Source organism: Lysinibacillus sp. BF-4, assembly GCF_000743635.1.
GTDB classification, from domain to species: domain Bacteria; phylum Bacillota; class Bacilli; order Bacillales_A; family Planococcaceae; genus Metalysinibacillus; species Metalysinibacillus saudimassiliensis.
Map to the genome: position 1 here is coordinate 1 of NZ_JPUW01000006.1, position 57,671 is coordinate 57,671.

General features: G+C 39.4%; 64 protein-coding genes, 2 pseudogenes and 2 other annotated features (1 of these 68 running past the window's edge). Of the genes and pseudogenes, 59 read left to right on the forward strand and 7 right to left on the reverse strand.

The window, feature by feature from the left end; all coding sequences use genetic code 11:
- Positions 1-74: 74 nt before the first annotated feature.
- Entirely contained in the window at positions 75-887 is an 813-nt protein-coding gene (locus tag CH76_RS03905) for a LysR family transcriptional regulator (protein ID WP_051910231.1), read from the reverse strand.
- 106 nt (positions 888-993) lie between these two features.
- On the opposite strand from CH76_RS03905, the gene CH76_RS03910 reads away from it, so the two are divergent.
- Positions 994-2,175 (forward strand): MFS transporter, encoded by a 1,182-nt coding sequence (locus CH76_RS03910; protein WP_235190344.1) that lies wholly within the window; start codon positions 994-996, stop codon positions 2,173-2,175.
- A gap of 35 nt (positions 2,176-2,210) precedes the next feature.
- On the opposite strand, the gene CH76_RS03915 is transcribed toward CH76_RS03910, so the two are convergent.
- Entirely contained in the window at positions 2,211-2,627 is a 417-nt protein-coding gene (locus tag CH76_RS03915) for a universal stress protein (protein WP_036143246.1), read from the reverse strand.
- 104 nt (positions 2,628-2,731) lie between these two features.
- Here CH76_RS03915 and CH76_RS03920 point away from each other — a divergent pair, with 104 nt between their 5' ends.
- The 10 genes from CH76_RS03920 (at position 2,732) to CH76_RS03965 (ending at position 12,204) form a co-directional block, all read left to right on the forward strand.
- Positions 2,732-3,250 carry an RNA polymerase sigma factor gene (locus tag CH76_RS03920; protein WP_036143249.1) on the forward strand — a complete coding sequence of 173 codons (519 nt, stop codon included), beginning with the start codon at positions 2,732-2,734 and terminating at the stop codon, positions 3,248-3,250.
- Complete coding sequence (locus CH76_RS03925; RefSeq protein ID WP_036143252.1) at positions 3,231-4,088, forward strand: hypothetical protein; 858 nt, start codon at positions 3,231-3,233, stop codon at positions 4,086-4,088. The genes CH76_RS03920 and CH76_RS03925 overlap by 20 nt, the downstream gene beginning before the upstream one ends.
- A gap of 173 nt (positions 4,089-4,261) precedes the next feature.
- Positions 4,262-5,605 carry a c-type cytochrome gene (locus CH76_RS03930; RefSeq protein WP_036143254.1) on the forward strand — a complete coding sequence of 448 codons (1,344 nt, stop codon included), beginning with the start codon at positions 4,262-4,264 and terminating at the stop codon, positions 5,603-5,605.
- Complete coding sequence (locus CH76_RS03935) at positions 5,602-6,636, forward strand: cytochrome ubiquinol oxidase subunit I (RefSeq protein WP_036143257.1); 1,035 nt, start codon at positions 5,602-5,604, stop codon at positions 6,634-6,636. Before CH76_RS03930 ends, CH76_RS03935 begins: the two co-directional genes overlap by 4 nt.
- A gap of 345 nt (positions 6,637-6,981) precedes the next feature.
- Positions 6,982-8,208 carry an ABC transporter substrate-binding protein gene (locus tag CH76_RS03940; RefSeq protein WP_036143260.1) on the forward strand — a complete coding sequence of 409 codons (1,227 nt, stop codon included), beginning with the start codon at positions 6,982-6,984 and terminating at the stop codon, positions 8,206-8,208.
- Positions 8,209-8,284: 76 nt separating this feature from the next.
- A complete protein-coding gene (locus CH76_RS03945; RefSeq protein WP_036143263.1) occupies positions 8,285-9,160 on the forward strand; it encodes a branched-chain amino acid ABC transporter permease in 876 nt (291 codons plus the stop codon).
- Between the two features lie 12 nt (positions 9,161-9,172).
- Positions 9,173-10,117 carry a branched-chain amino acid ABC transporter permease gene (locus tag CH76_RS03950; RefSeq protein WP_036143266.1) on the forward strand — a complete coding sequence of 315 codons (945 nt, stop codon included), beginning with the start codon at positions 9,173-9,175 and terminating at the stop codon, positions 10,115-10,117.
- Positions 10,107-10,886: an ABC transporter ATP-binding protein gene (locus tag CH76_RS03955; RefSeq protein WP_036143269.1), complete on the forward strand. Its 780-nt coding sequence runs from the start codon at positions 10,107-10,109 to the stop codon at positions 10,884-10,886. Before CH76_RS03950 ends, CH76_RS03955 begins: the two co-directional genes overlap by 11 nt.
- Positions 10,886-11,593, forward strand: a complete 708-nt coding sequence (locus CH76_RS03960; RefSeq protein ID WP_036143270.1) for an ABC transporter ATP-binding protein — start codon at positions 10,886-10,888, stop codon at positions 11,591-11,593. The genes CH76_RS03955 and CH76_RS03960 overlap by 1 nt, the downstream gene beginning before the upstream one ends.
- A gap of 107 nt (positions 11,594-11,700) precedes the next feature.
- Entirely contained in the window at positions 11,701-12,204 is a 504-nt protein-coding gene (locus tag CH76_RS03965) for a GNAT family N-acetyltransferase (protein WP_036143273.1), read from the forward strand.
- A 26-nt stretch (positions 12,205-12,230) separates the two neighbouring features.
- Here CH76_RS03965 and rluF read toward each other — a convergent pair whose 3' ends face one another.
- Entirely contained in the window at positions 12,231-12,935 is a 705-nt protein-coding gene (rluF, locus tag CH76_RS03970) for a 23S rRNA pseudouridine(2604) synthase RluF (protein WP_036143276.1), read from the reverse strand.
- A gap of 105 nt (positions 12,936-13,040) precedes the next feature.
- Here rluF and CH76_RS14200 point away from each other — a divergent pair.
- Positions 13,041-13,936, forward strand: a pseudogene (locus CH76_RS14200) (DUF4003 family protein).
- A gap of 146 nt (positions 13,937-14,082) precedes the next feature.
- Complete coding sequence (locus CH76_RS03985; RefSeq protein WP_036143284.1) at positions 14,083-14,565, forward strand: acyl-CoA thioesterase; 483 nt, start codon at positions 14,083-14,085, stop codon at positions 14,563-14,565.
- A gap of 40 nt (positions 14,566-14,605) precedes the next feature.
- On the opposite strand, the gene CH76_RS14265 is transcribed toward CH76_RS03985, so the two are convergent.
- On the reverse strand, positions 14,606-15,133 hold the full coding sequence (locus CH76_RS14265) for a methyl-accepting chemotaxis protein (RefSeq protein ID WP_369792357.1): 528 nt from the start codon (positions 15,131-15,133) through the stop codon (positions 14,606-14,608).
- 243 nt (positions 15,134-15,376) lie between these two features.
- A pseudogene (locus CH76_RS14270) lies at positions 15,377-15,916 on the reverse strand (protoglobin domain-containing protein); the annotation flags it as partial.
- A gap of 314 nt (positions 15,917-16,230) precedes the next feature.
- On the opposite strand from CH76_RS14270, the gene CH76_RS03995 reads away from it, so the two are divergent.
- Positions 16,231-16,476, forward strand: a complete 246-nt coding sequence (locus tag CH76_RS03995; protein WP_036143289.1) for a hypothetical protein — start codon at positions 16,231-16,233, stop codon at positions 16,474-16,476.
- Positions 16,477-16,521: 45 nt separating this feature from the next.
- On the opposite strand, the gene corA is transcribed toward CH76_RS03995, so the two are convergent.
- Positions 16,522-17,484 carry a magnesium/cobalt transporter CorA gene (gene corA, locus CH76_RS04000; protein ID WP_036143292.1) on the reverse strand — a complete coding sequence of 321 codons (963 nt, stop codon included), beginning with the start codon at positions 17,482-17,484 and terminating at the stop codon, positions 16,522-16,524.
- Between the two features lie 14 nt (positions 17,485-17,498).
- On the reverse strand, positions 17,499-18,179 hold the full coding sequence (locus CH76_RS04005; protein ID WP_036143295.1) for a class I SAM-dependent methyltransferase: 681 nt from the start codon (positions 18,177-18,179) through the stop codon (positions 17,499-17,501).
- An 85-nt stretch (positions 18,180-18,264) separates the two neighbouring features.
- Here CH76_RS04005 and CH76_RS04010 point away from each other — a divergent pair, with 85 nt between their 5' ends.
- The 45 genes from CH76_RS04010 to CH76_RS04225 form a co-directional block, all read left to right on the forward strand.
- The gene (locus tag CH76_RS04010; RefSeq protein WP_036143298.1) at positions 18,265-18,582 is read left to right on the forward strand and encodes a DUF4870 domain-containing protein; all 318 of its coding nucleotides are present in this window, start codon (positions 18,265-18,267) and stop codon (positions 18,580-18,582) included.
- 131 nt (positions 18,583-18,713) lie between these two features.
- Positions 18,714-19,193 carry a CtsR family transcriptional regulator gene (locus CH76_RS04015; RefSeq protein ID WP_036143300.1) on the forward strand — a complete coding sequence of 160 codons (480 nt, stop codon included), beginning with the start codon at positions 18,714-18,716 and terminating at the stop codon, positions 19,191-19,193.
- A 1-nt stretch (position 19,194) separates the two neighbouring features.
- Positions 19,195-19,707 carry a UvrB/UvrC motif-containing protein gene (locus CH76_RS04020; RefSeq protein ID WP_036143303.1) on the forward strand — a complete coding sequence of 171 codons (513 nt, stop codon included), beginning with the start codon at positions 19,195-19,197 and terminating at the stop codon, positions 19,705-19,707.
- Positions 19,700-20,749: a protein arginine kinase gene (locus CH76_RS04025; protein ID WP_081892614.1), complete on the forward strand. Its 1,050-nt coding sequence runs from the start codon at positions 19,700-19,702 to the stop codon at positions 20,747-20,749. Before CH76_RS04020 ends, CH76_RS04025 begins: the two co-directional genes overlap by 8 nt.
- Before the next feature lie 21 nt (positions 20,750-20,770).
- Complete coding sequence (locus CH76_RS04030) at positions 20,771-23,224, forward strand: ATP-dependent Clp protease ATP-binding subunit (protein WP_036143306.1); 2,454 nt, start codon at positions 20,771-20,773, stop codon at positions 23,222-23,224.
- Positions 23,225-23,312: 88 nt separating this feature from the next.
- Positions 23,313-24,689 carry a DNA repair protein RadA gene (gene radA / locus CH76_RS04035; protein WP_036143308.1) on the forward strand — a complete coding sequence of 459 codons (1,377 nt, stop codon included), beginning with the start codon at positions 23,313-23,315 and terminating at the stop codon, positions 24,687-24,689.
- A gap of 122 nt (positions 24,690-24,811) precedes the next feature.
- On the forward strand, positions 24,812-25,888 hold the full coding sequence (locus CH76_RS04040) for a PIN/TRAM domain-containing protein (RefSeq protein WP_036143312.1): 1,077 nt from the start codon (positions 24,812-24,814) through the stop codon (positions 25,886-25,888).
- 12 nt (positions 25,889-25,900) lie between these two features.
- Positions 25,901-26,602: a 2-C-methyl-D-erythritol 4-phosphate cytidylyltransferase gene (ispD, locus tag CH76_RS04045; protein ID WP_036143315.1), complete on the forward strand. Its 702-nt coding sequence runs from the start codon at positions 25,901-25,903 to the stop codon at positions 26,600-26,602.
- Positions 26,595-27,071 carry a 2-C-methyl-D-erythritol 2,4-cyclodiphosphate synthase gene (ispF, locus tag CH76_RS04050; protein WP_036143319.1) on the forward strand — a complete coding sequence of 159 codons (477 nt, stop codon included), beginning with the start codon at positions 26,595-26,597 and terminating at the stop codon, positions 27,069-27,071. Before ispD ends, ispF begins: the two co-directional genes overlap by 8 nt.
- 68 nt (positions 27,072-27,139) lie before the next feature.
- Entirely contained in the window at positions 27,140-28,600 is a 1,461-nt protein-coding gene (gene gltX / locus CH76_RS04055) for a glutamate--tRNA ligase (RefSeq protein ID WP_036143322.1), read from the forward strand.
- A gap of 40 nt (positions 28,601-28,640) precedes the next feature.
- Positions 28,641-28,857, forward strand: a binding site (T-box leader).
- Positions 28,858-28,910: 53 nt separating this feature from the next.
- Positions 28,911-30,317 (forward strand): cysteine--tRNA ligase, encoded by a 1,407-nt coding sequence (gene cysS, locus CH76_RS04060; RefSeq protein WP_036143323.1) that lies wholly within the window; start codon positions 28,911-28,913, stop codon positions 30,315-30,317.
- 49 nt (positions 30,318-30,366) lie between these two features.
- Positions 30,367-30,729 (forward strand): ribonuclease III domain-containing protein, encoded by a 363-nt coding sequence (locus CH76_RS04065; protein ID WP_081892617.1) that lies wholly within the window; start codon positions 30,367-30,369, stop codon positions 30,727-30,729.
- The gene (gene rlmB, locus CH76_RS04070; protein ID WP_036143328.1) at positions 30,729-31,478 is read left to right on the forward strand and encodes a 23S rRNA (guanosine(2251)-2'-O)-methyltransferase RlmB; all 750 of its coding nucleotides are present in this window, start codon (positions 30,729-30,731) and stop codon (positions 31,476-31,478) included. The genes CH76_RS04065 and rlmB overlap by 1 nt, the downstream gene beginning before the upstream one ends.
- Positions 31,479-31,481: 3 nt before the next feature.
- Positions 31,482-31,988, forward strand: a complete 507-nt coding sequence (locus tag CH76_RS04075) for an NYN domain-containing protein (protein ID WP_036143331.1) — start codon at positions 31,482-31,484, stop codon at positions 31,986-31,988.
- A 16-nt stretch (positions 31,989-32,004) separates the two neighbouring features.
- On the forward strand, positions 32,005-32,628 hold the full coding sequence (gene sigH, locus CH76_RS04080; RefSeq protein WP_036143334.1) for an RNA polymerase sporulation sigma factor SigH: 624 nt from the start codon (positions 32,005-32,007) through the stop codon (positions 32,626-32,628).
- A 72-nt stretch (positions 32,629-32,700) separates the two neighbouring features.
- Positions 32,701-32,847, forward strand: coding sequence for a 50S ribosomal protein L33 (gene rpmG, locus CH76_RS13670; protein ID WP_081892615.1), 147 nt, complete (start codon positions 32,701-32,703; stop codon positions 32,845-32,847).
- A gap of 45 nt (positions 32,848-32,892) precedes the next feature.
- Positions 32,893-33,078 (forward strand): preprotein translocase subunit SecE, encoded by a 186-nt coding sequence (secE, locus tag CH76_RS04085; protein ID WP_036143338.1) that lies wholly within the window; start codon positions 32,893-32,895, stop codon positions 33,076-33,078.
- A 101-nt stretch (positions 33,079-33,179) separates the two neighbouring features.
- On the forward strand, positions 33,180-33,710 hold the full coding sequence (gene nusG / locus CH76_RS04090; protein WP_036143341.1) for a transcription termination/antitermination protein NusG: 531 nt from the start codon (positions 33,180-33,182) through the stop codon (positions 33,708-33,710).
- A gap of 177 nt (positions 33,711-33,887) precedes the next feature.
- The gene (gene rplK / locus CH76_RS04095; RefSeq protein WP_036143343.1) at positions 33,888-34,313 is read left to right on the forward strand and encodes a 50S ribosomal protein L11; all 426 of its coding nucleotides are present in this window, start codon (positions 33,888-33,890) and stop codon (positions 34,311-34,313) included.
- Between the two features lie 129 nt (positions 34,314-34,442).
- The gene (gene rplA / locus CH76_RS04100; protein ID WP_036143346.1) at positions 34,443-35,141 is read left to right on the forward strand and encodes a 50S ribosomal protein L1; all 699 of its coding nucleotides are present in this window, start codon (positions 34,443-34,445) and stop codon (positions 35,139-35,141) included.
- Between the two features lie 52 nt (positions 35,142-35,193).
- Positions 35,194-35,337, forward strand: a sequence feature (ribosomal protein L10 leader region).
- A 32-nt stretch (positions 35,338-35,369) separates the two neighbouring features.
- The gene (gene rplJ, locus CH76_RS04105) at positions 35,370-35,870 is read left to right on the forward strand and encodes a 50S ribosomal protein L10 (RefSeq protein WP_036143349.1); all 501 of its coding nucleotides are present in this window, start codon (positions 35,370-35,372) and stop codon (positions 35,868-35,870) included.
- 66 nt (positions 35,871-35,936) lie between these two features.
- Positions 35,937-36,302 carry a 50S ribosomal protein L7/L12 gene (gene rplL / locus CH76_RS04110; protein ID WP_036143353.1) on the forward strand — a complete coding sequence of 122 codons (366 nt, stop codon included), beginning with the start codon at positions 35,937-35,939 and terminating at the stop codon, positions 36,300-36,302.
- Between the two features lie 78 nt (positions 36,303-36,380).
- Positions 36,381-36,986 (forward strand): class I SAM-dependent methyltransferase, encoded by a 606-nt coding sequence (locus CH76_RS04115; RefSeq protein ID WP_036143356.1) that lies wholly within the window; start codon positions 36,381-36,383, stop codon positions 36,984-36,986.
- 236 nt (positions 36,987-37,222) lie between these two features.
- A complete protein-coding gene (rpoB, locus tag CH76_RS04120; protein ID WP_200877327.1) occupies positions 37,223-40,780 on the forward strand; it encodes a DNA-directed RNA polymerase subunit beta in 3,558 nt (1,185 codons plus the stop codon).
- A gap of 121 nt (positions 40,781-40,901) precedes the next feature.
- Positions 40,902-44,591, forward strand: coding sequence for a DNA-directed RNA polymerase subunit beta' (rpoC, locus tag CH76_RS04125; protein WP_036143362.1), 3,690 nt, complete (start codon positions 40,902-40,904; stop codon positions 44,589-44,591).
- Between the two features lie 406 nt (positions 44,592-44,997).
- Positions 44,998-45,417 carry a 30S ribosomal protein S12 gene (gene rpsL / locus CH76_RS04130; protein ID WP_036143365.1) on the forward strand — a complete coding sequence of 140 codons (420 nt, stop codon included), beginning with the start codon at positions 44,998-45,000 and terminating at the stop codon, positions 45,415-45,417.
- Between the two features lie 42 nt (positions 45,418-45,459).
- Positions 45,460-45,930 carry a 30S ribosomal protein S7 gene (gene rpsG / locus CH76_RS04135; RefSeq protein WP_036143368.1) on the forward strand — a complete coding sequence of 157 codons (471 nt, stop codon included), beginning with the start codon at positions 45,460-45,462 and terminating at the stop codon, positions 45,928-45,930.
- 43 nt (positions 45,931-45,973) lie between these two features.
- Positions 45,974-48,052, forward strand: a complete 2,079-nt coding sequence (gene fusA, locus CH76_RS04140; protein WP_036143371.1) for an elongation factor G — start codon at positions 45,974-45,976, stop codon at positions 48,050-48,052.
- A 132-nt stretch (positions 48,053-48,184) separates the two neighbouring features.
- Entirely contained in the window at positions 48,185-49,372 is a 1,188-nt protein-coding gene (tuf, locus tag CH76_RS04145) for an elongation factor Tu (protein ID WP_036143374.1), read from the forward strand.
- 123 nt (positions 49,373-49,495) lie between these two features.
- Positions 49,496-50,812, forward strand: a complete 1,317-nt coding sequence (locus CH76_RS04150) for a Na+/H+ antiporter family protein (RefSeq protein ID WP_036143377.1) — start codon at positions 49,496-49,498, stop codon at positions 50,810-50,812.
- A 312-nt stretch (positions 50,813-51,124) separates the two neighbouring features.
- The gene (rpsJ, locus tag CH76_RS04155) at positions 51,125-51,433 is read left to right on the forward strand and encodes a 30S ribosomal protein S10 (RefSeq protein ID WP_036143380.1); all 309 of its coding nucleotides are present in this window, start codon (positions 51,125-51,127) and stop codon (positions 51,431-51,433) included.
- Between the two features lie 55 nt (positions 51,434-51,488).
- A complete protein-coding gene (rplC, locus tag CH76_RS04160) occupies positions 51,489-52,118 on the forward strand; it encodes a 50S ribosomal protein L3 (protein ID WP_036143383.1) in 630 nt (209 codons plus the stop codon).
- Between the two features lie 26 nt (positions 52,119-52,144).
- Positions 52,145-52,768, forward strand: coding sequence for a 50S ribosomal protein L4 (rplD, locus tag CH76_RS04165; protein ID WP_036143386.1), 624 nt, complete (start codon positions 52,145-52,147; stop codon positions 52,766-52,768).
- Entirely contained in the window at positions 52,768-53,052 is a 285-nt protein-coding gene (gene rplW, locus CH76_RS04170) for a 50S ribosomal protein L23 (protein ID WP_036143388.1), read from the forward strand. The genes rplD and rplW overlap by 1 nt, the downstream gene beginning before the upstream one ends.
- 42 nt (positions 53,053-53,094) lie before the next feature.
- Entirely contained in the window at positions 53,095-53,925 is an 831-nt protein-coding gene (gene rplB, locus CH76_RS04175; protein WP_036143391.1) for a 50S ribosomal protein L2, read from the forward strand.
- 60 nt (positions 53,926-53,985) lie between these two features.
- On the forward strand, positions 53,986-54,264 hold the full coding sequence (gene rpsS / locus CH76_RS04180) for a 30S ribosomal protein S19 (RefSeq protein ID WP_036143394.1): 279 nt from the start codon (positions 53,986-53,988) through the stop codon (positions 54,262-54,264).
- A gap of 22 nt (positions 54,265-54,286) precedes the next feature.
- Positions 54,287-54,631 carry a 50S ribosomal protein L22 gene (gene rplV / locus CH76_RS04185; RefSeq protein ID WP_036143397.1) on the forward strand — a complete coding sequence of 115 codons (345 nt, stop codon included), beginning with the start codon at positions 54,287-54,289 and terminating at the stop codon, positions 54,629-54,631.
- Positions 54,632-54,634: 3 nt separating this feature from the next.
- Positions 54,635-55,291, forward strand: coding sequence for a 30S ribosomal protein S3 (gene rpsC / locus CH76_RS04190; RefSeq protein ID WP_036143400.1), 657 nt, complete (start codon positions 54,635-54,637; stop codon positions 55,289-55,291).
- 1 nt (position 55,292) lies between these two features.
- A complete protein-coding gene (rplP, locus tag CH76_RS04195) occupies positions 55,293-55,727 on the forward strand; it encodes a 50S ribosomal protein L16 (RefSeq protein WP_036143403.1) in 435 nt (144 codons plus the stop codon).
- The gene (gene rpmC, locus CH76_RS04200; RefSeq protein ID WP_036143406.1) at positions 55,717-55,917 is read left to right on the forward strand and encodes a 50S ribosomal protein L29; all 201 of its coding nucleotides are present in this window, start codon (positions 55,717-55,719) and stop codon (positions 55,915-55,917) included. Before rplP ends, rpmC begins: the two co-directional genes overlap by 11 nt.
- Before the next feature lie 21 nt (positions 55,918-55,938).
- A complete protein-coding gene (gene rpsQ / locus CH76_RS04205) occupies positions 55,939-56,202 on the forward strand; it encodes a 30S ribosomal protein S17 (RefSeq protein WP_036143408.1) in 264 nt (87 codons plus the stop codon).
- Positions 56,203-56,245: 43 nt separating this feature from the next.
- The gene (gene rplN / locus CH76_RS04210) at positions 56,246-56,614 is read left to right on the forward strand and encodes a 50S ribosomal protein L14 (RefSeq protein WP_036143410.1); all 369 of its coding nucleotides are present in this window, start codon (positions 56,246-56,248) and stop codon (positions 56,612-56,614) included.
- Between the two features lie 35 nt (positions 56,615-56,649).
- Positions 56,650-56,958, forward strand: coding sequence for a 50S ribosomal protein L24 (gene rplX, locus CH76_RS04215; RefSeq protein WP_036143413.1), 309 nt, complete (start codon positions 56,650-56,652; stop codon positions 56,956-56,958).
- Between the two features lie 27 nt (positions 56,959-56,985).
- Positions 56,986-57,525, forward strand: coding sequence for a 50S ribosomal protein L5 (gene rplE, locus CH76_RS04220; RefSeq protein WP_036143415.1), 540 nt, complete (start codon positions 56,986-56,988; stop codon positions 57,523-57,525).
- Positions 57,526-57,546: 21 nt separating this feature from the next.
- Positions 57,547-57,671 carry the 5' portion of a type Z 30S ribosomal protein S14 gene (locus tag CH76_RS04225; protein ID WP_004233656.1) on the forward strand. It continues 61 nt past the right edge of the window, so only the first 125 of its 186 coding nucleotides appear in the window; the start codon lies at positions 57,547-57,549; its stop codon lies beyond the right edge, outside the window.

Consider the following 57,671-nt stretch of genomic DNA (forward strand, 5'->3'; position numbering starts at 1 on the left):
ATTTTTTTACATAAATTTCATTGTACATGATGAGTGAATGTAAAAGTAGCTAATTAATAAAGAGAATGTGTAATTTACATTTTTTTTAGTGACGGCAATAGTAGGCTAGGCACGCTATTATGGCAAATAAAATAGGTTTTAGTTGTACGGTCAATTGGTATGAGGTGCTCAGTCAGTTGGTCGTGTGGCTCAATGAGTTTAGTATTTAGCACAGCTGCCATACGTGGAATTTGTAATAAATCCTTAATTGTACCAACAGAATCAATTTCTTTGAGTTGGTAATTAATATTTTCACTCTCTAACCACTGCACAACCTTTGTGGTATAGACACAGGTTTTACTTAATACTAATAAGGTGAAGTCAGGTTGATTTGGTTTTAATTGAATTGCATGATGCGACACAATATCAAAAAACTCATCAGCTAAAATAGTGTAACGTACGTCTTCAAAAAATTGTACAGGTTCACTAATAATAGCGTAGCTCAACTCGTTACGACGTACCTGTCCATTAATAATCCCACTCGTTTTAATGATAAAGTTTGGGCTGTTGCCTTGTTGCTGTAGCGCTTTTGCTACTACGCTACCATACAAATGAATAGATGAGCGTGACATACCAAGGGTGATTTGTGTGGGCTGTACTAATAATTGGTGCTGTAATAACTCGTAGTGCTCACAAGTTTGGCGCAAAAAATTTTTATAAAGGATGCCCGCTTCTGTAATTTGGAGACCAAATGATGTACGTTGAAAAACTGCAGCACCAAGCTCCTGCTCCATTTTTTGTACACGTGCGGATAGTGTGGATTGGGTATAGTTAGTAGTACGAGCAGTTTGACTTAAGTTTTGTTGCTCTAAAATTAAGTAGTGTAAACGATATTTTTCGATGTCCATTGTATTCTCCTATCGAAAATGCTGATATGGTGCATTCACTTTGTCGATTTCACGCTATTGCAAAATACTTATATACTTAAAATATAGCACAAGGAGGGGATGCGCTGTGCACGAGGGTTATACAATGCGAGACGCTAAGTTTTGGGGGATGGTTATTAGCTTAGGTTTAGCGTCCGCTTATATTTTTGCAGTAATGTATGCGTTTCAGCCATTATTACCGATTTTGACTCAGCAGTTTGGCATTTCGATTTCGTATGCAAGTACTACAATGTCAATCATGACTGTAGGGTTAATTATTGGCCTTTTAGCGATAGGTTTTGCCTCAGATCGCTACGGGCGTGAATGGTTTGTAAAGAGTGCGATTTTAATTGTAGCTGTGCCCTTTGTGATTTTACCGTTTGTTACCGACTTTGCCTGGGTTGTTGTACTGCGCTTCGTACAAGGCATTGCATTAGCGGGTGTAATTGCTGTAGGGCTTGCCTATTTAGGGGAAGAAATTCACCCCAAATTTAGAAGCACAGCGACAGCATTATATATTTCCTTTAATAGTATTGGCGGAATGCTCGGGCGTGTGTTAACAGGTGGGTTAGCAGAAAAACACTCGTGGGATTTTGCGCTTTATGTTTTGGCAGCTACAGGTATTGTTATTTTTATTATTGTTCTTATTTTCCTGCCAAAATCACGTAATTTTATGCCAAGCGAAGTGAGTGTAGCAAAGGATGTAAAAGGATTTTTAGTGCATTTAAAAAATCCAAAACTGGTTATCATTTTTGGCTTTGGTATGGTGTTGCAAATGACGTTTACGAGTGTTTGGACCTACCTGCCATTTTATTTAAACGCCGCACCTTTTAATTGGAGTTTGCATCGTATTTCGTTTATTTATTTAACTTATGGTTTTGGTATTGTTGGTGCGCCTTTAGCAGGGTTTTTAGCTTCTAAAATGGGGTTACCTATTGTGCGTACTATTGGCGTAGCCACATTAGTTATAGGTGTAATCATTACAATGATACCTAGCACAACAGGCATTATTGTAGGGATGTGTGTGATTTGTTTAGGCTTTTTTGTAGCTCATTCATTAATGGCATCAACGGTTACAATGGAAGCTACTCACCATAAGGGAAGTGCATCAAGTTTATACCTTGTTTCTTATTATATTGGTGTAGCAATTGGTAGCTCTGCCTTCAGCCCAATATGGGAAAGCTATCACTGGTTAGGGATTACTTTACTTGCGGCAAGCTTACCCATAATATATAGTGCAATGACTTTGCTGACACGCAAGGCCAAATGAAAAAATGACCTAGTCGCTACAGGCTAGGTCATTTTTTATTTGACGATAAGTACAGGTATTGTGGATTGTTTTACGATTTTTTTGCTAGTGCTACCAAGCATTAATGCACGTAGCCCACTCATCCCATGATGGCCTACTACAATCATATCGGCTTCCTTTTCCTTTGCGTAGGCAACAATTTCGGTCACGGGTTCTCCTTGTAAAATAACAATCTGACAATGAATATTTTGTTGTTTCAGCACCGTCTCAACATTGGCGATTTTACGACGACGCTCAATTTCTTGTAAACCAGATCCGCCACTATAGGACTTTGTTGCAAATTCTTCGTCAGTTTCAGCTACATATACAAGGTTAATGGTAGCGGGTTGGTTATGCGCGAGTTTTGCGGCTTCTTTAGCAGCCCGAATTGCATTTTCGGAGCCATCAATCGCTACTACAATTTGTTTATACATCAGTATCCCCCTTATTACGTTAAGTATACAATAAATTAGAAAATACAGGAATATGCGACGGAAGGCGAGGTCACTCGTCTATATCACTAAGGGGAGGGGATGTAATGCCTAAACGCGAGCTAGAGGATTGGTATAACGCTTATAGTACAACCATTTATCAATATGTATTTTTCCTTGTACGCGATGTAGAGCTAGCCGAGGATATCACACAGGAAACCTTTTACCGTGCATATAAGCAAGCAGCGCGCTTTCGTCAGCAGGCAAGCGTAAAAACTTGGTTGCATCGTATTGCACGTAATGCCGCGTATGATGAATTGCGACGTAAAAGGCTCATTGCTTTTGTTACATTTACAAAGCAACACGAACCTCAAATGGATGATTTAGCGCTACGCTCCTTATTAACGAAGGAGTTACATAGCAAGTTGTATCAAGCGATTTCACAACTTAAACTCGTTTATCGTGATGTACTTGTACTGCGCTATATTGAAGAGCTTTCAGTTAAGGACACCGCGCAAATTTTAGGTTTTAGTGAGTCTAAGGTTAAGAGTACAGCTGCACGAGCACTGCAATCATTAACGACTATAATGAAGGAGCGTGGGTGGGATGACGAAATGGCAAGATGAGTTGCGTACTATTAAGGTGAAGCGTAGTCATAAAGAGGAAAGCTATCAAGCAATTGAAGCTCGAATTGCAACTAAACCAGCAAAGAAGTGGCCTATCCCTGCGCTGACAGCTATAGTTATGCTGGCATTACTTATTGTTGCTTTACCAATGACACCAAAACAATCCACAAGTGATAATTTAAGTGTTTATAAGGTAAGTTATAAAGCAAATCAGCACACACATTTCGAAGCGGGTTCGCCGCTAACTTATTATGGTATTAAGACAACCACTAATGCAGATGTTGTAGCACTAGCTAAACGCATCATTACTAAACCAGAAGAAGTTGCACCGAGTCAACTACATTATATGTATGATATTGTGGCACACACTAATCAAGGTCAGTATAACTATCGAATTGCCCTAGCAGATGGTAAGTATTTTGCGATTAATCAGCACACAAAGGGCGCTGTAGCCATTACGTATAATGACCAATATCTTTTTTATGAGTTATACGAAGGAGGTACTAGTGTAGTACTAGTGATACCATTATTTTTATTACTCTTGCAAGGCTTAGCAATCATTGTGATACGTAAGCGCTATGGTCAGCCAAACTGCCGATTAAAGCGTATGAAAGTTGATGTACTGTATTTTGTTATTGCTATTATTACAAGTACGATAATGTGGAATACACCTAAATGGTTAGGGTTTATTGTGCTACTACTAGTTGTAGTCGGGGATATCATTTACCGCAGACAGTATTTTATGAAGCATCAAGCCAATTACTCTGTCCATTTACAACAGCTTGTTACTATAGCTGTTAGGTTAATGATAATTGGCGTATTGTTTTTTTACCTATAAGCCTTATGCTTATAGGTTTTTTTATTTCACAAAGACGAAGTTCACGTGAATTTTATTTGTCAAAGCTCCGAACTTTCATGATTACACGATGATTTCACAGCCTTTTCAATGTTCCTTCACTTCCTTTTAGTACGATGAGTTAGAAAATTTAACTTACGAGGAGGAACAGGGATATGAATTTTCCATCGGTGGATTATTCGTGGTTTGGTAATGGCTCAGTCATTGCATTGATTGCGATTGTACACGTTGTCATCAGTCATGGTGTAGCAATTGGGACAATTGCATTAATGGTGACAATGGAGTACCGCGCTGTACGCACAAAAAATGCCAAGCTTGACCAGTTAGCAAAAAAAATTGCTAAGTGGGTATTAATTATAACGACCACAGTAGGCGCAATGACAGGTGTTGGAATTTGGTTTTCAACAACGGTGATTCAGCCCGATTCAATTGGTGCACTTTTACGTATTTTCTTCTGGGCTTGGGTAGCTGAGTGGGCGGTCTTTATTACAGAGGTTGTACTACTAATTATTTATTATTATACCTGGGATACATGGAAGGATGGCAAAGCTAAAATACGTCACCTTAAGTTAGGGATGACATTAGCATTTGCATCGTGGTTAACGATGGCAATTATTACAGGTGTACTAGCAGCAAAACTAACACCAGGGTTATGGACAGAAACATTATCATTTTGGAATGCATTTATTAATCCTACATACTTACCATCATTAGGTTTCCGTATGTTCTTAGCTGTAATGTTAGCAATTGCATTACTATCCTTCTTTATTCGTTGGCGTGTTAAGGATGTTGAGTTACGCGGCGAAGTATTTAGTGTGTTTGGTTTATGGGGTGCGATTTCCTTACCAGCAACTTTTATTTTTGGTTTATGGTATTTATGGTCAATTCCTACAGAGGCCTACAATATGATTGTTTGGTCCACAGGTATGCCAGAAAACGTCTTTAAAGGCTTAAATATTGTTGCCTTTGTTATTTTAGTGGTGTTCTTAATTTGGGTAGTTGTAAAGCCAAAGGCAGTGCCATGGCTATTATCGCTAGTCGTGATGGGCGCTTCAATTGGCTTTATTGGCGAATTTGAAGTGGTACGTGAATCCATCCGTAAGCCTTTTATTATTTATGATTACATGTATGCTAACGGCTTATTAGCGAAAGATCGTGAAAAGTACGATGAGGAGGGCTTCCTAACACATGCTACATGGGCAAAGGAAAAGGAAGTCACTGCTGAAAATATGGTAGAGGCAGGGCGCGAAGTATTTATTGGGCAATGTATTACCTGTCATACCGTTGATGGTTGGCGCTCAAAGCGTTCATTAACTAAGCGTATGGATGGTTGGGACGAAGAAGCAATGAAAGGCTTCATACCAACTATGCACAATGTGCGTGTAGCGATGCCACCATTTATGGGGACAGACGAAGAACTTGCTGCATTAGCTGCCTATATTAGTACGGAGTTAAATGGCGAGCGCACAAATAAAACGCAAGAGGTGAGCGCAAAATGATGTTATTAACAACATTAATTGCACCTGATAATCAACTGCCTATTCCAGCAAATATTGGGCTACTAGAGGTGCTCATTGTGGTAACCTTCATGCTACACATCGTCTTTGTTAACTTCACCATTTCATTAACAGCAGGTGCAGTAGGTTTAGAAGCAATGGGTATCCTAAAAAAGAATCCAGTCATGGATAAGATGGCACAGATTGCTTCTTACCATGCTTCGATACATAAAAGTATCGCAGTAGTGCTAGGTGTTGGGCCATTATTAATGATTAGTGTAATTTATACACAATATTTTTATGCCTCTACAATTTTAATTGGTAAGGCATGGTTAAGTGTTTTGATATTATTAATTGTCGCGTTCCTATTGTTATATTTATATAAATTTACATGGGATAAATGGCAAAATAAAAAAGCACTGCATTTATTCATTGGATTTTTAGCTATGGCGATTTTATTCTTTGTGCCATTAATCTTTATTGTAAACGTGGTATCTATGCTTTACCCAGAGCAGTGGGCAAGCGCGAATGGCTTTTTCCATAGCCTATTCCACTACCCACAAATTTGGCAGCGTTACTTACACTTTATGCTAGCGAGTTTAGCGACGGGTGGTTTCTACTTCTTTATTTACTTTAGCTTTAAAAAATACCGTGGTGCGACACTAACACCAGCAGAGCAAGCAGCTAAAGTATTTGGGGTTAAGGTTGGCTTTTGGGTAACAGTGGTACAACTTGTAGCGGGCTTCTTGTTATTGTTCTCATTTGATAAGGAGATTCGTATGTTATACCTAGGAGAGGATCTACTGTTAACAAGTTTACTTGTAGCCTCTATTATTTTAACGATTGTGCTATGTGGCTTTTTATTTACAGCAGGGCAAAAGGATTCCTCTAAGGCCTTTATGGCGTCACTTGTAACCTTTATTTTAATTATTGGTATCATGGGATGGATGCGTCACGAATTACGTGAAGCATACTTAAAGCCATATATCGACGAAAACCCACGTACAACAGAATACAGTCAACCAAAGGAATGACAGCAATACCAAGCGCTATAAAGTGCTTGGTATTTTTCTTTTTCGAGAAAAATTAACACATTAAAAATATTTTTGTTGCTTTTTCTAGCATTTGTGTGAAAATTAAGAAGAATAAGGTAACAAGCTATATTGGTGCTGTACGCTACATAAAGTGTAGTAGCACAATAATTTTATTTAAAAAGGTATATCAACACAATGCGCTAGCGAACCGATTATCAATAATAGCAACTAAAATATTCATTATATTCAGAAAATATAGATAATAGTATTGTGAATTAGTCGCTTTGCGTATATAATTATCAGAAATATCACACTTTTAAGAAAACATCATTAGGGGGAATTGACATGACAGAGAAAAACAACTTTAAAAAAGTAGGTTCACTGGTTTTAGCTTCTTCTTTAGTAATGGGCGCACTAGCAGGGTGCGGTGCTAAAGAGGGTGGCGGCACATCAACAGGAGGCTCAAGTGACGGTGGCTCATCAGGCGGCGGTGGTGATACCATTAAAATCGGTGCTAACTTAGAGCTTTCAGGCCCTGTAGCTTCTTACGGTTCATCTATCGGACAAGGTGCAGAGTTAGCAGTTAAAGAGATTAATGACGCAGGCGGTATTGATGGCAAAAAGCTTGAACTTGTAAAGTTAGATAATAAATCAGAGAACGCAGAGTCTGTAGCACAGGCAATGAAGCTTGCCACACAGGAGAAGGTTGTAGCAATGCTGTCACCAGCAACATCAGGTAATACAATTGCGACTGTGCAAATAGCTAACGAGCAAAAGGTACCAACAATTGGCGCAGCAGCAACAGCACCAAATGTAACGATTAATGATGATGGCTCATTAAATGACTATGCTTTCCGTACATGCTTCATTGACCCATTCCAAGGGACAGTAGCAGCAAACTTTGCTGTAGATGAGCTAGATGCGAAAAACGTAGCTATTTTTGCAGATAATGCTTCAGACTATGCCAAAGGGCTAGCGGCATCGTTTAAAGAAACTATCGGCGAAAAAGGCGGCAAGGTAGTAGCTGAAGAAGCCTATGTAGCAAAAGATACAGACTTTAAAACAACATTAACACGTATCAAGGCAGCTAAGCCGGACTTCATTTTTATCCCAGGTTACTACGAGGAAGTTGGATTAATTGTTAAGCAAGCGCGTGAGTTAGGCATTGATGTACCTTTAATGGGTGCAGATGGCTGGGATTCACCAAAGCTTGTTGAGTTAGCTGGCGCAGATGCATTAAATAAAACGTATATTACTAACCACTATTCAGCAGAGGACCCAGACAAAAAAATTCAAGATTTTGTAGCAGCTTTTAAAAAGGAATATAGCGATAAGTCACCGGATGCGTTTAATGCACTTGGTTATGACAGTGTGTACTTCTTAAAAGATGCGATTGAGCGTGCAGATTCATTAGATGGCGAGGCAATCAAAAAAGCATTAGCAGATACAAAGGATCTTACATTAGTTACAGGGACATTCTCAGTTGACGAAAACCACAACCCAGTTAAAACAGCCACAGTTCTCGAATTCGTAGACGGTAAACAGAAGTTCAACTCTAAAGTTAATCCGTAAACAAGTGAGTAGGTATGGGGGCGATCAACTTCGCCCTCTTTTTTTCGGTTAAAGCATTGATAAGGGAGTGAGGAAAATGGAATGGGTTCAGCAGCTAGTCAATGGGATTTCGATAGGTAGTATTTATGCACTTATTGCACTGGGCTACACAATGGTTTATGGCATTATTAAACTCATTAACTTTGCGCATGGTGATGTCTTTATGGTCGGCGCTTTTATTGGCTTTTATGCCATTGCTAAATGGGAAATGAATTTCTTTGCAGCATTATTACTAGCCATGATGCTTTGTGCAGTGTTCGGTGTAATTATTGAGCGTGTAGCTTATAAACGACTGCGTAACTCTACACGTATCGCAGCACTAATTACAGCCATTGGTGTGTCGTTACTGATTGAATATACGGTCGTGTTTTTTAGAGGCGCACAACTAGAGTCATACCCAAATACGATTGAAAACAAAGCAATTACAATTTTTGGTGCACAAATTGGTACGCATTCAATTTTAATTTTATCTGTTTCGATTGGTCTTATGATTTTATTACAGTTCATTGTACAAAAAACGAAAATCGGTAAAGCTATGCGTGCTGTTTCACATGATGCAGATGCAGCAAAGCTAATGGGGATTAATGTTGATAATACAATTTCGGCAACTTTCGCGATTGGCTCAGCGCTCGCAGGGGCAGCTGGTGTAATCTTTGGTCTTTACTATACAAAGATTGATCCATTTATGGGTGTAATCCCAGGGCTTAAAGCCTTTATTGCGGCAGTACTTGGAGGTATTGGTATTATCCCAGGCGCGATGGTTGGGGGCATGCTACTAGGTGTGGTAGAGACCGTAGTAAGCGCGTTAGGCTTTTCATTATGGCGAGATGCAGCAGCCTTTGTTATTTTAATTTTAATTTTAGTATTTAAACCAGAGGGCATCTTTGGCAAAAATGCTCGCGAGAAAGTGTAGGTGACGAAAACGATGAAAAAATCAAAAATCTTTTGGGGTTATCTCGTAATAGCGTTAGTCATCTATGCAGTAGGGCAAGCGCTAATCTCGATGAACATTATTGATTTATACTATCAAAACATGCTGATTACGATGTGTATTAACCTAATGTTAGCAGTAAGCTTACATTTAGTTATTGGTATAACAGGTCAGTTTTCCATTGGTCACGCAGGCTTCTTAGCAGTGGGTGCTTATGTGTCGGCTATTGTAACGATGAAGCTTGGCATGCCATTTATTGTCGCTATTTTAGCAGGTGCAGTTGTTGCAATGCTAGCAGGTTTATTGGTTGGTATTCCAACATTACGTTTAAAGGGAGATTACTTAGCAATTGCCACATTAGGCTTTGCTGAAATTATTCGAATTGTAATTTTAAACATTGATTATGTTGGTGGAGCAGCTGGTATGCAGGTTAGCCATATGACGACATGGACATATGCTTTCTTCACAGCTTTAATTACAGTCATTGTGATTTCCAACTTTACTAAGTCGCGTCATGGACGTGCATGTATTTCGATTCGCGAGGACGAAATTGCTTCGGACGCAATGGGTATTAACACGACATACTACAAAGTAGCGGCTTTTGCGATTGGTGCGTTTTTTGCAGGGGTAGCAGGCGCAATTTTTGCACATAACACTTATATCATCCAACCAGGTTCCTTTGGCTTCTTAAAGTCCTTTGATATTTTAATTTTTGTAGTATTAGGTGGCTTAGGTAGCTTATCAGGATCGGTGATTTCGGCGATTTTACTAACGCTAGTATCGTCCTACTTAGCTAACTTCCCAGAGACACGCATGATTATTTATAGCCTTGTGTTAATTTTAGTTATGCTATATCGTCCAACAGGCCTAATGGGAACTAAGGAAATTACAGACCTCTTTAAATCTAAAAAAAAGGGAGGTATGACAAATGACGAATAATACAATTTTACATGTGGATAATATGGGCATTACATTTGGTGGCTTAAAAGCTGTACAAGGAGTTAACATGACGTTACAGCAAGGTGAGCTAGTTGGCCTTATTGGTCCAAATGGTGCGGGTAAAACTACAAGTTTTAATATGCTAACGGGTGTTTATAAACCAACAGAAGGCAAAATCACTTTTGATGGCAACGTTATTAATGGTAAAAAGCCTTACCAAGTGACGCGCGGTGGTATTAGTCGTACCTTCCAAAACATTCGGTTATTTAAAGATTTGTCTGTGCTAGATAATGTAAAGGTAGCTAACCACTCACTTGCTAAGCACACGATTATCTCTTCTATTTTCCGTTTACCTACGCACTTCTCTGGAGAGGAGCGCATGGAAGAAGAATCACTCGCCTTTTTAAAAATTTTCGGCTTAGATAAATATAAGGACGAGTTAGCACGTAATCTCCCTTATGGTAAACAACGCCGTCTCGAAATCGCGCGTGCATTAGCAGCCAAACCTAAGTTATTACTATTGGATGAACCAGCCGCAGGTATGAATCCACAAGAAACACAGGATTTAATGGAGTTAATTTCATTTATCCGTAAAGAATTTGATTTAACTATTTTATTAATCGAACATGATATGAATTTAGTTATGGGAATTTGTGAACGCATTTATGTATTGGACCATGGGCAATTAATTGCAGATGGTACACCACAGGAAATTCGTGATAATCCAAAAGTAATTGAAGCGTATTTAGGTGAGGAGGTCGTTGATTAATGCTACTTGTAAATGATATTGATGTATACTATGGCAACATTCAAGCATTAAAGGGAGTCTCACTTGAGGTAAATGAAGGCGAAATTGTAACATTAATTGGTGCAAATGGTGCAGGTAAAAGCACATTACTTCAAACATTATCAGGGTTACTAAAACCAAAACGTGGTGGCATTGAATATTTAGGTGAGTCCATTGCAGGGAAGCCCGCCCAATCTATCGTAAAAGCAGGTATCTCACATGTACCAGAGGGGCGTCGTGTATTTGCCAATATGACCGTAGAAGAAAACCTCGACCTTGGTGCATACTTGCGTAAGGATCGCGCAGGTATTGCTAAAGATTTAGCCCATGTGTATGAATTGTTTCCGCGGCTATTAGAGCGTCGTAAACAGCAGTCAGGCACACTTTCTGGTGGTGAGCAGCAGATGCTAGCAATGGGACGAGCAATCATGGCAAAGCCTAAACTGCTATTACTAGATGAGCCATCAATGGGGTTAGCACCACTGATGGTGAAAAATATTTTTAGCATTATTGAGCAAATTAATAAAGAAGGCACAACGATTTTATTAGTCGAGCAAAATGCCAATATGGCATTATCTGTAGCAAATCGTGCATATGTGCTAGAAACAGGGAAAATTGTATTAGCAGGTACAGCTAAAGAGCTACAAGAAAGTGATGAAGTTAAAGCGGCTTACTTAGGTGGGCTATAATATATGTAGCAAGAAAGGAACCGCGCAACTGTGCGGTTTCTTATTTTTTATATAGCCATTTGTCCCAACTACAGTTTTTCTGTACAATTAATAAAGAGGTGACGGTAATGATACAAATTAAACCGCTTCAAAGGGAGCATATGGCAAGCTATTTACGCGCAACAGAGGACGAAGAAATTCGTTACCTTACAGGCACGCGTACGAGTTTTACTTTAGCGCAAATTGAGGCATATTATGAGCGTATTAGTATGGATAATACGAGACGTGATTACGCCATTTGCTTGCAAGATGAGGTGATTGGTGATTTTACACTGATGAATATTGATACCGAAAATCATTCCGTTGGCTTCCGCATTGCGCTCCATGATCGTACAAAATTTGGTCAAGGCTATGGGAGTGCAGCTGTGCGTGAGGCATTGCGTATTGCTTTTGAGGATTTAGATTTACATCGCGTACAGCTAGAAGTATATAATCATAATCCACGAGCGATTGCTGTGTACGAAAAGGTTGGCTTTGTACAAGAGGGTGTACTTCGTGATGCGATTTGTTTAGACGGCGTTTACCATGATGAGATTATAATGAGTGTACTACGTACCGAATATAAAAAATAACCGAGAAAGGCTTACGCCTCACTCGGTTATTTTTTTGGTGTGTAGTTTAATAAATTAAACAATGTTTCGCGTTCGTTTGTAGTAAGGTCTCGCCATTGACCTACTTTTAAATTACCAATTTCAATATTCATAATGCGGATACGTTGTAAACGCTGTACGCCATATCCAAGTGTAGAACACATACGGCGGATTTGACGATTTAATCCTTGCTCTAAAATAATGCGGAATACACTACGCGAAATTTTTTCGACACGGCAAGGTAACGTCGTTGTATCCAAAATATCAACGCCTGCACCCATCTGTTCGATAAAGTCATCCGTAATTGGTTGATCCACTTGAACGATATACTCTTTTTCGTGGTGATTTTCGGCACGTAAGATTTTATTAACAATATCACCATCATTCGTTAACAGTAATAAGCCCTCAGAATCTTTGTCTAGGCGACCAATATGAAAGATACGCAATGGGTGATTAATAAAATCAACCACATTGCCTTTAATATGTTGCTCAGTTGTACTTGTAATGCCAACAGGCTTGTTTAACACGATGTATACAAGCTCTTGCTCACGTTCGACTATGTTGCCATCAACACGCACTTCATCGCCTTCGTTTACCTGACTACCTAATGTAGCAAGCTCACCATTAATTTTAATACGTCCATCCTCAATCCATTTATCAGCGCCACGGCGTGATGTAATACCTGTTTCACTTAAAAATTTATTAATTCGCAATGTCATCACCTATTTATTGTAGTTTCTCTTAGTATACACGAAATCAATTTTCGTATTGAAACAAAACGCGAGCCTCGTTCGTATAAAGGTAAAGGAGTGATATGTATGATAATCGAACAACGTTTAGAAGAAGTATATGGCGTGGTTAAACAACAATTGCGTTATCAAGCAACCACACCATTATTATTAGCTTTAACAACTACTTTCAGTTTGCGTGACGAAGGTTTTGAAATAGCAAAATATGAAGCTCTCAAAGAGGAAGTAAAAAAGCAAACAGGAGCTTTTTCTTACTTACGCAGTAACATCAGTATGATTTTGCCAAACTTAATGCCAGCAACTGATGCACAAGAAGCTGTAGCACAATTATTAGCGAACTATGAATTATTAATCGAGCAAACTATATACAGGACGAGGCACATGCTAAAAGAGCAATGAGCTATTACACAACCCTTTGTACACACCATATGTTTTTAACTACACATGATGATGTGCCTTATGCAGTTCTTTTAACAGTGAAGGAAGAACAAAATCCTGTGCAACTAGCTGATACTGTACACCAATACATCAAAGATTTAACGGCGCGTGGTTATTATAAGAGTAACGAATTATTATGGCTAGCTCAGTTATTAGCAATGGATGATGCAAATTACCAGTCTACACGTGTTGAAGATATCGTAGCTATGGAACAAAAGTTAGTGCGATTTGGTATTAAAAAGAAGGCGCAACACTACGTTATTATTGGGTTATTAACTTTATTGAACTATAACGATACCCAGCTAACACATATTATTGGATTATCTGACACTCTAGCTAAAATGAAGCAGTTTAAATGGTACAAACAATATGCATTGTATAGTGCTATTCAAATTACTGTGCATATTACTAAGGGAGAAACGGACGGTATGCTTGAAGCGAGTGTTTTGACAGCAATCGAAACAGCTATTCAAGCGCAACAAATGACGGTAGCAGTCACACTAATGAACACGAATAGTGCTACATAATGTTTCACATGAAACAATGGTGATATATTGCTGACTATGTTGCGTAAAACACAACTATTTTGAGATAATAAAATAGTGTTGATTTATCAGGTAAAGTATAGGTAAGATTGACACAATAACGATATTTTTAAAAGGGGTGTTAGGCTATGCAAACAAATAAGGTGCCTATGGGGCATTCAAGAACGATTCAAAGCCACTTGATTTTACCACCAGACACAAACCATCATAAAACTATTTTTGGTGGTAAGGTATTAGCATATATTGATGAAATTGCTGCAATCACATCTATGAAGCATGCAAGGGGAGAAGTTGTAACGGCTTCAATTGACTCTGTAGACTTTTTATCGCCAGCAAGCGAGGGAGATGTCATTGAGCTTGAGGGGATTGTGACCTCAACAGGACGCACGTCCATGGAAGTTTACGTACGTGTAGTTTCACGTAACTTAATGACAGGTGAGGAAAAGCTTACAACTGAATCGTTTGTGACGATGGTAGCTGTTGATGGTGAAGGTCATCCACGCGAGATTCCGAGCGTGTTTCCTGAAACTGAAGTAGAACATCGCTTATTTAATACAGGGCCTGCACGTCGTGAACATCGTAAAAAGAAACGAATGATTACACATAAATAAGTAAAAGGAGAGGTCGCTATATAAGCAACCTCTCCTTTTTTTAATCTTCGCTGAGCTGACCAACGACATCGATAAGTGCATCAGATGAAGTTGATACGAGACCAGCTGCTTGGGACATATCTGTAATCAACAATGAAATCTTAGAAATATCTTGGGATGTATTTAAATACTGTGACTGAATACCAGACACGGCTGTTGTAATAGCGCCAAACGATTCGGACAAGCGTGTTTGTGTCGCTACACTTTGGTGAATTTGAGCATCCACATTCGTTACAGAGCTAGCCATTGAGCTGATGTTAGATTCGGTATCATTAATCAGATGTGAAACGTTTAACACGGCTTTCTTAGTTTCTTCTGCAAGTTTACGCACCTCATCTGCTACTACAGCAAAGCCTTTACCATGTTCACCCGCGCGTGCTGCTTCAATTGAAGCGTTAAGTGCAAGCAGGTTAGTTTGGTCAGCAATCGTAGTAACTAGATTAACAATTTCCGAAATTTTATTAGATGAGTCGCGTAGTTTATTCATTGTAACGTCGAGTTCATTGACGCTTGTTAAAATGACATGCATTAACTCATTTTGCTCATGCAATTCCGTTTGACCATGCTTAGATTTTTGTTCAGTTTCGGCTACTAGAACTAAACCTTGTTCAGTAGCTTCTGCAATATCATTAGCCTCCGACGAAATCTCATGAAGCGCCGCTGTTGTTTCTTCGCTAATGGCGTTAAGCTCTTGCGCTGTGCTTTGGATAGTATTAATGATGCCTTGTTTACGATCATTAACACGCTCACGTGCTAGTTTTTCGACATTTTCATAAGCCTCAATAACAAGCTGTTGCTCTAAATTAATGAGCTTAGTAAATGCAGTAATAGCGCGTGCAGCATCTGAAGTAGAAAGTTGTAAAGATGTGAGTAAGTTAATAAATGTAGTAATCAAAGACTGGAATGAACCTAGGTACCATTTTGATTGCAGACCAATACGCACATGCACAGCAGCGATACGCTTACGGTCTTGAATATAAGCATCATCAATGCGTGAATCGAAAATACCGCTAATGTGACGATGTAATGTAATTTTTAAACGTTCAATTTGTGAGTGTGTACTTATAATAGAAGTAAGCTCAGCATTTGCACTAACGCCTTCATAAAAGCGGTCTACCATCACGGGAATAACCTCTTGTAAATGAGGTTGAAGCTGCTTGATAATCGCTAAGTCGTCTTTAGTTAGCTCGAGTAAATCAAGTTGCTTCTGGATGGATGGGTAATGTGCTAAATCAATATGTACTTGTGATAAATATGAAGCAGGGTCGAGAATGACTTGCGGCTCGTTTGCTTTTTTTGTAAACCAACTCATAAAAAAGACTCCTTTTAATAAAAATATGTTTTGTCGTTTATGTAGTAAATGACGTGAAAATGTAAGAGATGTTAGTTAAATTATCGAAAAAGACGAAAAATTAGGAATAGGGCAAAGGGGTTACTAGCTATAATAGCAAGATTGTAACGTAAAATCTATGCGCTATGCTATACTTACTAGATTAATTATAGTACAAAGTGAATCGTGGTGCCTAAAAAACAGCTTTTGGCACATAATTGTAACGACCTTAATATCAAAAAAAAAATGAATATGCTAGTATTAAGTTAGTAGATTATGATAAGGAGGAACAAGCGATGCATTGGCAACGTTTTAAGTTTGTAATACCGATGATGGTTATTGTAGCAGCTACCGCTTTTTATATGCTAGGTGAGTTTCATCCGCTTGTAGAGTCTCGTGAACGTTTATTAATTATTGCTGGCGCAACATTATTTGCAGGTGTTATTTCATACTTCCTATTTCCACAGGCAAGTGAAGATAACCGCGATGATTATTGGCCAGACCGTACGGATATTAACTTTTTAAAGAAAAAAGATAAATAATAAAAAATGCCAACCTACAGATAAATGAAGTAGGTTGGCATTTTTTTAAGGTTTAAATAATTTAAACCACCCTTTAGCTTTAAAGACGAGCACCATACCAATGCCAATAACAAACATTACACCTAATACAATAAAGTAATTGTATTTACCAGCAAGCTCGGGCATGTTTTCGAAGTTCATTCCGTAAATCCCTGCGATAAAGGTAAGTGGAATGAAGATGGTAGAAACAATCGTTAATGTCATCATAATGCCGTTCATGCGGTTAGAGTTCATTGCCATATAGCTATCGCGCATATCTGCAGTAAGCTCACGATTGGACTCTACCATTTCTGTTAGCTTAATTAAATGGTCATGGATATCGGCAAAGTAGGCACGTTCACTCTTTTTAAGTGGAAAACGGTAAGAGCCTAAAATACGGTACAGTAAATCACGCATTGGCAAAATAATACGGCGTAAATGTAATAAGTCACTGCGGAAGTCAAAGACAAACTGCATCGTTTTCATACTGTTATGATAGGTCATTTCGTCTTCAAGGCGATTTAATTGGTCTTCAATTTTATAAACTAAAGGAAAATAACTATCAACGATTTTATCAATCGTTTGGTAGAGCACAAAGTAAGATGTTGTATCCCACTTCTTTGGTTTTGTTGCTAAACGATGGCGCACAATTTCAATTTCAGGTACATGTTCCTTGTGAAACGTTACGACAAATTTTTCGGAAACAAATAAATTAATCTCTTCAGGATCGAGCGTATCATCATTAATACGATGCGTAACAAAAAAGTAATAGTCATCGTAATAATCCATTTTTGGTCGTTGCAAGCGCATTAAGCAGTCTTCAATGGCCAGTGGGTGAAAGTGAAAGAAGCTGTCTAATAATTTTTCTTCTTCGACAGTAGGCTTATCAAAATCGACCCAATACCAATCAAAGTCGCCACTTGCTAATTGTTCTAATGGGATGCCCTCAACAAGTTTTTGTTCCTTCGTGCGAGCAATAGTATGTATCACATTCCATCAACTCCTTATTTTTTATAGCATGTCCAACCACAAAATAATGTAGTAGAGAAAAATCGCGCTATTTTTTCAAAGCCTGCATCTTTCAAAATACATACCATCTCTTGTTCTGTAATAAAGCTTAGGCTACGGATTTGCTTCTCCATTGAAGCCACTTGTTCTACCGAAAGTTTAGTATTTTGTAGCCAGTAAGCGCGCCACAAATCAAACTGCTGCTCTGTTTGTTCTGTACCTTGCTCTCCGCATTTGCAAACTATAATAAAAGGTGCGCCTTGTTTAATGTGTTCGGCTAACTTTTTTACAGTGGCAACTTGCTCAGCGCGGGTTTTAATAAAATGTAAAACAAGTAAGCAAGTAGCGCCGTCAAATTGTTTAGTTAGCGACACGTTGAGTACAGTACCTTTTAGTAACTCTACAGGGTTTTGTAGCTGTTGATCATATAATTTTTGTTGGGTAATCGTAAGCATTGCCTGCGACGGGTCGAGCGCCGTAAACTGCCATGCATGGTTAGTATCAGCAAAATGCAAAAGTTCGTTGCCACTCCCTACGCCTGCAATTAAAATATTTGCTTGCTTAGGTAATGCCATTTGTAAAAATGCCTGTGACAAACGTAGCATCGCATCATAACTTGGCAATGTGCGTCGAATGCCACGTTCGTACTCCGCACTTAATTCTTTATCAAATTTCATCAAAAAATCCCCCTTTGTGTTTGAAACTTTTTATGAAAGTGTACGTATAAATAGTATAAAGGATTTATAGAAAGGATGAGAGACTTTGGATAATAAACTTTCTAAAATAATCGTACACTCAAGCTTTTATTACGCGCCCTTTTTAGTGCCAGTCATTATGTTTTTTATCGCGACACTTGTAACGAATGATGAAGAGGTCCGTCGCTTATCTGTACAGGCTGTATTATTTCAAATTGTATTAGCTGTGTTACTTAGCGTATCATGGGCATTTACATTCCTAATCATTGGATTTCCGTTTTTAATTATCTTTGGTTTAATTTATATCTGTGCTCCAATTATTGGTATTATCCGTGCGCTACAAGGCGAAACATGGAATTACCCAATCGTTGGTCGCTTAGTATAAGAGTAGTGTGTCCCCTTGGGCACACTACTTTTTTTGAAGGGTTTTCTTTTGCAATACAATCTTGATTTTTTTATAATAAAGTCAAAGATAGTCAAAGTCAGTAACCATAAATGTTAAGAGAGGTGGTTATCGTGCGAAATACATCAGATATTATAGAAAGCTATTTAAAGCAAATAATTGAGTTAAATGATCAAGGTACAGTGGAGATTAAACGTAGTGAAATTGCGCTTAAGTTTAATTGCGTACCTTCACAAATAAATTATGTAATTAACACCCGCTTCACAGAGGAACGTGGCTATTTAGTTGAAAGTAAACGTGGTGGTGGCGGTTATATTAGGATATTACGTGTGCAACCACATTCGCAAAAAGAGTTAATTGAAGCTATGATTACCCAAATTGCAGATGAGGCTACACAAACTATGGCAGAGGATTATGTTTATCGTTTATTAGATGAGGAAGTTATTACAAAACGAGAGGCAAAAATGATTTTAGCTGCGACGATGCGCACGACATTAAATGTGCCGTTACCGCTTCGTGATCAGCTAAGAGCACGTGTGCTAAGCTCGGTACTTGTAACCCTGAAATATGAACAACGAAAAGAAGGTGAGTAATGTGTTATGTGAACGCTGTGAACAACGGCAAGCCGTTATAACAATTTCTAAAAATAACAATGGTGAGCAAGCTATCCACCATTATTGTGAGAAATGCGCCCAAAACTTTTATCCCTTTACAAATGAAATGCCAAAAGAACCGATTTCAATTCAACAATTACTTGCTAACTGGCAAGCACCTAAAAATATACGTAAAGAACAATTACGTTGTGAAGGGTGTGGCTATACGTATGCGCACTTCCGTAAAACGGGGCGCTTTGGCTGTGCTACATGTTACGACACATTTGCAGAGCAAATACCTAAAATTTTGCAGCCCATTCAAGCTGATTTACAACATGTAGGTGCTATGCCAACTATGTTGGAAAATAAAAAAGCGATGCAAAATGAAGTAGCTTCACTACGACAACAAATGCAAGAAGCCGTAGTAAGCGAAAGTTTTGAGCAAGCTGCCTTACTACGAGATGCCATTAAAGAGTTAGAGGCTAAGGTACAGGAGGGGAAGGCAAATGAATAATATCGATGATTTTTTACGATACACGCGTGATTGTGATATTACATTAGCTGATGCAACTCCAAATAGTGTAGCGATGAGTAGTCGTATACGCCTAGCTCGTAATCTTGAGGGATTTCGCTTTCCACCTTATTTAACAGAAGGAGAGGAAGCGGAAATTGAACGTGAAGTAACACATGCTTTACTGGATAATGTAGAAGGCTTACATTATTTTGACTTGCAAGAGATGCCTTTACTAGCACGTCAGGTGTTAGTTGAAAAACACTTAATTAGTCCGCAATTTTTACAGCAACAGCAAGGAGCATTAATTATTGCTGCGGATGAGCAAACAAGCATTATGGTAAATGAGGAGGACCATCTACGCATCCAATGTTTAGCGCCTGGTCTTAAACTTCAAGAAACCTATGAGCATGCTTTAATGCTTGACCGCCAAATTGAACAGGCACACCCCTATATGTATCATCAGCAATACGGTTATTTAACAAGTTGTCCTACTAATCTAGGTACAGGTTTACGAGCGTCCGTAATGCTACATTTACCAGCACTTACTATGACCAATCGCATGAATGTAATTATTCAAGCCATGCTACGCTTAGGTATGGTTGTGCGGGGTATATATGGAGAAGGTAGTGCAAGTTTGGGTAACATTTACCAAATTTCTAATCAAGAAACCCTTGGTAAATCTGAACAGCAAATTTTACATGACTTACAACAGCAAGTAGAACAAATAATTGAATATGAGTTGCGTGCACGTAAAGCATTAATGCAACAATCTAGCATTCTACTTGAAGATCAAATACAACGAGCACTAGGTACGTTACGTTATGCACGTACGATAACTAGTGAGGAAGCAGCAAGAGGATTGTCGAGCATACGTTTAGGTATCGACCTTGGCATTATTACAGACGTAACGATTAAAGCTGTTAACGCTTGTATTAGCTGTATGCAACCAGGCTTCCTGCAATATTATAAAAACGAGGCAATGCCAACGAATGAACGTGACATTGCACGCGCAACACTGATTAGAGATTTATTAACCAACTAACGTATAAGAGGAGGAAATAGTATGTTTAATCGATTTACAGAACGTGCAAATAAGGTGTTAAATTTAGCGCAAGATGAGGCAAAGCGTTGGAAGGCCTCAAAAATTGGTACTGAACATTTACTGTTAGGACTTGTGCGTGAAGGAGAAGGTATTGCCGCTAAAGCATTAGCAGCAGCCAATGTTACACCAGAAATGATTGAACGAGGTATCGAGCAACTAGTAGGGCATGGTACTGAGGAAGTAGATGCAGTTGTGCATCATACGCCACGTGCTAAGCGCGTATTAGAGCTAGCTGCAGATGAAGCGCGTAAATTAAATCACAATTATATTGGTACTGAACATATTTTACTTGGTTTAATTCGTGAAGAGGAAGGCGTAGCTGCACGTGTTTTAAATAACGTGGGGGTAGGCTTAAATAAAACGCGTCAGCAAGTATTATTATTACTTGGTAATAGTGAGCATGGTCAGCAAACACCGAATGGCGCTACTGTTAACCAACCAGCAAACACACCGACATTAGATGGACTAGCACGTGATTTAACACAAATCGCACGTGAAGGGACACTAGATCCTGTTATCGGACGCAGTAAGGAAATTACACGTGTCATTGAAGTGTTATCTCGCCGTACAAAAAACAACCCTGTATTAATTGGTGAGCCAGGTGTTGGTAAAACAGCAATTGCTGAAGGGTTAGCACAACAAATTGTTAATAATGAAGTACCTGAAATTTTACGTCACAAACGTGTTATGACATTAGATATGGGTACAGTTGTAGCAGGTACTAAATACCGCGGTGAGTTTGAGGACCGCCTTAAAAAAGTAATGGAAGAAATTCGACAAGCAGGCAATGTTATTTTATTTATTGACGAATTGCACACATTAATTGGAGCAGGCGGTGCAGAGGGTGCGATTGATGCCTCTAACATCTTAAAACCATCCTTAGCGCGCGGAGAGCTACAATGTATTGGTGCAACAACACTTGATGAGTACCGTAAATATATCGAAAAAGATGCGGCGCTTGAGCGTCGATTCCAACCAATTCAAGTCGATGAGCCTTCAGTAGAAGAAGCGATTCAAATTATTTATGGACTACGTGATCGCTATGAGGCACACCACTGTGTGAAGATTACAGATGAAGCAGTAGAAGCGGCTGCACAAATGAGTGATCGTTATATTTCAGATCGCTTTTTACCGGATAAAGCGATTGATTTAATTGACGAGGCAGGTTCTAAAGTACGCTTACGTTCTTATGTATTACCACCAAATTTAAAAGATTTAGAAGAAGAGTTAGATAAAGTGCGCGCAGAAAAAAATGCAGCCGTACAAGGACAAGAGTTTGAAAAAGCGGCTAAATTCCGTGACCGCGAAAAACAAATTACACTTGAAGTGCAAGAAATGAAAGATAAGTGGAAAGAAGAGCAAGATAAGGCTGAATTAGAAGTAACAGTTAACGATATTGCACAAGTTGTAGCGATGTGGACAGGTATTCCTGTAGCTAAAATTGCTGAAGAAGAATCAGCAAAACTACTTAACCTCGAAGAAGAACTACACAAACGAGTAGTCGGGCAAGGCGAGGCAGTAGAAGCCATTTCTCGCGCAATTCGTCGTGCACGTGCAGGGCTTAAAGATCCAAAGCGTCCTATTGGTTCGTTTATTTTCTTAGGACCAACAGGGGTTGGTAAAACTGAACTTGCACGCGCGCTAGCGGAAGTAATGTTTGGTGATGAGGATGCTATGATTCGGGTAGATATGTCTGAGTATATGGAAAAACACTCAACTTCACGTTTAGTGGGCTCGCCTCCAGGCTATGTTGGCTTTGAAGATGGTGGACAATTAACCGAAAAGGTACGTCGTAAACCGTACTCAGTAGTGTTACTAGATGAAATTGAAAAAGCACACCCAGATGTCTTTAATATTTTATTACAAGTATTAGATGATGGACGCTTAACAGACTCTAAAGGTCGGGTTGTAGACTTCCGTAATACGGTAGTAATTATGACATCAAACGTTGGTGCAGACGCACTGAAGTATCGCAAAAATGTAGGTTTTAATGTTAATGAGAGTGCAGCAAATGAACATAAGGATATGAAGGGTGTTATGTTGGAAGAATTGAAAAAAGCCTTCCGTCCAGAGTTCTTAAACCGTATTGACGAGATGATTGTCTTCCACTCATTGGACAAAGCGCACTTAAAAGAAATTATTCAATTAATGGCTAAGTCATTAACTAATCGTTTAGCTGAACAAGATATTGCCTTAGAATTTACAGAGGCAGCCTTAGAAAAAATAGCAGATGAGGGTTATGACCCAGAGTACGGTGCACGACCACTACGTCGTGCCTTACAAAAGCATGTAGAGGACCGTCTCTCTGAAGAATTACTTAAAGGTACAATCGCTAAAGGTGGAAATATCATCTTTGATTATGTTGATGGTGACTTTAAAGTACAGCAGGTAACACCAAGTGCTAGTGTGAAATAATTATGAGCGAGCTACTCTATAAAGGAGTAGCTCGTTTTTTGATTCGAATATATGTTCTGTTATACTTAAAAGAAAACAGGAGGCTATTATGGCAAAGAAAAAAACAAAATTTGCGTGTAATGACTGCGGTTACGAGTCTGCAAAATGGATGGGACGCTGTCCAGGGTGCGGGGCATGGAATACGATGGTTGAGGAAATTGAGGTAGTAACAAAAGGGCCACGTGGTGCTTTCCAACACTCAGCAACAGTTACTACAAAAGCTACACCTATTGTAAATGTAGAAACTGTAGAAGAGGCGCGTGTACCTACTACAATGAATGAGTTTAACCGTGTACTTGGCGGTGGCATCGTACCGGGGTCTTTGATTTTAATAGGTGGTGACCCAGGTATTGGTAAGTCTACGTTGCTCCTACAAGTATCTGCGATTTTATCAAACGCTAACCATCGCGTGCTGTATATTTCAGGTGAGGAGTCTATTCGTCAAACAAAGCTACGTGCAGAGCGTTTAGGTGTAACATCTAAAGAGCTCTACATTTATGCCGAAACTAACTTAGAATTTTTGCATCAAACAATTGAACAAGTAAAGCCTAAGTTTGTTATTGTCGATTCTATTCAAACTGTGCATCACCCTGAGGTGACGAGTGCGCCAGGTAGTGTATCACAGGTGCGAGAGTGTACAGCTGAGCTGATGCGTATCGCTAAAACGCAAAACATTGCTATCTTTCTCGTAGGGCATGTAACAAAGGAAGGGCAAATTGCTGGCCCTCGTTTACTGGAACATATGGTAGATACTGTGCTTTATTTTGAGGGAGAGCGCCATCATACGTACCGCATTTTACGAAGCCAAAAAAACCGCTTTGGCTCAACAAATGAGATTGCGATTTTTGAGATGCTACAAAATGGATTAAATGAAGTGCTTAATCCTTCAGAAATGTTTTTACAAGAGCGCTCACAAGGAGCGGCTGGCTCGAGTATCGTAGCATCAATGGAGGGGACACGCCCCATTCTAGTAGAAATTCAGTCTTTAGTTACGCCAACGAGTTTTAACTATCCAAAGCGTATGGCCACTGGACTTGATCAAAACCGTGTGCAACTATTAATGGCTGTTCTTGAAAAGCGAATGGGCTTTATGTTGCAATCACAAGATGCTTATATCAAAGTTGCTGGCGGTGTAAAGCTAGATGAGCCTGCAATTGATTTGGCAGTACTTGTAAGTATTGTGTCGAGCTTTAAAGACCAAGTAGTAAAACAAAGTGATTGTTTTTGTGGTGAGGTAGGCTTAACGGGTGAAGTACGCCGCGTGGCTCGCATCGAGCAACGTGTACAAGAAGCAGCTAAGCTTGGATTTACACGAGCTGTTGTACCTAAATCAAATTTAGGTGGCTGGGATTACCCACCAGGTATTGAAGTAGTAGGTGTCGAAACAATTCAAGAAGCGCTGAAATTAGCGTTTCCGTATCAATAAAAACAACAAACGCATCATCTCAACTTGGAGGTGATGCGTTTTGTTATAAAATCGCTATCGTTTGAACAGCTAAGTTGTAGGAAAAAATGTATAATACAACTATGTAGGAGGTGTTTTATAAAATGTTAAAGCGAACCATTCAAATTGCTTTTTTATTAATTGGAGGAGCCTTAGGATTTATCTTTTTACCGGACTTATACAAATTAATGAATTTATCAACAAACCCTTGGCTTAACAATCCGTATGTTTCTGTATTACTTGGCGCATTGATGTTGTTTATTTTGTCGTTTGCCTTCTCAGATTACTTTGTTAAATTAATTAGTTGGTTAGAGGACACGTTAATTAAAGTACCTGTGGCAGACTTATTATTTGGAACGCTCTGTTTGATTATTGGTTTAGTTATTGCCTTTTTATTAAGTTTTGCTGTTGAGAGTATCCCTATTTTATTTGTACAGCAAGTTGCGCCTATTATGCTATCCATTGTGCTAGGCTACTTAGGCTTTAGAGTAGGGTCAACAAAGCGGGATGAGATTTTACAAATTTTTGCGCTTAAAAATCAAAATGCACAAAAAAAAGCTGCTGCAGAGCCTGAAATTAATCCAGGTCGTCGTAAAGTACTTGATACAAGTGTCATTATTGATGGGCGTATTGCTGATATTGCAGAGACGGGATTTTTAGAGGGAGCCCTTGTAGTACCTCAATTTGTACTAACTGAGCTACAACATATCGCGGACTCATCAGACACACTAAAGCGTACGAGAGGTCGTAGAGGGTTAGATATTTTAAAGCGTCTGCAAGATGATAAGACATCTAATGTAGTAATTACAGACGAAGATTTTGAGGATGTAGCAGAAGTAGATTTAAAGCTTGTGCGTTACGCTAAAAAATACAGTGCCCAAGTGGTAACAAATGATTTTAACTTAAACAAAGTATGTGATTTACATCAGGTGGATGTATTAAATATTAATGATTTAGCTAATGCTGTAAAACCTGTAGTTATACCAGGCGAAAACATGCAGGTAGTCGTGATTAAAGATGGTAAGGAGCACAATCAAGGTGTTGCTTATTTAGATGACGGTACAATGATTGTCGTTGAAGAGGGGCGTTCATACATTGGTCAAGCTATTATGGTGACTGTAACAAGTGTGCTCCAAACTTCAGCAGGTCGAATGATTTTTGCCAAACCAGTAGAAGAGTAGGAAGTGAATGAATTGCAATATGAGGTAGTGTTGCCAGCTGCAGGTAGTGGCAAGCGTATGGGTGCGGGACAGAACAAATTATTTCTTCAACTTGCGAATAAGCCTATCTTGATTCATACCCTTACAGTATTTGAACAGGATGAAAATTGCACAGGCATATGGTTAGCTGTTAGACCTGATGAACGAGTATATATTCGAGAGTTACTCAAGGCTTATAATATTACAAAGGTTAGCGGTATGCCTGATGGTGGCGCAGAGCGACAACACTCAGTTCACGCGTGTATCAAGGCTATGAATAATGTAAGTATTGTGCTAGTACATGACGCAGCACGTCCATTTATAACAGCCCCAATTATTGCAAAGCTTACAGCAGCAGCTTATGACAAGGGAGCGGCAATTGCGGGTGTGCGAGCAAAGGACACGATGAAAAAGGTAGTGAATGGTCGTGTACAAGAAACGATTGATCGCGATAGTTTATGGATGGTCCAAACACCCCAAGCATTTCGATTTGATTTATTAGCACAAGCTGAAGATGTTGCCGAAAAAATTGGTTTTTTAGGTACAGATGAGGCTATGCTTGTCGAACGTTTAGGGCATACCGTTCATATGGTGGAAAGCACATATGAAAATGTTAAAATGACAACACAAGAAGATTTAGTTTTTGGCGAGGCGATTTTACAGCACCGCCAACAAGGAGGACAAACAAATGTTTAGAATTGGTCAAGGTTTTGATGTTCATGAATTTGCAGAGGGACGTCCATTAATTATTGGTGGTATAACTGTACCTCACGACAGAGGGCTAATTGGTCATTCTGATGCCGATGTGTTATTACATACGGTAACAGATGCAGCTTTAGGTGCTATTGGTGAGGGAGATATTGGACGACACTTCCCTGATACAGACCCGGAGTTTAAGGGTGCAGATTCTGCTAAGTTACTAGAGTATATTTGGAAAATGGTAGAGGAGCGAGGCTATAAACTAGGTAATATTGATTGCACAATTATGGCGCAACGACCTAAAATGGCTCCTTATATTGAACCAATGCGTAATCGAATTGCAGAACTATTGCATGCCCATCCTTCCCAAGTGAATGTTAAGGCTACAACGACAGAGAAACGTGGGTTTGTAGGCCGAGAAGAAGGCATTGCAACAATGGCAACGATTTTATTAATCAAGGCATAACACAGTATGTTAAAATGGAACACATACATTCAAGCACAGCTTGAACGATAATTAGGAGGCTATTATTCATGACGAACGAAGTACGCGTACGTTATGCGCCAAGCCCAACTGGCTTTTTACACATCGGCGGCGCACGTACAGCATTATTCAACTATTTATATGCAAGACACCACAACGGTAAATTTATTGTACGTATCGAGGATACTGACATTGGACGTAATGTTGAAGGTGGCGAGGCATCTCAGCTAGATAACTTACGTTGGTTAGGTATTGATTATGATGAGTCTGTTGATATTGGTGGACCTTATGCACCTTATCGCCAAACGGAGCGTTTAGATATTTATACAAAGCATGCACAAGAGCTATTAGATCAAGGTGTAGCATATAAGTGTTTCTGTTCTTCAGAGAAATTAGAAGCATCACGTGAAGAGCAAAAAGCTAATGGTATTGCAGCACCAACATATGATGGTACGTGCCGTAATCTATCAGCTGAAGAAGTTGCAGCAAAGGAAGCAGCTGGCGAAGCATATACAATTCGTATGCGTGTCCCTGAAAATGTAACATATGAAATTGACGATTTAGTACGTGGTAAAGTTACGTTTGAATCAAAAGACGTTGGCGACTGGGTAATCGTTAAAGCAAACGGTATTCCTACGTATAACTACGCAGTAGTGTTAGATGACCATTACATGAAGATGACACATATTTTCCGTGGTGAAGAGCATTTATCAAACACACCAAAACAAATGATGATTTTTGATGCATTTGGTTGGGAGCACCCACGCTTTGGCCATATGACGCTAATCGTTAACGAGGACCGTAAAAAACTATCAAAACGTGACGAGTCAATTATTCAATTCGTTACACAATACAAAGAGCTTGGTTATTTACCAGAAGCAATGTTTAACTTCTTTGCTTTACTAGGCTGGTCACCAGAAGGTGAAGAAGAAATCTTTACAAAAGAACAGCTTATCGAGCTATTTGACGAAAAGCGTCTTTCGAAATCACCATCAATGTTTGATAAACAAAAGTTAACATGGATGAATAACCAATACATTAAAAAGTTATCACTAGATGAAGTAGTGGAGCTAGCATTACCACACTTACAAAAAGCAGGTCGCTTACCAGAAGCATTAACAGCAGAGCAACAAGCTTGGGCTAAAGATGTTATCGCGCTTTATCACGAGCAAATGAGCTTCGGTGCAGAAATCGTTGAATTAACAGAGCTGTTCTTCACAGACGAAATTCATTACGATGAAGCGGCAACAGAAGTACTAGCTGGCGAGCAAGTTCCTGAAGTGATGGCAGCATTTAAAGTACAATTAGAGCAACTAGAAGAGTTCACACCAGAAGCAATTAAGGCAGCAATTAAAGCAGTACAAAAAGAAACAGGACATAAGGGTAAAAACCTATTCATGCCAATTCGTGTTGTTACAACAGGTCAAACGCATGGTCCTGAGCTACCAAATTCAATCGCATTATTAGGTAAAGATAAAGCAGTTGCTCGCGTAGCAAAATATGCACAATAATATTGACTTTCTAAGCGTTCATTGTAAAATGAAGCTACAATAATATGCGTTGACGAGGAGAAGTAAGTATTGCAAGCTCTTTAGAGAGGACCACCACTGGCTGAAAGTGGTCTGAGCCTAGGTAAAACTGAAATGCACCTTCGAGCAATTTAATCGAAATAAAGTAGATTAAATCGGTTCGCTACCGTTACTAGCGCTTAAAGATGAAGAATTATTCTTCAAATCAGAGTGGAACCACGTCATTAAACGTCTCTGTCACCTATTATGGTGATAGAGACGTTTTTATTTTATAAAAAGAGGAGAGGTTACAATGGCAATTAAAATTTTCAATACATTATCTCGTGAAAAAGAAGTGTTCGTTCCTATGGAAGAGGGCAAAGTGAAAATGTATGTTTGTGGGCCTACAGTTTATAACTACATTCATATTGGTAACGCTAGACCTGTAATCGTTTATGATACAGTACGTCGCTACTTGCAATACCGCGGTTATGATGTGACATATGTTTCTAACTTTACGGATGTTGATGATAAAATTATTAAAGCAGCAAATGAGCTAGGCGAAGAAGTATCGACATTAACAGAACGCTTTATTAATGCATACTTTGAAGACGTTACAGCGCTAGGATGCAAAAAGGCAGACGCCCATCCGCGTGTAATGGATCATATGCAAGATATCATTGAGTTTATTAAAGTGCTAGTAGACAAGGGTTATGCTTATGAGTCGCAAGGCGATGTGTATTACCGTACGCGTAAGTTTAATGGTTATGGTAAATTGTCACATCAATCGATTGATGATTTAAAAGTAGGTGCACGTATTGAAGCGGGTGAAAAGAAAGAAGATGCGCTTGACTTTGCATTATGGAAAGCAGCGAAACCAGGAGAAATTTCATGGGATAGCCCTTGGGGTGCGGGACGACCAGGCTGGCATATTGAGTGTTCAGTAATGGCGCGTGAGCATTTAGGAGATACAATTGACATTCATGCAGGCGGACAGGATTTAACTTTCCCGCATCATGAAAATGAAATTGCACAATCTGAAGCACATAATGATAAAACATTTGCACGCTATTGGATGCATAATGGTTATATTAATATTGATAACGAGAAAATGTCGAAGTCACTAGGTAACTTTGTTTTAGTTAATGATATTCGTCAAAAAATTGACCCACAAGTGCTACGCTTCTTTATGCTGTCAGTGCACTACCGTCACCCTATTAACTTTGCTAAAGATTTAGTAGATGCTGCGGCTACAAGTTTTGAACGTATTAAAACAGCTTATACAAATGTTAAGCATAGACTATCAACAACAACAGATGTAGTAGATGCAGGCGATTGGTTAACACAAATTAAAGAACAGCGCGTAGCTTTCGAAACAGCAATGGATGACGATTTTAATACAGCTAATGCGATTTCTGTATTATTTGAGTTAGCGCGTATTGCAAATATTTACTTACAACAAGAAAATACATCCCAAGATGTACTACAAGCCTTCATTACAACCTTTGATGAATTAGCTGATGTTTTAGGGCTAGTATTAGCAACAGATGATTTATTAGATGAGGATATTGACCAATTAATCCAAGAACGTATTGATGCACGAAAAAATAAAGACTTTGCTCGTTCAGATGAAATCCGTGATTTATTGCAGGCGAAAGGCATTATTTTAGAAGATACACGCCAAGGTACTCGTTGGAAACGAGGTTCAGCTAGTGAGTAAATTACGCGCTAGTGATGTGTTACAGTTAAATGCTTTAGCATTAGCTTATATGGGGGATGCGGTATTGGAAGGACGCGTGCGTGCACATTTATTGCATAGTGGTCGAGTAAAGCCCAATACACTTCACCGTGAGGCAACAAAGTATGTATCAGCAAAAGCACAATCACATGTCATCCAACAATTAATCGCTGAAGAATTTTTAACTGAGCAAGAAGTAGCAATATTTAAACGTGGTCGTAATGCAAAGTCTGGCTCTGTTCCTAAAAATACTGATGTGCGCACGTATCGCAATAGCTCTGGTTATGAAGCAGTATTAGGTAGCTTGTTTTTGCGAGAAGAGTACGAACGTGTAAATGAAATTATTGATAAATCAATTGAAATATGTGAACGACCGAAAGGAGAGGAATCGTAATGAGCGAACAACAAAGTGAAATGATTTGCGGTAAAAACCCCGTCTTAGAGGCACTACGATCAGGACGTGAAATTAACAAGATTTTTATTGCAGAAGGTGTTAAAAAAACAGGAGTTAATGAATTATTAGATTTAGCTAGAGAAAGAGGCGTGCTTGTTCAATTTGTGCCAAAGAAAAAAGTAGAAATGTTAGCAGATAACGAAAATCATCAAGGTATCGTAGCTGCAGTAGCAGCTTATGACTATGCTGAATTGGACGATGTATTTGCAGCGGCTAAAGCTAAGGAGCAAGATCCATTTATTTTAATCTTAGATGAGTTAGAAGATCCACATAATCTAGGTTCTATTATGCGTACAGCAGATGCTGTAGGTGTACACGGTATTATTATCCCTCGTCGTCGTGCGGTTGGTTTAACATCAGTTGTTGCTAAAGCATCAACGGGCGCAATTGAACATGTGCCAGTCGTACGCGTCAACAATTTATCACAAACTATCGAAGAGCTAAAAGAGCGTGGCGTTTGGATTGCAGGCACAGATGCTAAAAAATCTGTTGATTATCGTAAAATGGATGCAACATTACCATTAGCTGTTATTATTGGAAGTGAAGGTAAAGGCATGAGTCGTATCTTAAAAGAAAAATGTGATTTCTTATATCACTTACCAATGGTAGGGCATGTTACATCATTAAATGCTTCTGTAGCTGCAGCTTTACTTATGTATGAAGTGTATCGTAAACGACAAGAAGAATAAGCCATGAAACATATCCTTCTTGTTGATGGCTATAATATGATAGGCGACTGGCAAGTGTTACGGGAGCTTAGAGATATTGACTTTGAGGCTGCTCGTAATCGCCTAGTAGAACTGTTAGCGGAGTATCAAGCAGCTAAAGGTATACGCGTCATTATTGTATTTGATGCTTATTTAGTTCAAGGGAAAAAGAGTCAGTACCGACAGAGTGGGGTAGAGGTAATCTATACCGCTAAAAACGAGACAGCTGATGAGCATATCGAAAAATTATCCAATGAATTAAAAGGGCGTAAAATTCAAATTCATGTAGCGACATCTGATATGACAGAGCAAAATATAGTGTTTGGTAATGGTGCTTTGCGTAAATCAGCGCGCGAACTAGAGATTGAAGTAGGCATTGCAAAAAAGGTGATTGAAGCAGATGTTCAAAAGACCAATGTCATTCGGCACACAGGGCTGGATGTTTCGGAAAGTGTATTAGAAAAGCTAGAGCGAATTCGTAGAGGGTTATGAAAGCGGGTGGCGTTTGATGAATAAGTTTGAGTTGTTAGCAGATGAGGAAGTCATTAATTTAATACAGCAAGGTGATGTAGAAGCGCTAGAGTACATTATAAACAAGTATAAAATAATAGTACTGGCTAAAGCTAAATCTTATTTTTTAATTGGCGCAGACCGTGAAGATATTATTCAAGAAGGCATGATTGGTTTGTATAAAGCAATTCGCGATTATCGCGATGATAAAAATGCTTCCTTTCGTGTATTTGCTGAACTATGTGTGACACGACAAATTATTACGGCCATCAAAACAGCAACGCGTCAAAAGCATATGCCACTAAACGCTTATGTGTCATTAGACAAGCCGGTGTACGAAGAGGACTCCGAAAAAACATTGGTTGAAACAATGGTAGGTCCAACAACAATAGAGCCTGAAAATATTGTGCTTCAGCAAGAGCAACAAGATTATATTGAACTGAAAATGAGTGAAGTATTAAGTGAGCTTGAGCAGCGCGTATTAGCACTGTATTTAGAAGGACAATCCTACGGCGAAATCTCAGAACAACTTGACCGCCATGTAAAATCTATCGATAATGCGCTCCAACGTGTAAAACGTAAATTAGGGCAACATATCGAAGTAACAGAAATTCTCGGATAGTTTTACACTTTATTGACAGTATGAAAGTAAGGTGATAGTCTTTAAAAGACTAAGTGCCGAAAAGGTGATGACATGGCAAATAAAGTCGCTCTAAGTTGTGAGAAGTGCGGATCACGTAATTATTCTGTGCCTGCTAAAAAAGATGTTACAAAGCGTCTAGCAATAAAAAAGTTTTGTTCTCACTGCAATGAGCATACGATGCATAAACAAACGGTATAGTGAAATATAGTAAAAGTATTTTAAGCTGTTCGGAGGTAAGTAAGCATGAATAAAATTATGCAGTTTTTACGTGAAGTCGGCTCTGAAATGCGTAAAACAAGTTGGCCTAAGCGAAAAGAACTTACAAAATATACTGTAGTAGTAATTTCAACAGTGGTATTTATGGCAGTTTTCTTTGCGGCAGTTGACTTCGGTATTTCGCAATTCATGAATTGGTTCTACTCACTGTGATGAAATAAAATAATTTTTGAAATAGCCCGTCACAACATACGGGTTTTTTCATTTGTTCAGACATAAAACTAAGGAGGGACGGACGAGCAGTCCTATATATTATGGAGAAAAATTGGTACGTCGTTCATACGTATTCAGGTTATGAAAATCGAGTAAAGCAAAATTTAGAAAAACGTGTAGAAACAATGGGAATGACGGATAAAATCTTCCGTGTAGTAGTTCCTGAGCGTGAAGAAACAGAAATTAAAGATGGTAAGAAAAAAACTTATATGCGTAAAGTTTTCCCGGGTTACGTATTAGTTGAGCTTATTATGACAGATGATTCTTGGTATGTTGTACGTAACACACCAGGTGTAACTGGCTTTATTGGTTCTTCGGGTGGCGGTGCAAAACCAACACCATTATTACCTGATGAAGTATCTCGTTTATTAGATCAAATGGGCATGACAGAGGATGTCGGCGCAGATATCGCAGTAGGCGATTTAGTAGAAGTACTAGAAGGACCGTTCGCACACTTCCAAGGTAAAGTGGAAGCAGTTAATACAGAAGATGAGTTATTAACGGTAATCGTTGATATGTTTGGTCGCGAAACAAACATGGAACTTAGCTTTGCACAAGTTACTAAAGTTTAACTTTTAAATTACTTGCTAACATAAAATAAAAGTGGTATCATTTCATAGGTCAGACCGTCACTTTAAGGTGGGTCAGATTTTACATGTTTAAATGTTATCAGTTTATAGGCTGACAGACAGATATGAGTGGGAGGGGCAACCCAATTACCACATCACGGACTTAAGGAGGTGTGTCTCGTGGCTAAAAAAGTTACTAAAGTTGTAAAATTACAAATTCCTGCTGGTAAAGCTAACCCAGCTCCGCCGGTTGGTCCTGCGTTAGGTCAAGCAGGTGTAAACATCATGGGATTCTGTAAAGAATTCAATGCGCGTACTGCAGATCAAGCTGGTCTTATTATTCCAGTTGAAATTTCAGTATTTGAGGACCGTTCTTTCACTTTCATTACGAAAACTCCACCCGCAGCAGTGTTACTTAAAGTAGCAGCTGGCGTTCAAAAGGGATCTGGTGAACCTAACCGTAACAAAGTAGCAACGGTTAAACGTGATAAAGTTCGCGAAATCGCTGAAACAAAAATGCCAGACCTTAACGCTGCATCAGTAGAAGCAGCAATGTTAATGGTTGAAGGTACTGCACGAAGCATGGGTATCACGATTGAAGACTAATTTTTACTACTCAATTCACTTGATGAAGTAATTGTTTTTGGAGGTTGCGGAGTTTCTTTTGTAAACGCGCAACCTTTATTCGTGGGAGGTAAAATCCGTTAAAACCACAATCAAGGAGGAAAATATACAATGGCTAAAAAAGGTAAAAAGTTGCAAGAAGCAGCTAAATTAATCGACCGTAACGCTGTATATTCTGTTGAAGAAGCAATGGAATTAGCGAAAAAAACGAGCACAGTTAACTTTGACGCTACAGTTGAAGTTGCATTCCGTTTAGGAATCGACACTCGTAAAAACGATCAACAAATCCGTGGTGCAGTAGTGCTACCAAACGGTACTGGTAAAACTCAAAAAGTTTTAGTTTTCGCTAAAGGTGAAAAACTTAAAGAAGCTGAAGCTGCAGGTGCAGATTACGTAGGCGACGCTGAGTACATCCAAAAAATCCAAGGTGGCTGGTTCGATTTCGACGTTATCGTTGCGACTCCAGACATGATGGGTGAAGTGGGTAAACTTGGTCGCGTATTAGGACCTAAAGGTTTAATGCCTAACCCGAAAACTGGCACAGTTACTTTCGACGTAGCAAAAGCTATCGCTGAAATCAAAGCTGGTAAAGTTGAATACCGTGCTGAAAAAGCTGGTATCATCCACGCGCCAATCGGTAAAGCATCATTTGACGCTGAAAAATTAGTTGAAAACTTCAAAACAGTATTTGACGTAGTAGCTAAAGCTAAACCAGCTTCTGCAAAAGGTACTTACATGAAATCAGTAAACGTTACAACTACAATGGGACCTGCTATCAAAATTGATGCATCTTCTGTAGACGTAAAATAATATATACAAGTGATTGACAGGTGTTAAGTAATTTGATATTATTAGCACCGTTGTGAATCATCCATTTGTACCGTAGACAGTAGGAGTGCTTAGTCACTTAATATCCTACCGAGGACAACGGAATTCAGATTCTTTTTAAGATGATGATATTCTGCCTCTATGTCTGCTCTAGATATAGAGGCTTTTTTCGGTATAAATGACCCATTCTAAATAGGAGGTGTCATCAAGATGAGCCAAGCAATTGAAATCAAAAAAGGTCAAGTTCAAGAAATCGCTGAGAAATTCAAAGCAGCTGCTTCTGTAGTAGTAGTTGACTACCGTGGTTTAACAGTAGCGCAAGTTACTGAACTACGTAAACAATTACGCGAAGCTGGTATCGAGTACAAAGTTTACAAAAACTCACTTACTCGCCGTGCAGCAGAATTAGAAGGATTTGAAGGTATCAATGAATTCTTAACTGGTCCTAACGCTATCGCTTTCTCTAATGAAGACGTAGTAGCTCCAGCTAAAATCATCAACGATTTCGCTAAAGCTAACGACAAATTAGAAATCAAAGCAGGTATTATCGAAGGTAACGTATCTTCAGCTGAAGACATTAAAGCACTTGCAGAACTTCCATCACGCGAAGGTCTACTATCTATGCTTTTATCTGTACTACAAGCTCCAGTACGCAACTTCGCTCTTGCAACAAAAGCTGTTGCAGAACAAAAAGAAGAACAAGGCGCATAAGTCTTGCTTCAACCATGTGGCATAAAGCTGCAAACTAAAACAACATCCAATTAGGAGGAAATTATAATGAACAAAGATCAAATCTTAGAAGCTATCAAAGCTATGACAGTTCTTGAGTTAAACGACTTAGTAAAAGCAATCGAAGAAGAATTCGGTGTTACTGCAGCTGCTCCTGTAGCAGTTATGGGTGGCGCTGGTGGCGGCGACGCTGCAGCAGAAAAAACAGAATTCGACGTAGTTCTTGAGTCTGCTGGCGCTCAAAAAATTAAAGTAATCAAAGTGGTTCGCGAAATCACTGGCCTAGGCTTAAAAGAAGCTAAAGAATTAGTAGACAACGCTCCAAAAGCTCTTAAAGAAGGCATTGCTAAAGAAGAAGCAGAAGAAATGAAAGCTAAACTTGAAGAAGTAGGCGCATCTGCAGAACTTAAGTAATTCTTTTTAACAAAAAAAGAAAGCTCGTCATCATTTGTGGCGAGCTTTTCTTCATTTTATTTTGAGGAGGGCGAAACGATGTCTGAACATTATTATTCAAATCAACCTAAAGTGGAAAGTAAACCTCAACACTTCCAATTTACATTGTTAGGACATACGTTTACGTTTGAAACAGATGCGGGTGTTTTTAGTAAAAGCGAGGTAGATTTTGGTTCCCGCGTGCTCATCGATGCTTTCGAGTTGCCAGGTGTAACTGGAGATATACTCGATGTAGGTTGTGGTTATGGACCAATCGGTTTATCGATGGCTAAAACATATCCCGAACATCAAGTACAAATGGTCGATGTAAATGAGCGTGCATTGCAACTTAGTAAAAAGAATGCAGAGCGAAACGGGATTCAAAATGTACGCATTTATCCAAGTGATGGACTATCTGCTGTACAGAAAAATCGTCCGATTGCAGCTGTTATAACTAATCCACCAATCAGAGCTGGTAAGGATACGGTATTCCGATTTTATCAGGGAGCGTATGAATTGTTAGTAAGTGGAGGAGAGTTGTGGGTTGTTATCCAAAAGAAACAGGGAGCACCTTCGACAGTGGCGTATTTAGAGGATTTATTTGCATCAGTAGAAGTAGTAGAAAAGAAAAAAGGTTATTGGATTATAAAAGCTGAGAAAAAATAGCTATATAACCAATATTATTGACTTGACAAATTAACTATGATAACATAGTAAAATGCAAAATTATTATTTTGAGGTCGTATGCCCTTTTTTTCTGAAATAAGGCATATTGACAAGTAACATAATGTTTGGTTAACCGAAAATGCGGTCTTATTAGTAAGGCTCGTTTTCTTTTTGTCTTTCGAAATCATACACTATATCTATGTTTTTGAAAAGACCCATTATCGCTTTAATGAGGGGTGAATGAGTTGACAGGTCAACTAGTTCAATACGGACAACACCGCCAGCGTAGAAGCTTTGCGCGTATTAAAGAGGTGCTTGAACTTCCGAATTTAATTGAAATTCAAACAGCATCTTATGAGTGGTTCCTTGAAGAAGGATTGCGTGAAATGTTTAAAGATATTTCGCCAATCGAGGATTTTACAGGTAATCTGTCGTTAGAATTCATCGACTATAAATTAGGGGAACCTAAATATGATGTTGATGAAAGTAAAGAGCGCGATGTAACTTATGCAGCACCACTTCGTGTAAAAGTACGACTGTATAACCGAGAAACAGATGAAGTTAAAGAGCAAGAAGTATTTATGGGTGACTTCCCATTAATGACAGAGACGGGTACATTCATCATCAATGGTGCTGAACGTGTAATCGTATCTCAGTTAGTGCGTTCACCAAGTGTTTATTTCCATGATAAAACTGATAAAAATGGTAAGCGTGGCTTTGGTGCTACTGTTATTCCTAACCGTGGTGCTTGGCTAGAGTATGAAACAGATGCTAAAGACGTAGTTTATGTACGTATTGATCGTACACGTAAACTACCAGTAACTGTTCTATTACGTGCTTTAGGATTAAGCTCAGACCAAGAAATCATTGATGTTATTGGTGATAACGAATATTTACGCAACACATTAGAGAAAGACAATACTGAAGGCACTGAGAAAGCATTGCTTGAAATTTATGAGCGACTGCGTCCTGGTGAGCCACCAACAGTAGAAAGTGCAAAAAGTTTATTATTCTCTCGTTTCTTCGATGCTAAGCGTTATGATTTAGCTAATGTTGGACGTTATAAAATGAATAAAAAACTACACATTAAAAATCGTTTATTTAATCAAACGATTGCTCAAGACTTAATCGACCCTGAAACAGGCGAAATTTTAGTCGAAGAAGGTACATTATTAGATCGTCGTACGTTAAATCGCATTCTTCCATTCTTAGAGGATGCTGACAAGCGTATTGGTATCGAATCTATTAGCCAAGTTAATGGCGTATTAGAAGAAGATATTGATATTCAAACGATTAAGATTTATGCACCAAAGGACGAAACACAAAAAGAAATTAACGTTATCAGCAATGGTTACATTACTGAAAATGTGAAAAATATTACGCCTGCGGACATCATTTCTTCTATTAGTTACTTCTTTAACTTATTGTATAAAGTTGGAACAACAGATGATATTGACCACTTGGGTAACCGTCGTCTACGTTCAGTAGGGGAATTACTACAAAACCAATTCCGTATTGGTTTATCTCGTATGGAGCGTGTTGTTAAAGAACGTATGTCGATTAACGATACAGCTGCCATTATGCCTCAACAATTAATTAACATTCGTCCAGTAATTGCGTCAATTAAAGAGTTCTTTGGTAGCTCTCAATTATCTCAATTCATGGACCAAACAAACCCACTTGCAGAGTTAACGCATAAACGTCGTCTATCTGCATTAGGACCTGGTGGTTTAACGCGTGAACGTGCTGGTTTTGAAGTACGTGACGTTCACTACTCTCACTATGGTCGTATGTGTCCAATCGAAACACCAGAGGGACCGAACATCGGTTTAATCAACTCATTATCTTCATTTGCAAAAGTAAATAAATTTGGCTTCATTGAAACACCTTACCGTCGTGTTGATCACGAAACAGGTCGTGTGACAGAGCAAATTGATTATTTAACTGCTGATGAAGAAGACAACTACTATGTAGCACAAGCAAACTCTATCTTAAATGAAGATGGAACTTTCGCTAATGATGAAGTTGTAGGTCGTTTCCGTGGAGATAACACGGTGTTTAACAAAGAGAAAATTGACTATATGGATGTATCACCGAAGCAAGTTGTTTCGGCAGCGACAGCATGTATTCCTTTCTTAGAAAACGATGACTCTAACCGTGCGCTTATGGGTGCAAACATGCAACGTCAAGCTGTTCCTTTATTAAACCCTGAATCACCATTTGTTGGTACAGGTATGGAGCATGTTGACGCTCGTGACTCAGGTGCTGCGGTTGTAGCTAAATATGATGGTATTGTTGAACATGTTGAAGCTCGTCAAATCTTAGTTCGTCGCATTGAAATTAGCGATGGTAAAGAGGTAAAAGGCGATTTAACAACATATAAATTACAAAAATTTATTCGTTCAAACCAAGGTACATCTTATAACCAACGTCCAATCGTTAATGTGGGTGATCGCGTTAAGCCACTTGATATTTTAGCTGATGGTCCTTCAATGGAGCTTGGCGAATTAGCATTAGGCCGTAACGTGCTTGTTGCATTCATGACGTGGGATGGCTTTAACTATGAGGATGCTATCATCATGAGTGAACGCTTAGTTAAAGATGATGTATACACATCTATTCATATTGAAGAATATGAATCAGAATCACGTGATACAAAATTAGGACCTGAAGAGATTACTCGCGATATTCCTAACGTTGGTGAAGAAGCACTTCGCAACTTAGACGATCGTGGTATTATCCGCATTGGTGCTGAGGTTCGTGATGGTGATATTTTAGTAGGTAAAGTTACGCCTAAAGGTGTTACTGAGCTTACAGCTGAAGAGCGCCTATTACATGCAATCTTTGGTGAAAAAGCACGTGAAGTACGTGATACATCACTACGTGTTCCACACGGCGCAGGCGGTATTGTATTAGACGTTAAAGTCTTCAACCGTGAAGATGGAGACGAATTACCACCGGGTGTTAACCAATTAGTACGTGTATATATCGTACAAAAACGTAAAATCCGCGTTGGTGATAAAATGGCTGGACGACATGGTAACAAAGGTGTTATCTCTCGTATCCTTCCAGAAGAAGATATGCCATTTATGCCAGATGGCACACCAGTCGACATCATGTTAAACCCATTAGGCGTACCTTCTCGTATGAACATCGGACAAGTATTAGAGTTACATTTAGGTATGGCAGCTCGTTACTTAGGCGTTCATATGGCAACACCAGTATTTGATGGTGCTAACGAAGAAGACGTTTGGGAGACAATGGAAGAAGCAGGCATGAACCGTGATGGTAAAACAATTCTGTATGATGGACGCTCAGGCGAACCATTTGATAACCGCGTTTCTGTAGGTATCATGTACATGATTAAATTAGCCCACATGGTTGATGACAAACTTCATGCTCGTTCTACTGGACCATACTCACTTGTTACACAACAACCACTTGGCGGTAAAGCTCAATTTGGTGGACAACGTTTCGGTGAGATGGAGGTTTGGGCACTTGAAGCTTATGGTGCTGCTTACACATTACAAGAAATTTTAACAGTGAAATCGGATGACGTTGTAGGACGTGTTAAAACATACGAAGCAATTGTTAAAGGTGAAAGTGTTCCAGAACCAGGTGTTCCAGAATCATTTAAAGTATTAATCAAAGAACTTCAAAGTTTAGGTATGGATGTTAAAATGCTAACAATTAACGATGAAGAAGTGGAACTTCGTGATTTAGACGAAGAAGACGAAATTCAGCCGTCAAATGCCTTAAACTTAGCGCAAGAAAAAGAAGAAGTTGTTGAATAAATAATAGAAAAGGGCGTGTGCGTCATGCCTCGCCCTTTTTTTTATAGAATTGTACGTTGTAAAGTTGTTGAGCTACGAATAATAAAGTCCAAGAGACTTAGACTAGAGGGAGGTAGGCTCCTTGATAGACGTTAATGAATTTGAGTATATGAAAATCGGTTTAGCTTCACCTGATAAAATTCGTTCATGGTCATATGGTGAGGTAAAAAAGCCTGAAACAATTAACTATCGAACGTTGAAGCCTGAGAAAGATGGATTATTCTGTGAACGTATTTTCGGTCCTACAAAAGACTGGGAATGTCACTGTGGTAAATATAAGCGTGTACGTTATAAAGGTGTAGTTTGTGACCGTTGTGGCGTTGAAGTAACACGTGCTAAAGTTCGTCGTGAACGCATGGGTCATATCGAATTAGCAGCTCCTGTATCACATATTTGGTACTTCAAAGGTATTCCAAGTCGTATGGGTCTTATTTTAGATATGTCACCACGTACGTTAGAAGAAGTAATCTACTTCGCTTCATATGTTGTAACAGATCCAGGTAACGTACCTGAAATCACATACAAACAGTTATTATCTGAAAAAGAATATCGTTACTGTGTAGATAAATATGGTGATAGTTTCCAAGCTGGTATGGGCGCAGAGGCTATTAAAACATTACTACGCAATATTGATTTAGAAGATGAAACAATGACATTAAAAGAAGAGCTTAAAACTGCACAAGGTCAACGTCGTACACGTGCGATTAAGCGTCTTGAAGTTGTGGAATCTTTCCGTAACTCGGGTAATATGCCTGAGTGGATGATTTTAGATGTACTTCCTGTTATTCCACCGGAAATCCGTCCGATGGTTCAATTAGATGGTGGTCGTTTTGCAACATCTGACTTAAACGACTTATATCGTCGTGTTATTAACCGTAACAATCGTTTGAAGCGACTACTTGATCTTGGAGCACCAAGCATCATCGTACAAAACGAAAAACGTATGTTACAAGAAGCAGTAGATGCATTAATTGATAATGGTCGTCGTGGCCGTCCAGTAACTGGACCAGGTAACCGTCCATTAAAATCGCTATCTCATATGCTTAAAGGTAAACAAGGTCGTTTCCGTCAAAACTTACTAGGTAAACGTGTTGACTACTCTGGTCGTTCGGTTATCGTTGTAGGTCCAAACTTAAAAATGTACCAATGTGGTTTACCAAAAGAAATGGCAATTGAACTATTCAAACCTTTTGTAATGAAAGAATTGGTAGGACGTGGCCTAGCTCATAATATTAAGAGTGCTAAACGTAAAATTGAACGTTTACATGATGATGTATGGGACGTACTTGAAGATGTTATCCGTGAGCACCCAGTATTATTAAACCGTGCCCCAACACTTCACCGTCTTGGTATCCAAGCATTCGAACCTACATTAGTAGAAGGCCGTGCAATCCGTTTACACCCATTAGTATGTACAGCTTATAACGCTGACTTTGATGGTGACCAAATGGCAGTTCACGTACCTTTATCTGCTGAAGCACAAGCCGAGGCACGTTTATTAATGTTAGCAGCACAAAATATCCTAAACCCTAAAGATGGTAAGCCAGTAGTAACACCATCTCAAGATATGGTTTTAGGTAACTATTACTTAACTTTAGAGCGTGAAGGCGCACGTGGTGAAGGTAATATCTACAGTGATACAGATGAAGTGTTAATTGCATACCAAAATGGTCATGTTCATTTACACACACGTATTGCAGTACAAGCTAGCACATTTAAAAATCAAACATTTACGGAAGAGCAAAACAGCAAGTTTTTATTAACTTCTGTAGGTAAAGTAATCTTCAATGAAATTTTACCAGCTTCATTCCCATATATTAATGAACCAACTGACTTCAACCTAGAAGAAGCTACACCTATGAATTACTTTGTAAACTTACAAATTGAAGATGAGATGTTAGCAGAACTAGAAAGTGATGCAGCTTACCAAGCAATGACTGAGGAAGAGCAAGTTAAAGCTCAACGTCAAGCCGTGCTTAAAAAACACTTCACTGATTTACCAGCAGTTGCACCGTTCCGTAAAAAATTCTTAGGTAATATCATTGCAGAAGTTTTCAAACGCTTCCATATTACTGAAACATCTCGCATGCTTGACCGCATGAAAGATTTAGGATTTAAATACTCAACACGTGCAGGTATTACAGTAGGTGTATCAGATATCGTTGTATTACCGAATAAAGGTGATATTTTACACACAGCTCAAGAGCAGGTTGACCGTGTTCAAATGCAGTTCCGTCGAGGTTTAATTACTGAAGACGAGCGTTACCAACGCGTAATTGCAAGTTGGACAAAAGCAAAAGATGAAATTCAAGCTAAGCTGATGAAATCTCTTGACAAAACCAACCCAATCTTTATGATGAGTGACTCAGGTGCCCGTGGTAACGCATCTAACTTTACGCAACTAGCAGGTATGCGTGGTCTGATGGCCAACCCGGCTGGTCGTATTATCGAGTTACCAATCAAATCTTCATTCCGTGAAGGTTTAACAGTATTAGAGTACTTCATCTCTACCCATGGTGCGCGTAAAGGTCTTGCCGATACAGCACTTAAAACAGCCGATTCAGGTTACTTAACGCGTCGTTTAGTAGACGTAGCACAAGATGTTATCGTTCGTGAAGACGACTGTGGAACAGACCGTGGCTTAACAATTGGTGCGTTAATGGAAGGCAGCGAAGTAATCGAAACATTAGACGAGCGTATTGTAGGTCGTCATACTAAGAAAACAATCTTTATCCCAGGTACTGAAGAAGTATTATTGGCTAAAGATGGCTTAATTACACAAGACATTGCTCGTAAAGTTATGGAATTAGGAATCGAAGAAGTTACAATTCGTTCTGCATTCACATGTAATACGAAGCATGGTGTGTGTAAAAAATGTTATGGTATCAACTTAGCGACAGGTGAAAAGGTTGAAGTTGGTGAGGCAGTAGGTATTATTGCCGCGCAATCAATCGGTGAGCCAGGTACACAGTTAACAATGCGTACATTCCATACAGGTGGTGTAGCAGGGGACGATATCACGCAAGGTCTTCCACGTATCCAAGAAATTTTTGAGGCGCGTAACCCTAAAGGTCAAGCAGTCATCTCAGAAATCGCGGGTACAGTGTCAGAAATCGAAGAAATTCGAGAAGGCTTAAAAGAAATTACAATTGCTGGTGAAGTTGAAACACGTAAGTATCAAGCACCTTATAATGCACGACTTAAAGTGCAAGAGGGCGATCATATTGAACGTGGTGAAAGCTTAACTGAGGGTTCTATCGATCCTAAGCAGTTACTAAAAGTCAAAGACGTTTCAGCAGTCCAAGACTATTTATTAAAAGAAGTACAAAAAGTTTATCGTATGCAAGGTGTAGAAATCGGTGATAAGCACGTTGAAGTTATGGTTCGTCAAATGTTACGTAAAGTACGTGTGATTGAAGCAGGCGACACAGATTTATTACCAGGTTCCTTATTAGATATTCATCAATTTGCGGATGCTAACGCAGATATCGTAATTAAAGGTAAAAACCCAGCGACTTGTCGCCCGGTAATCCTAGGTATCACTAAAGCATCTCTAGAAACAGAATCATTCTTATCAGCAGCTTCATTCCAAGAAACAACTCGTGTGTTAACGGATGCAGCAATTAAAGGTAAGCGTGACGAGTTACTAGGACTTAAAGAGAACGTAATTATTGGTAAACTTGTTCCGGCAGGTACTGGTATGCAACGTTATCGTCAAATTGAAATTGAACAAGATCTAACACCTAAGCAAGAACTAGCACCAACAGAGTAAGAGAATAAAGAAGAGATGGTACCATCTCTTCTTTATTTCATACTATTAATGGTTGACAGTAAATTTAAGAAATGATAATATATCTAGGGTTGATAGTTATACTTTATGTGTAGCTGTCATTGGTACAAAGCAAGTAATCAAAATGATTATACTAGTCGAGGTCAATAACGACTTATACTCGCTTAAGATGAATGGGCCATCGATTTGGCCAATTACTTTCGCGAAAGCAATCGAGACGCCAATTACTCTTATAATGAGTTTAAGCATGTTGGCATAGCTTGACGTATCACATTGCGATTACAAAAGTTGTTTTTGTGTAAATACACACAAAAACTTTGTTTTTACCCAAAAATGAACCACCTGGATGTGTGGATTAAGACAAATGTAATGAAGGGAGGACATATCGATGCCTACAATCAATCAATTAGTTCGTAAGCCTCGTCAATCAAAAAGCACGAAATCAAAATCACCAGCGTTAAACAGAGGTTATAACAGCTTCAAAAAAGCTCCAACTTCAGTTAACTCTCCACAAAAACGCGGTGTTTGTACTCGTGTTGGTACGATGACGCCTAAAAAACCTAACTCAGCTTTACGTAAATATGCGCGTGTTCGCTTAACTAACCAAATCGAAGTAAACGCATATATCCCAGGCGAAGGCCACAACCTACAAGAACACAGTGTTGTACTTATTCGCGGTGGACGTGTAAAAGACTTACCTGGTGTACGTTACCATGTCGTACGCGGTGCGCTTGATACAGCAGCAGTACAAGGACGTATGCAATCACGTTCACACTACGGTGCTAAAAAGCCAAAAGAAAAGAAATAATTTGACTACTACTAGATAGTACATTCGAAAGGAGGAAAACACATGCCTCGTAAAGGTCCTGTTTCCAAACGTGACGTGTTACCAGATCCAATTTATAATTCGAAACTGGTTACTCGTTTAATTAATAAAATGATGGTTGACGGTAAAAAAGGTACTTCTCAAAAGATTTTATACGGTGCGTTCGAATTAGTTAAAGAACGTTCAGGTGAAAATCCAATCGAAGTATTCGAAACTGCATTAGACAACGTAATGCCAGTTCTTGAAGTTCGCGCTCGCCGTGTTGGTGGTTCTAACTACCAAGTACCGGTTGAAGTTCGTCCAGAACGCCGTACAACTTTAGGTTTACGCTACATTGTTAACTACTCTCGCCTACGCGGAGAAAAAACAATGGAAGAACGCCTAGCTAACGAAATCCTTGACGCTTCTAACAACACTGGTGCTTCAGTGAAGAAACGTGAAGAAATGCACAAAATGGCAGAAGCGAACAAAGCATTCGCTCACTACCGCTGGTAATTCCTATTCGGCGTAAGCCAAAATTCGGAAGGAGAAATATCCTATGAAACGCGAATTCTCACTTGAGAAAACACGTAATATTGGGATCATGGCTCACATTGATGCTGGTAAAACAACAACAACAGAGCGTATCCTTTATTACACTGGTAAAATTCATAAAATCGGTGAAACTCATGACGGCGGCGCACAAATGGACTGGATGGAGCAAGAGCAAGAACGTGGTATCACTATCACTTCTGCTGCTACAACAGCTCAATGGGACAACCACCGCATTAACATCATCGATACTCCTGGACACGTAGACTTCACTGTAGAAGTTGAACGTTCATTACGTGTACTTGATGGTGCTGTTACAGTACTTGATGCTCAATCAGGTGTTGAGCCACAAACTGAAACAGTATGGCGTCAAGCTACAACTTATGGCGTTCCACGTATCGTGTTCATTAATAAAATGGACAAAATGGGTGCTGACTTCCTTTACTCTGTAGGTACACTACATGATCGTTTAGAAGCTAACGCTCATCCAATTCAATTACCGATCGGTGCCGAAGACGAGTTCAGCGGTATCATTGACTTAGTTGAAATGAAAGCAACTTTCTACGGAAATGACCTAGGTACAGAAGTTACTGAAGGCGAAATTCCTGAAGAATATAAAGCACAAGCAGACGAGTACCGTGAAAAGTTAATCGAAGGCATTGCTGAAGTTAACGAAGACATCATGGAAAAATACTTTGCTGGCGAAGAAATCTCTAAAGAAGAGCTAGTTGCGGCTATCCGTAAAGCTACTATCGCTGTAGATTTCTACCCAGTAATGTGTGGTACTGCTTTCAAACACAAAGGTGTACGTAAAATGTTAGATGCTGCTGTAGCTTACCTACCAGCTCCAACTGACGTACCTGCTATTACTGGTATCCGTCCAGACTCAGATGAAGAAGTTATCCGTCACTCTTCAGACGAAGAGCCATTCTCAGCTCTTGCGTTTAAAGTAATGACTGACCCATTCGTAGGTAAATTAACTTTCTTCCGTGTTTACTCAGGTATCCTACAATCAGGTTCGTACGTACAAAACTCTTCTAAAGGTAAGCGTGAGCGTGTAGGTCGTATCCTACAAATGCATGCTAACTCTCGTGAAGAAATTGGCGAAGTATTCGCAGGAGATATCGCAGCAGCGGTAGGTCTTAAAGATACAAGTACTGGTGATACACTATGTGACGAAAAGGATTTAGTAATCCTTGAGTCTATGGAATTCCCAGAGCCAGTAATCTCTCTTTCTGTAGAACCAAAATCTAAAGCTGACCAAGATAAAATGGGTCAAGCATTAGCTAAACTACAAGAAGAAGATCCAACTTTCCGTGCACATACTGACCAAGAAACTGGTCAAACAATCATCTCTGGTATGGGTGAACTTCACCTTGATATCTTAGTTGACCGTATGCGCCGTGAATTCAAGGTAGATGCTAACGTGGGTGCTCCACAAGTATCTTACCGTGAAACTTTCCGTAGTTCTGCGCAAGTTGAGGGTAAATTCGTCCGCCAATCTGGTGGTCGTGGTCAATTCGGTCACGTATGGATTGAATTCTCACCTAACGAAGAAGGTAAAGGTTTCGAATTCCAAAACGCTGTTGTTGGTGGTGTAGTACCACGTGAATACATCCCGGCTGTTGAAGCAGGTCTTCGTGACTCGTTAAACAACGGTGTAATCGCTGGTTACCCATTAATCGACATTAAAGCAAAACTATATGATGGTTCTTACCATGATGTAGACTCAAACGAAATGGCATTCAAAATTGCTGCATCTATGGCTCTTAAAAATGCGATTTCTAAATGTAACCCGGTTCTTTTAGAGCCAATCATGAAAGTAGAAGTTGTAATGCCAGAAGAATATCTTGGTGACGTTATGGGTAACATCACTTCTCGCCGTGGTCGCGTAGAAGGTATGGAAGCTCGCGGTAACGCTCAAGTTGTTCGCGCTATGGTACCACTTGCAGAAATGTTTGGTTACGCTACTACTTTACGTTCTTCAACTCAAGGTCGCGGTACATTCTCAATGGTGTTTGATCACTATGAAGAAGTTCCAAAATCTATCTCTGAAGACATCATCAAAAAAAATAAAGGTGAATAATTGAAAAATCACCTTGCATAAAGTATAACTAATTTGTAAGCTATGATTGCAAGGTGTGAGAAGGGCCCTCTCGCACCACAGCAACATACAATAAATTAAAATACACACTTAAATTTGAGGAGGAAATCTCTAATGGCTAAAGAAAAATTTGATCGCTCGAAAACGCATGCTAACGTTGGTACAATCGGACACGTTGACCATGGTAAAACAACTTTAACTGCAGCAATCGCTACAGTTCTTTCTAAAAAAATGGGTGGCGAAGCTAAATCATACGCTGACGTAGATAACGCACCTGAAGAAAAAGAACGTGGTATTACAATCAATACATCACACGTTGAATATGAAACTGACACTCGTCACTACGCACACGTAGACTGCCCAGGTCACGCCGACTATGTTAAAAACATGATCACTGGTGCTGCACAAATGGATGGCGGTATCTTAGTAGTATCTGCTGCTGATGGTCCAATGCCACAAACTCGTGAGCATATCCTTTTATCACGTCAAGTAGGTGTTCCTTACCTAGTAGTATTCATGAACAAATGTGATATGGTTGATGACGAAGAATTATTAGAATTAGTAGAGATGGAAATCCGTGACCTACTATCTGAATATGACTTCCCAGGCGACGATATTCCTGTAATCAAAGGTTCAGCTCTTAAAGCACTTGAAGGCGAACCTGAATGGGAAGAAAAAATCATCGAGTTAATGGACGCTGTAGATTCTTACATCCCAACTCCTGAACGTCAAACTGACAAACCATTCATGATGCCAGTAGAGGACGTATTCTCTATCACTGGTCGTGGTACAGTAGCAACTGGTCGTGTTGAACGTGGCCAAATTAAAGTCGGCGATGTAGTTGAAATCGTTGGTATTACTGAAGAAGCTAAACAAACAACAGTTACAGGTGTAGAAATGTTCCGTAAGTTACTAGACTACGCTGAAGCTGGTGACAACATTGGTGCTTTATTACGTGGTGTTGCACGTGAAGATATCCAACGTGGTCAAGTATTAGCTAAACCAGGCTCAATCACTCCACATACTAACTTCAAAGCTGAAGTTTATGTATTATCAAAAGAAGAGGGTGGACGTCATACTCCATTCTTCTCAAACTACCGTCCTCAGTTCTACTTCCGTACAACTGACGTAACTGGCGTTTGTAACTTACCAGAAGGCGTAGAAATGGTTATGCCTGGCGACAACATCGAAATGGATGTTGAGCTTATCTCTCCAATCGCTATCGAAGAAGGTACTAAGTTCTCTATCCGTGAGGGTGGACGTACTGTAGGCGCTGGCGTTGTAGCAACTATCATTAAATAATTTTAGCTTAGGCTAAATTTCAACCAACTCGTGGGGACGCTCGCGAGTTGGTTTTTTTGTATTGACATGTAAAATAAAATAATTTAACATATTAGTACATTAGTGAATGAAAGTGGTGTTGGTATGAATGCTGTAATAGTAGCAGTAGCTGTAATGTTGATTTTAAGTTTATTGCGTATAAATGTAGTACTATCTTTAGTGGTAGGTGCTTTTGCTGGCGGTATTGTGAGTGATTTAACGATTGCTGAAACCGTAAATGCATTTACAGACGGCCTAGGCGGAGGAGCTGTCATTGCACTAAGCTATGCGCTATTAGGTGGTTTTGCGGTAGCGATTGCAAAAACAGGTATTACAGATGTGCTTATTGCTAAAGTGGTTGTTTTATTAGCAGGAAAAGAAGGCGCTACACGCAAAAATTTAATTAAAGCATTAATCTTTTTTAGTATATTTGCGATGGCAATCATGTCACAAAACTTGATTCCTATTCATATTGCTTTTATTCCTTTATTAGTTCCACCAATTTTAAAAATATTAAATGTACTACAAGTGGATCGAAGAATTATTGCTGTGATTATCGCAGTAGGGCTTGTAGGGACATATAGTTTTGTGCCATTTGGCTTCGGTTTTATTTTCCAAAATATTATTACTACTCAAATTACAAGTGCTGGTATGCTAGCTGAGTTAAGTGACGTTCCTAAAGCTATGGCCATTCCTATTGGCGGTATGGTAGCAGGTATGTTTATCGCGATGTTTGTGTATCGTAAGCCACGTCACTATAAGGAAACGCAGTCAGCAGTTGAAATTGAAGTGAAACAAGTATCTCCGTGGTTAATTGTAGCGACTATTATGGCTTTAATTGCGGCGCTGACAGTTCAAATCAAAACAGAATCAATGATTATAGGCGCAATGGCTGGGATTATTACAATGTATATCACAGGTGCATTAAAATGGCGTGAAGCTGATGAAATTTTAACTGATGGCATGCGTATGATGTCCTTTATTGGATTTGTTATGATTGCAGCTAATGGCTTTGCAAGTGTAATTAATGCCACAGGCGATGTGGATACATTAGTAACTGGCGCATTAGATATTTTAAATGGTAATGTGAGTTTAGCGGTCTTTGGTATGCTGATTGTTGGATTAATTGTCACGATGGGTATAGGCTCATCGTTTGCTACAATCCCAATTATTGCAGCATTATTTGTTCCGTTATCATTAGAGTTAGGGTTAAGCCCATTGGCAATTATTTGTTTAATTGGTACGGCAGGTGCATTAGGCGATGCTGGTTCGCCAGCATCCGATACAACACTCGGGCCTACTTCAGGTTTAAATGTAGATGGTCAGCATAATCACATTTGGGATACATGTGTACCAACGTTTATTTTTATTAACATTCCTTTAATTGTACTTGGCTGGTTTGCAGTGTCATTTGTATTATAATAAGAAGAGAATGACCTTTACGTTCATGAGCGTAAAGGTTTTTTTATTTTTTGTACCTTTATAGTTGCAATTTGCTGTGAGATTTTATAAAATAATAAACGGTAAAATTATTTAATATAAGATAGTCAACATGGAAAAGAATTTAGCGAAAAGTATTGCTTATTCTTTTTTTATTGTATATAATGTTGAATGTTGGTCTTTGACTGCGATGAAGCGAGAGGTTGCCGACACACCCGGCCGCTTTGCCATGGCGCTGTGTTGGATAATTTTCGTGGAGAATGTCTAGAAAATAGGCGAGAAGGAGGGAAAATAATGGCAAAACAAAAAATTCGTATCCGTTTAAAAGCATATGATCACCGTATTTTAGATCAGTCTGCTGAAAAAATTGTGGAAACTGCGAAACGTTCAGGTGCAAGTGTATCAGGTCCGATTCCACTTCCAACTGAGAAGTCTGTGTACACAATTCTACGTGCAGTTCACAAGTACAAAGATTCTCGTGAACAATTCGAAATGCGTACGCATAAACGTCTAATCGATATCGTTAATCCTACGCGACAAACTGCGGATGCATTAATGAAATTAGACTTACCATCTGGCGTTGATATTGAAATCAAACTTTAATGGTAAAACCCAATATAAAAAATTATTTTCTTAAAAATTACAGGAGGTGTGACCAATGGCCAAAGGAATCTTAGGAAGAAAAATCGGTATGACGCAAGTATTTGCTGAAAACGGTGATTTAATCCCAGTAACAGTTATTGAAGCTGCTGCAAACGTAGTACTTCAAAAGAAAACTGTTGAAACAGACGGCTACAACGCTGTTCAGTTAGGTTTTGAAGATAAACGTGAAAAGTTATCTAACAAACCTGCTAAAGGACACGTAGCTAAAGCAAACACTGCTCCTAAGCGCTTCATTCGCGAGTTCCGCAATGTAAACGTTGACGAGTACGAGGTTGGTCAAGAAGTCAAAGTAGAAATTTTCGCAGAAGGCGATGTAATTGATGTAACAGGTGTTACAAAAGGTAAAGGTTTCCAAGGTGTTATTAAACGCCACGGACAATCACGTGGACCAATGTCCCACGGTTCTCGTTACCACCGTCGTCCTGGTTCAATGGGCCCTGTAGCTCCGAACCGCGTATTTAAACAAAAGAAATTACCTGGTCAAATGGGTGGCGTTGTAGCTACTATTCAAAACTTAACAGTTGTGAAAGTAGACGCAGAGCGTAACTTATTATTAGTAAAAGGTAATGTTCCTGGTTCTAAAAAAGCTCTAGTTACAGTTAAGACTGCAATTAAAGCTAACTAATCATTACAAGGAAGGAGGAAACAGGAATGACAAAAGTAGCCGTACTTAGTCAAACAGGTTCTTCAGTTGGAGAAATCGAATTAAACGAAGCTATCTTCGGTATCGAGCCAAATGAAGCAGTATTATTCGACGCAGTAATCGCACAACGCGCTTCACTACGTCAAGGTAACCACAAAGTAAAAAACCGCTCTGAAGTTGCTGGCGGTGGCCGTAAACCATGGCGCCAAAAAGGAACTGGACGCGCGCGTCAAGGTTCTATCCGTTCACCACAATGGCGTGGCGGTGGTGTTGTATTTGGTCCTACACCACGTAGCTATAGCTTCAAAATGCCTAAGAAAGTTCGTCGTTTAGCTCTTAAATCTGCACTTTCTACTAAAGTAGCAGAGGAAAGCTTTGTAGTTCTTGATGCACTAACATTAGCTGCACCAAAAACTAAAGACTTCACTCAGGTATTAAAAGATCTTTCTATCGAAAAGAAAGCTCTATTCGTAACTGCTGACCTAGATGAAAACGTAGCATTATCTGCTCGTAACATCCCTGGTGTTACAGTAATTACAGCTGCAGGTATTAACGTACTTGACTTATTAGGAAACGACAAAGTCGTATTCACTAAGTCTGCAGTAGAAAAAATCGAGGAGGTGCTTGGATAATGGAAGCACGTGATATTTTAAAACGTCCGGTCATTACTGAGCGTTCTTCAGAACTTATGGCAGAGAAAAAGTATACTTTCGAAGTAGACACTCGCGCTAATAAAACTCAAGTTAAAGATGCTGTTGAAGAAATCTTTGGCGTGAAAGTTGACAAAGTCAACATCATGAACTACAAAGGTAAATTCAAACGCGTTGGCCGTTATGCTGGATACACAAACAAACGCCGTAAAGCTATCGTTAAATTAACAGCGGATAGCAACGAAATCGAATTATTTGAAATGTAATATCCGATAAGGATTTGAATTTTCAAGAAGGAGGGAAAACACATGGCGATTAAAAAGTACAAACCTACCACTAATGGACGTCGTAACATGACATCATTAGACTTTGCGGAAATCACAACTAACAAGCCTGAGAAATCATTGCTTCAACCGACAAAACGCAAAGCTGGTCGTAATAACCAAGGTAAAATCACTGTTCGTCATAATGGTGGCGGCCATAAGCGCCAATACCGTGTCATTGATTTCAAACGAATCAAAGATGGCATTCCAGGACGCGTTGCTACAATCGAGTACGATCCAAACCGTTCTGCAAACATCGCATTAATTAACTATGCTGATGGAGCTAAAACTTATATCTTAGCACCTAAAGGATTAGAGGTTGGTCAAACAATCGTATCTGGTTCTGATGCTGATATTAAAGTAGGTAACGCATTACCTTTAGCTAACATTCCAATGGGTACAACAATCCATAACATCGAGTTAAAACCTGGTAAAGGTGGTCAACTTGTACGTTCTGCAGGTACATCTGCACAAATTTTAGGACGTGAAGGCAAATATGTAATCGTACGTTTACAATCAGGTGAAGTACGTTTAGTATTAGCTACTTGCCGTGCTACAATTGGTCAAGTTGGTAACGAACAACACGAATTAGTAAACATCGGTAAAGCCGGTCGTACTCGTTGGTTAGGTAAACGCCCAACTGTACGTGGTTCTGTAATGAACCCTAACGATCACCCACACGGTGGTGGTGAAGGACGTACACCAATCGGTCGTCCATCTCCAATGACACCATGGGGTAAACCAGCTCTTGGTTTAAAAACTCGTAACAAAAAAGCTAAATCCGACAGCCTTATTATTCGTCGTCGCAAAAAATAATGTGATAGGACTACGGTTCGTTAACAGAGCCGTGGTGGAATCACGGAGGGAGGTTCCTAAATGGGTCGCAGCTTGAAAAAAGGACCTTTTGTGGATGATCACTTAATGAAAAAAGTGGAAGCACAAGAAGGATCTGAAAAGAAACAAGTTATTAAAACTTGGTCACGCCGTTCTACTATTTTCCCTAACTTCATCGGTTTAACAATCGCTGTATATGATGGACGTAAACACGTTCCTGTATACGTAACTGAAGATATGGTAGGTCATAAACTAGGCGAATTCGCACCATCACGTACTTACAAAGGTCACGGTGCAGATGATAAGAAAACACGACGCTAATTTTGAGAGGAGGTAAATCCTAATGACACAAGCTAAAGCTATCGCTCGTACAGTGCGCATTGCTCCTCGTAAGGTTCGTCTAGTAGTAGACTTAATCCGAGGCAAGCAAGTTGGTGAAGCAGTTGCAATTTTACGTCATACTCCAAAAGCGGCGTCTCCAGTCGTTGAGAAAGTATTAAAATCTGCAGTTGCAAACGCTGAGCATAACTATGACTTAGATATCAACAACCTAGTCGTTTCTGAGGTTTTCGTTGATGAAGGTCCAACATTAAAACGTTTCCGTCCACGAGCTCAAGGACGCGCAAGCGCAATCAACAAACGTACTAGCCACATTACGTTAGTGGTATCAGAGAAGAAGGAGGGGTAATCTGTGGGTCAAAAAATACATCCAATAGGTCTACGTATTGGTGTTATTCGTGACTGGGAGTCTAAATGGTATGCTGATAAAGACTATGCAACTCTACTTCATGAAGACATCAAAGTTCGTGACTACCTTGAAAAAGCTCTAAAAGAAGCTTCTTTATCTAAAGTAGAAATCGAACGTGCAACAAATCGTCTTAACGTAACAGTACACACTGCTAAACCAGGTATGGTTATCGGTAAAGGTGGTTCAGAAGTTGAAGCATTACGCAAAAAACTTGGTGAACTAACTGGTAAACGTGTACACATTAACATTATCGAAATTAAACGCGCAGATTTAGATGCTCGTCTTGTAGCAGAAAATATTGCTCGTCAATTAGAAAACCGTGTTTCATTCCGTCGTGCTCAAAAGCAAGCGATCCAACGCACAATCCGTGCTGGCGCTAAAGGGATTAAAACACAAGTATCAGGTCGTTTAGGTGGCGCGGATATCGCGCGTGCTGAACACTATAGTGAGGGAACTGTTCCACTTCATACTCTTCGTGCAGACATCGATTATGCTCACGCAGAAGCTGACACAACTTATGGTAAGTTAGGTGTTAAAGTATGGATTTATCGTGGCGAGGTCCTTCCTACTAAGAAGAACTCTGTGGAAGGAGGCAAATAATATGTTATTGCCTAAACGCGTAAAGTACCGTCGTGAACACCGCGGCAGCATGCGCGGACAAGCAAAAGGCGGTAAAGAAGTAACATTCGGTGAATTCGGTTTACAAGCTCAAACAGCTAGCTGGATCACTAACCGTCAAATTGAGTCTGCACGTATTGCAATGACACGTTATATGAAACGTGGCGGTAAAGTATGGATTAAAATTTTCCCACACAAACCTTACACGAAAAAACCTCTAGAAGTCCGAATGGGTTCTGGTAAAGGTGCTCCTGAAGGTTGGGTAGCAGTAGTAAAACCAGGTAAAGTAATGTTTGAAATTGCTGGTGTATCTGAAGAAACTGCACGTGAAGCATTACGCTTAGCAGCGCATAAATTGCCTGTTAAATGTAAAGTAATTAAACGTCAAGAAACTGGTGGTGAATCTAATGAAAGCTAAAGAAATCCGTGAACTTGGAACTCCAGAATTGGAGACAAAAGTGAAATCACTGAAAGAAGAGCTTTTCAACCTTCGCTTCCAATTGGCGACTGGTCAATTAGAAAACACAGCTCGCATTCGCGAAGTTCGCAAAGCGATTGCGCGTATGAAAACTGTGATTCGTGAAAGAGAAATCAGTGCTAACAACTGATAAAGAAGGAGGTTTTCAGGCATGACTGAGCGTAACCAACGCAAAGTATACACAGGTCGTGTAGTATCTGACAAAATGGACAAAACTGTTACTGTTTTAGTAGAAACTCACAAAAAGCACAAGCTTTACGGCAAACGTGTAAAATACTCGAAAAAATTCAAAGCTCATGATGAGCAAAACCAAGCGAAGATCGGTGATATTGTACGTATCATGGAAACTCGCCCGCTATCAGCTACTAAACGTTTCCGTTTAATCGAAGTTGTAGAAAAAGCGGTTATTATTTAATAACTATTTCGGAACGACCATATTCCGAAGGGAGGTAACCTAAGTGATCCAACAAGAAAGTCGTATGAAAGTTGCTGACAACTCAGGTGCACGTGAAGTTCTTACAATCAAAGTACTTGGTGGTACGGGACGTAAAACTGCTAACATCGGCGATATCGTCGTGTGCACAGTTAAGAAAGCAACACCAGGTGGCGTTGTCAAGAAGGGTGAAGTCGTTAAGGCTGTAATCGTTCGTACAAAGTCTGGTGTTCGCCGTAAAGATGGAACATACATCAAGTTTGATGAGAACGCATGTGTAATTGTTCGTGATGATAAATCACCACGCGGAACTCGTATTTTCGGACCTGTTGCACGTGAATTACGTGACAGCAACTTCATGAAAATCGTTTCTTTAGCTCCAGAAGTTCTTTAATTTCATGATAGTACCAATCAAGGAGGTGCGACAGCATGCATGTAAAAAAAGGTGATAAAGTTAAGGTTATTACTGGTAAAGATAAAGGCAAAGAAGGCGTTATCTTAGCAGCACTACCAAAACAAGATCGCGTTTTAGTTGAAGGTGTAAATATTGTTAAAAAACATATGAAGCCTAGCCAATTAAATCCTCAAGGTGGCATTGTTAGCCAAGAAGCAGCAATCCACGTTTCGAACGTAATGCTTATCGATCCTAAATCTGGCGAGCCGACTCGCGTAGGTTACAAGATCGAAGGAGACAAAAAAGTTCGTGTTGCAAAAAAATCAGGTGCAGTAATCGACTAATCTTAATCAAAGAAGGGAGGTACACAAATGAGCCGCCTAAAAGAAAAATTTGTTAATGAAGTAACACCTGCTCTTATGAGCAAGTTTGAATATAAATCAGTTATGCAAGTACCACAAGTAGACAAAATCGTAATCAACATGGGTGTTGGTGACGCTGTTCAAAACTCTAAAGTACTTGACTCTGCTGTTGAAGAATTAACTACAATTGCTGGTCAAAAACCTGTAATTACTAAAGCTAAGAAATCTATCGCTGGTTTCCGTCTACGTGATGGTATGCCAATCGGTACTAAAGTTACATTACGCGGAGAGCGTATGTACGAATTCTTGGATAAACTAATTGCGATTGCACTTCCACGTGTACGTGACTTCCGCGGTGTTTCTAAAAAAGCATTCGACGGTCGCGGTAACTATACACTTGGCGTAAAAGAACAATTAATTTTCCCTGAAATCGATTACGATAAAGTTTCAAAAGTACGCGGTATGGATATCGTGATCGTAACGACTGCGAATTCTGACGAAGAAGCTCGCGAGTTATTGACACAATTCGGTATGCCGTTCCAGAAGTAATAAGACAAGGAGGGCGAGAACGTGGCTAAAAAATCAATGATCGTTAAACAACAACGTAAACAAAAGTTTAAAGTTCAAGAATATACACGCTGTGAGCGCTGTGGTCGTCCACACTCTGTATATCGCAAATTCAAACTTTGCCGTAT

Excerpts from the sequence above, each read along its gene's own strand:
- CH76_RS04025 (WP_081892614.1), top strand. The coding sequence starts at position 19,700 with ATGAATAATATCGATGATTTTTTACGATACACGCGTGATTGTGATATT.
- CH76_RS04040 (WP_036143312.1), top strand. The coding sequence starts at position 24,812 with ATGTTAAAGCGAACCATTCAAATTGCTTTTTTATTAATTGGAGGAGCC.
- gltX (WP_036143322.1), top strand. The coding sequence starts at position 27,140 with ATGACGAACGAAGTACGCGTACGTTATGCGCCAAGCCCAACTGGCTTT.
- rlmB (WP_036143328.1), top strand. The coding sequence starts at position 30,729 with ATGAGCGAACAACAAAGTGAAATGATTTGCGGTAAAAACCCCGTCTTA.
- rpmC (WP_036143406.1), top strand. The coding sequence starts at position 55,717 with ATGAAAGCTAAAGAAATCCGTGAACTTGGAACTCCAGAATTGGAGACA.
- CH76_RS03905 (WP_051910231.1), bottom strand. The coding sequence starts at position 887 with ATGGACATCGAAAAATATCGTTTACACTACTTAATTTTAGAGCAACAA.
- CH76_RS03950 (WP_036143266.1), top strand. The coding sequence starts at position 9,173 with ATGAAAAAATCAAAAATCTTTTGGGGTTATCTCGTAATAGCGTTAGTC.
- rpsJ (WP_036143380.1), top strand. The coding sequence starts at position 51,125 with ATGGCAAAACAAAAAATTCGTATCCGTTTAAAAGCATATGATCACCGT.
- CH76_RS03915 (WP_036143246.1), bottom strand. The coding sequence starts at position 2,627 with ATGTATAAACAAATTGTAGTAGCGATTGATGGCTCCGAAAATGCAATT.
- CH76_RS03995 (WP_036143289.1), top strand. The coding sequence starts at position 16,231 with ATGCATTGGCAACGTTTTAAGTTTGTAATACCGATGATGGTTATTGTA.
- CH76_RS04150 (WP_036143377.1), top strand. The coding sequence starts at position 49,496 with ATGAATGCTGTAATAGTAGCAGTAGCTGTAATGTTGATTTTAAGTTTA.
- radA (WP_036143308.1), top strand. The coding sequence starts at position 23,313 with ATGGCAAAGAAAAAAACAAAATTTGCGTGTAATGACTGCGGTTACGAG.
- CH76_RS03925 (WP_036143252.1), top strand. The coding sequence starts at position 3,231 with ATGACGAAATGGCAAGATGAGTTGCGTACTATTAAGGTGAAGCGTAGT.
- CH76_RS04005 (WP_036143295.1), bottom strand. The coding sequence starts at position 18,179 with ATGAAATTTGATAAAGAATTAAGTGCGGAGTACGAACGTGGCATTCGA.
- rplX (WP_036143413.1), top strand. The coding sequence starts at position 56,650 with ATGCATGTAAAAAAAGGTGATAAAGTTAAGGTTATTACTGGTAAAGAT.
- rplP (WP_036143403.1), top strand. The coding sequence starts at position 55,293 with ATGTTATTGCCTAAACGCGTAAAGTACCGTCGTGAACACCGCGGCAGC.
- sigH (WP_036143334.1), top strand. The coding sequence starts at position 32,005 with ATGAATAAGTTTGAGTTGTTAGCAGATGAGGAAGTCATTAATTTAATA.
- rpmG (WP_081892615.1), top strand. The coding sequence starts at position 32,701 with ATGGCAAATAAAGTCGCTCTAAGTTGTGAGAAGTGCGGATCACGTAAT.
- CH76_RS03935 (WP_036143257.1), top strand. The coding sequence starts at position 5,602 with ATGATGTTATTAACAACATTAATTGCACCTGATAATCAACTGCCTATT.
- rpsS (WP_036143394.1), top strand. The coding sequence starts at position 53,986 with ATGGGTCGCAGCTTGAAAAAAGGACCTTTTGTGGATGATCACTTAATG.
- fusA (WP_036143371.1), top strand. The coding sequence starts at position 45,974 with ATGAAACGCGAATTCTCACTTGAGAAAACACGTAATATTGGGATCATG.
- rpsG (WP_036143368.1), top strand. The coding sequence starts at position 45,460 with ATGCCTCGTAAAGGTCCTGTTTCCAAACGTGACGTGTTACCAGATCCA.
- CH76_RS04115 (WP_036143356.1), top strand. The coding sequence starts at position 36,381 with ATGTCTGAACATTATTATTCAAATCAACCTAAAGTGGAAAGTAAACCT.
- rplL (WP_036143353.1), top strand. The coding sequence starts at position 35,937 with ATGAACAAAGATCAAATCTTAGAAGCTATCAAAGCTATGACAGTTCTT.
- tuf (WP_036143374.1), top strand. The coding sequence starts at position 48,185 with ATGGCTAAAGAAAAATTTGATCGCTCGAAAACGCATGCTAACGTTGGT.
- nusG (WP_036143341.1), top strand. The coding sequence starts at position 33,180 with ATGGAGAAAAATTGGTACGTCGTTCATACGTATTCAGGTTATGAAAAT.
- rpsL (WP_036143365.1), top strand. The coding sequence starts at position 44,998 with ATGCCTACAATCAATCAATTAGTTCGTAAGCCTCGTCAATCAAAAAGC.
- rplJ (WP_036143349.1), top strand. The coding sequence starts at position 35,370 with ATGAGCCAAGCAATTGAAATCAAAAAAGGTCAAGTTCAAGAAATCGCT.
- rplW (WP_036143388.1), top strand. The coding sequence starts at position 52,768 with ATGGAAGCACGTGATATTTTAAAACGTCCGGTCATTACTGAGCGTTCT.
- CH76_RS03945 (WP_036143263.1), top strand. The coding sequence starts at position 8,285 with ATGGAATGGGTTCAGCAGCTAGTCAATGGGATTTCGATAGGTAGTATT.
- CH76_RS03955 (WP_036143269.1), top strand. The coding sequence starts at position 10,107 with ATGACGAATAATACAATTTTACATGTGGATAATATGGGCATTACATTT.
- CH76_RS03930 (WP_036143254.1), top strand. The coding sequence starts at position 4,262 with ATGAATTTTCCATCGGTGGATTATTCGTGGTTTGGTAATGGCTCAGTC.
- CH76_RS03940 (WP_036143260.1), top strand. The coding sequence starts at position 6,982 with ATGACAGAGAAAAACAACTTTAAAAAAGTAGGTTCACTGGTTTTAGCT.
- CH76_RS03965 (WP_036143273.1), top strand. The coding sequence starts at position 11,701 with ATGATACAAATTAAACCGCTTCAAAGGGAGCATATGGCAAGCTATTTA.
- CH76_RS04075 (WP_036143331.1), top strand. The coding sequence starts at position 31,482 with ATGAAACATATCCTTCTTGTTGATGGCTATAATATGATAGGCGACTGG.
- CH76_RS14265 (WP_369792357.1), bottom strand. The coding sequence starts at position 15,133 with ATGCATGTCATTTTAACAAGCGTCAATGAACTCGACGTTACAATGAAT.
- rplB (WP_036143391.1), top strand. The coding sequence starts at position 53,095 with ATGGCGATTAAAAAGTACAAACCTACCACTAATGGACGTCGTAACATG.
- rplV (WP_036143397.1), top strand. The coding sequence starts at position 54,287 with ATGACACAAGCTAAAGCTATCGCTCGTACAGTGCGCATTGCTCCTCGT.
- rplE (WP_036143415.1), top strand. The coding sequence starts at position 56,986 with ATGAGCCGCCTAAAAGAAAAATTTGTTAATGAAGTAACACCTGCTCTT.
- rplA (WP_036143346.1), top strand. The coding sequence starts at position 34,443 with ATGGCTAAAAAAGGTAAAAAGTTGCAAGAAGCAGCTAAATTAATCGAC.
- rplD (WP_036143386.1), top strand. The coding sequence starts at position 52,145 with ATGACAAAAGTAGCCGTACTTAGTCAAACAGGTTCTTCAGTTGGAGAA.
- CH76_RS04030 (WP_036143306.1), top strand. The coding sequence starts at position 20,771 with ATGTTTAATCGATTTACAGAACGTGCAAATAAGGTGTTAAATTTAGCG.
- rplC (WP_036143383.1), top strand. The coding sequence starts at position 51,489 with ATGGCCAAAGGAATCTTAGGAAGAAAAATCGGTATGACGCAAGTATTT.
- cysS (WP_036143323.1), top strand. The coding sequence starts at position 28,911 with ATGGCAATTAAAATTTTCAATACATTATCTCGTGAAAAAGAAGTGTTC.
- CH76_RS04065 (WP_081892617.1), top strand. The coding sequence starts at position 30,367 with ATGGGGGATGCGGTATTGGAAGGACGCGTGCGTGCACATTTATTGCAT.
- CH76_RS03960 (WP_036143270.1), top strand. The coding sequence starts at position 10,886 with ATGCTACTTGTAAATGATATTGATGTATACTATGGCAACATTCAAGCA.
- CH76_RS03985 (WP_036143284.1), top strand. The coding sequence starts at position 14,083 with ATGCAAACAAATAAGGTGCCTATGGGGCATTCAAGAACGATTCAAAGC.
- secE (WP_036143338.1), top strand. The coding sequence starts at position 32,893 with ATGAATAAAATTATGCAGTTTTTACGTGAAGTCGGCTCTGAAATGCGT.
- CH76_RS03920 (WP_036143249.1), top strand. The coding sequence starts at position 2,732 with ATGCCTAAACGCGAGCTAGAGGATTGGTATAACGCTTATAGTACAACC.
- rpsQ (WP_036143408.1), top strand. The coding sequence starts at position 55,939 with ATGACTGAGCGTAACCAACGCAAAGTATACACAGGTCGTGTAGTATCT.
- ispF (WP_036143319.1), top strand. The coding sequence starts at position 26,595 with ATGTTTAGAATTGGTCAAGGTTTTGATGTTCATGAATTTGCAGAGGGA.